General features: G+C 68.4%; 50 protein-coding genes and 4 tRNA genes. 34 read left to right on the plus strand and 20 right to left on the minus strand.

Going from position 1 to position 50,700, the window contains the following annotated elements:
* Nucleotides 1–509, minus strand: a 509-nt coding sequence (locus AC1ROW_RS20085) for a helix-turn-helix domain-containing protein (protein WP_493021182.1), incomplete at its 3' end; no start/stop codon positions are given.
* 112 nt (nt 510–621) lie between these two features.
* Here AC1ROW_RS20085 and AC1ROW_RS20090 point away from each other — a divergent pair.
* Entirely contained in the window at nt 622–1,047 is a 426-nt protein-coding gene (locus tag AC1ROW_RS20090) for an HAD family hydrolase (protein ID WP_493021184.1), read from the plus strand.
* An 8-nt stretch (nt 1,048–1,055) separates the two neighbouring features.
* Here the strand turns inward: AC1ROW_RS20090 and AC1ROW_RS20095 are convergent, their stop codons facing one another.
* The 3 genes from AC1ROW_RS20095 to AC1ROW_RS20105 all read right to left on the minus strand — a co-directional run bounded on the left by AC1ROW_RS20095 (nt 1,056) and on the right by AC1ROW_RS20105 (nt 4,315).
* Nucleotides 1,056–1,589 (minus strand): carboxymuconolactone decarboxylase family protein, encoded by a 534-nt coding sequence (locus tag AC1ROW_RS20095; protein ID WP_493021186.1) that lies wholly within the window; start codon nt 1,587–1,589, stop codon nt 1,056–1,058.
* A gap of 94 nt (nt 1,590–1,683) precedes the next feature.
* Nucleotides 1,684–3,045: a dihydrolipoyl dehydrogenase family protein gene (locus AC1ROW_RS20100; RefSeq protein ID WP_493021188.1), complete on the minus strand. Its 1,362-nt coding sequence runs from the start codon at nt 3,043–3,045 to the stop codon at nt 1,684–1,686.
* Nucleotides 3,032–4,315, minus strand: coding sequence for a permease (locus AC1ROW_RS20105; protein ID WP_493021190.1), 1,284 nt, complete (start codon nt 4,313–4,315; stop codon nt 3,032–3,034). Before AC1ROW_RS20105 ends, AC1ROW_RS20100 begins: the two co-directional genes overlap by 14 nt.
* 207 nt (nt 4,316–4,522) lie before the next feature.
* Here AC1ROW_RS20105 and AC1ROW_RS20110 point away from each other — a divergent pair, with 207 nt between their 5' ends.
* A complete protein-coding gene (locus tag AC1ROW_RS20110) occupies nt 4,523–4,978 on the plus strand; it encodes a heavy metal-responsive transcriptional regulator (protein ID WP_493021192.1) in 456 nt (151 codons plus the stop codon).
* Nucleotides 4,979–5,107: 129 nt separating this feature from the next.
* Here AC1ROW_RS20110 and AC1ROW_RS20115 read toward each other — a convergent pair whose 3' ends face one another.
* The 3 genes from AC1ROW_RS20115 to AC1ROW_RS20125 form a co-directional block, all read right to left on the minus strand.
* Nucleotides 5,108–6,541: an FAD-binding oxidoreductase gene (locus AC1ROW_RS20115; RefSeq protein ID WP_493021194.1), complete on the minus strand. Its 1,434-nt coding sequence runs from the start codon at nt 6,539–6,541 to the stop codon at nt 5,108–5,110.
* A gap of 379 nt (nt 6,542–6,920) precedes the next feature.
* Nucleotides 6,921–7,439, minus strand: a complete 519-nt coding sequence (locus AC1ROW_RS20120) for a DUF2127 domain-containing protein (RefSeq protein ID WP_493021196.1) — start codon at nt 7,437–7,439, stop codon at nt 6,921–6,923.
* 185 nt (nt 7,440–7,624) lie between these two features.
* The gene (locus tag AC1ROW_RS20125; RefSeq protein ID WP_493021198.1) at nt 7,625–8,782 is read right to left on the minus strand and encodes an MFS transporter; all 1,158 of its coding nucleotides are present in this window, start codon (nt 8,780–8,782) and stop codon (nt 7,625–7,627) included.
* Between the two features lie 81 nt (nt 8,783–8,863).
* On the opposite strand from AC1ROW_RS20125, the gene AC1ROW_RS20130 reads away from it, so the two are divergent.
* The 3 genes from AC1ROW_RS20130 to AC1ROW_RS20140 all read left to right on the plus strand — a co-directional run bounded on the left by AC1ROW_RS20130 (nt 8,864) and on the right by AC1ROW_RS20140 (nt 11,108).
* Nucleotides 8,864–9,451 carry a Chromate resistance protein ChrB gene (locus AC1ROW_RS20130; RefSeq protein ID WP_493021200.1) on the plus strand — a complete coding sequence of 196 codons (588 nt, stop codon included), beginning with the start codon at nt 8,864–8,866 and terminating at the stop codon, nt 9,449–9,451.
* Between the two features lie 92 nt (nt 9,452–9,543).
* The gene (locus AC1ROW_RS20135) at nt 9,544–10,452 is read left to right on the plus strand and encodes a sensor histidine kinase (protein ID WP_493021202.1); all 909 of its coding nucleotides are present in this window, start codon (nt 9,544–9,546) and stop codon (nt 10,450–10,452) included.
* A complete protein-coding gene (locus AC1ROW_RS20140; protein ID WP_493021204.1) occupies nt 10,449–11,108 on the plus strand; it encodes a response regulator transcription factor in 660 nt (219 codons plus the stop codon). Before AC1ROW_RS20135 ends, AC1ROW_RS20140 begins: the two co-directional genes overlap by 4 nt.
* Here the strand turns inward: AC1ROW_RS20140 and AC1ROW_RS20145 are convergent.
* Together AC1ROW_RS20145 and AC1ROW_RS20150 are read right to left on the minus strand one after the other, a co-directional pair.
* A complete protein-coding gene (locus AC1ROW_RS20145; RefSeq protein ID WP_493021206.1) occupies nt 11,062–11,802 on the minus strand; it encodes a phosphatase PAP2 family protein in 741 nt (246 codons plus the stop codon). The genes AC1ROW_RS20140 and AC1ROW_RS20145 overlap by 47 nt on opposite strands.
* A gap of 225 nt (nt 11,803–12,027) precedes the next feature.
* Nucleotides 12,028–12,759 carry a VIT1/CCC1 transporter family protein gene (locus AC1ROW_RS20150; protein WP_493021208.1) on the minus strand — a complete coding sequence of 244 codons (732 nt, stop codon included), beginning with the start codon at nt 12,757–12,759 and terminating at the stop codon, nt 12,028–12,030.
* Nucleotides 12,760–13,454: 695 nt separating this feature from the next.
* Between AC1ROW_RS20150 and AC1ROW_RS20155 the strand changes: the two genes are divergently transcribed.
* The gene (locus tag AC1ROW_RS20155) at nt 13,455–14,555 is read left to right on the plus strand and encodes a tyrosine-type recombinase/integrase (RefSeq protein WP_493021276.1); all 1,101 of its coding nucleotides are present in this window, start codon (nt 13,455–13,457) and stop codon (nt 14,553–14,555) included.
* Between the two features lie 74 nt (nt 14,556–14,629).
* Here the strand turns inward: AC1ROW_RS20155 and AC1ROW_RS20160 are convergent.
* The 3 genes from AC1ROW_RS20160 to AC1ROW_RS20170 form a co-directional block, all read right to left on the minus strand.
* A tRNA-Phe gene (locus AC1ROW_RS20160) sits at nt 14,630–14,705 on the minus strand.
* A gap of 61 nt (nt 14,706–14,766) precedes the next feature.
* Nucleotides 14,767–14,843 (minus strand) — tRNA-Asp (locus AC1ROW_RS20165).
* Nucleotides 14,844–14,883: 40 nt separating this feature from the next.
* A tRNA-Glu gene (locus AC1ROW_RS20170) sits at nt 14,884–14,956 on the minus strand.
* Between the two features lie 344 nt (nt 14,957–15,300).
* Between AC1ROW_RS20170 and AC1ROW_RS20175 the strand changes: the two genes are divergently transcribed.
* Together AC1ROW_RS20175 and AC1ROW_RS20180 are read left to right on the plus strand one after the other, a co-directional pair.
* Nucleotides 15,301–16,560 carry a peptidoglycan DD-metalloendopeptidase family protein gene (locus tag AC1ROW_RS20175; RefSeq protein WP_493021210.1) on the plus strand — a complete coding sequence of 420 codons (1,260 nt, stop codon included), beginning with the start codon at nt 15,301–15,303 and terminating at the stop codon, nt 16,558–16,560.
* Entirely contained in the window at nt 16,553–17,917 is a 1,365-nt protein-coding gene (locus AC1ROW_RS20180) for a C40 family peptidase (RefSeq protein WP_493021212.1), read from the plus strand. Before AC1ROW_RS20175 ends, AC1ROW_RS20180 begins: the two co-directional genes overlap by 8 nt.
* Nucleotides 17,918–18,014: 97 nt before the next feature.
* Here the strand turns inward: AC1ROW_RS20180 and AC1ROW_RS20185 are convergent, their stop codons facing one another.
* On the minus strand, nt 18,015–18,506 hold the full coding sequence (locus AC1ROW_RS20185) for an inorganic diphosphatase (RefSeq protein WP_493021214.1): 492 nt from the start codon (nt 18,504–18,506) through the stop codon (nt 18,015–18,017).
* Nucleotides 18,507–18,679: 173 nt separating this feature from the next.
* On the opposite strand from AC1ROW_RS20185, the gene tilS reads away from it, so the two are divergent.
* From tilS to lysS, 14 genes are all read left to right on the plus strand, one after another.
* Nucleotides 18,680–19,678 carry a tRNA lysidine(34) synthetase TilS gene (gene tilS / locus AC1ROW_RS20190; RefSeq protein WP_493021278.1) on the plus strand — a complete coding sequence of 333 codons (999 nt, stop codon included), beginning with the start codon at nt 18,680–18,682 and terminating at the stop codon, nt 19,676–19,678.
* A 16-nt stretch (nt 19,679–19,694) separates the two neighbouring features.
* Nucleotides 19,695–20,246 (plus strand): hypoxanthine phosphoribosyltransferase, encoded by a 552-nt coding sequence (gene hpt, locus AC1ROW_RS20195; protein ID WP_493021215.1) that lies wholly within the window; start codon nt 19,695–19,697, stop codon nt 20,244–20,246.
* A gap of 57 nt (nt 20,247–20,303) precedes the next feature.
* The gene (locus AC1ROW_RS20200) at nt 20,304–20,654 is read left to right on the plus strand and encodes a nuclear transport factor 2 family protein (protein WP_493021217.1); all 351 of its coding nucleotides are present in this window, start codon (nt 20,304–20,306) and stop codon (nt 20,652–20,654) included.
* Nucleotides 20,655–20,755: 101 nt separating this feature from the next.
* On the plus strand, nt 20,756–22,759 hold the full coding sequence (gene ftsH, locus AC1ROW_RS20205) for an ATP-dependent zinc metalloprotease FtsH (RefSeq protein ID WP_493021219.1): 2,004 nt from the start codon (nt 20,756–20,758) through the stop codon (nt 22,757–22,759).
* Nucleotides 22,760–22,771: 12 nt separating this feature from the next.
* On the plus strand, nt 22,772–23,347 hold the full coding sequence (gene folE, locus AC1ROW_RS20210) for a GTP cyclohydrolase I FolE (protein WP_493021221.1): 576 nt from the start codon (nt 22,772–22,774) through the stop codon (nt 23,345–23,347).
* Between the two features lie 79 nt (nt 23,348–23,426).
* Nucleotides 23,427–24,230, plus strand: a complete 804-nt coding sequence (gene folP, locus AC1ROW_RS20215) for a dihydropteroate synthase (protein ID WP_493021223.1) — start codon at nt 23,427–23,429, stop codon at nt 24,228–24,230.
* Entirely contained in the window at nt 24,223–24,621 is a 399-nt protein-coding gene (gene folB, locus AC1ROW_RS20220) for a dihydroneopterin aldolase (protein ID WP_493021225.1), read from the plus strand. The genes folP and folB overlap by 8 nt, the downstream gene beginning before the upstream one ends.
* Nucleotides 24,618–25,151 (plus strand): 2-amino-4-hydroxy-6-hydroxymethyldihydropteridine diphosphokinase, encoded by a 534-nt coding sequence (folK, locus tag AC1ROW_RS20225; protein WP_493021227.1) that lies wholly within the window; start codon nt 24,618–24,620, stop codon nt 25,149–25,151. The genes folB and folK overlap by 4 nt, the downstream gene beginning before the upstream one ends.
* Nucleotides 25,148–25,627, plus strand: coding sequence for a DUF3180 domain-containing protein (locus AC1ROW_RS20230; RefSeq protein WP_493021229.1), 480 nt, complete (start codon nt 25,148–25,150; stop codon nt 25,625–25,627). Before folK ends, AC1ROW_RS20230 begins: the two co-directional genes overlap by 4 nt.
* Nucleotides 25,611–26,096 carry a PH domain-containing protein gene (locus AC1ROW_RS20235; RefSeq protein ID WP_493021231.1) on the plus strand — a complete coding sequence of 162 codons (486 nt, stop codon included), beginning with the start codon at nt 25,611–25,613 and terminating at the stop codon, nt 26,094–26,096. The genes AC1ROW_RS20230 and AC1ROW_RS20235 overlap by 17 nt, the downstream gene beginning before the upstream one ends.
* On the plus strand, nt 26,093–27,847 hold the full coding sequence (locus tag AC1ROW_RS20240) for a PH domain-containing protein (RefSeq protein ID WP_493021233.1): 1,755 nt from the start codon (nt 26,093–26,095) through the stop codon (nt 27,845–27,847). The genes AC1ROW_RS20235 and AC1ROW_RS20240 overlap by 4 nt, the downstream gene beginning before the upstream one ends.
* The gene (locus AC1ROW_RS20245; RefSeq protein WP_493021235.1) at nt 27,844–28,650 is read left to right on the plus strand and encodes a Rossmann-like and DUF2520 domain-containing protein; all 807 of its coding nucleotides are present in this window, start codon (nt 27,844–27,846) and stop codon (nt 28,648–28,650) included. The genes AC1ROW_RS20240 and AC1ROW_RS20245 overlap by 4 nt, the downstream gene beginning before the upstream one ends.
* 73 nt (nt 28,651–28,723) lie before the next feature.
* Nucleotides 28,724–29,599: a pantoate--beta-alanine ligase gene (gene panC, locus AC1ROW_RS20250; RefSeq protein ID WP_493021237.1), complete on the plus strand. Its 876-nt coding sequence runs from the start codon at nt 28,724–28,726 to the stop codon at nt 29,597–29,599.
* 79 nt (nt 29,600–29,678) lie between these two features.
* Nucleotides 29,679–31,205 (plus strand): lysine--tRNA ligase, encoded by a 1,527-nt coding sequence (lysS, locus tag AC1ROW_RS20255; RefSeq protein ID WP_493021239.1) that lies wholly within the window; start codon nt 29,679–29,681, stop codon nt 31,203–31,205.
* An 82-nt stretch (nt 31,206–31,287) separates the two neighbouring features.
* On the opposite strand, the gene AC1ROW_RS20260 is transcribed toward lysS, so the two are convergent.
* Nucleotides 31,288–32,112 carry a cytochrome c oxidase assembly protein gene (locus AC1ROW_RS20260; RefSeq protein ID WP_493021241.1) on the minus strand — a complete coding sequence of 275 codons (825 nt, stop codon included), beginning with the start codon at nt 32,110–32,112 and terminating at the stop codon, nt 31,288–31,290.
* 113 nt (nt 32,113–32,225) lie between these two features.
* On the opposite strand from AC1ROW_RS20260, the gene AC1ROW_RS20265 reads away from it, so the two are divergent.
* Together AC1ROW_RS20265 and cls are read left to right on the plus strand one after the other, a co-directional pair.
* Complete coding sequence (locus tag AC1ROW_RS20265) at nt 32,226–32,399, plus strand: hypothetical protein (protein WP_493021243.1); 174 nt, start codon at nt 32,226–32,228, stop codon at nt 32,397–32,399.
* 67 nt (nt 32,400–32,466) lie between these two features.
* A complete protein-coding gene (gene cls / locus AC1ROW_RS20270) occupies nt 32,467–33,945 on the plus strand; it encodes a cardiolipin synthase (protein ID WP_493021245.1) in 1,479 nt (492 codons plus the stop codon).
* A gap of 89 nt (nt 33,946–34,034) precedes the next feature.
* On the opposite strand, the gene AC1ROW_RS20275 is transcribed toward cls, so the two are convergent.
* Complete coding sequence (locus AC1ROW_RS20275) at nt 34,035–35,018, minus strand: pirin family protein (RefSeq protein WP_493021247.1); 984 nt, start codon at nt 35,016–35,018, stop codon at nt 34,035–34,037.
* Between the two features lie 53 nt (nt 35,019–35,071).
* Between AC1ROW_RS20275 and AC1ROW_RS20280 the strand changes: the two genes are divergently transcribed.
* The 6 genes from AC1ROW_RS20280 (at nt 35,072) to AC1ROW_RS20305 (ending at nt 42,207) form a co-directional block, all read left to right on the plus strand.
* Nucleotides 35,072–35,503 carry a hypothetical protein gene (locus AC1ROW_RS20280; RefSeq protein ID WP_493021249.1) on the plus strand — a complete coding sequence of 144 codons (432 nt, stop codon included), beginning with the start codon at nt 35,072–35,074 and terminating at the stop codon, nt 35,501–35,503.
* A gap of 103 nt (nt 35,504–35,606) precedes the next feature.
* Nucleotides 35,607–38,129 carry an ATP-dependent Clp protease ATP-binding subunit gene (locus AC1ROW_RS20285; protein WP_493021251.1) on the plus strand — a complete coding sequence of 841 codons (2,523 nt, stop codon included), beginning with the start codon at nt 35,607–35,609 and terminating at the stop codon, nt 38,127–38,129.
* A 93-nt stretch (nt 38,130–38,222) separates the two neighbouring features.
* Nucleotides 38,223–38,738 carry an amino-acid N-acetyltransferase gene (locus AC1ROW_RS20290; RefSeq protein WP_493021253.1) on the plus strand — a complete coding sequence of 172 codons (516 nt, stop codon included), beginning with the start codon at nt 38,223–38,225 and terminating at the stop codon, nt 38,736–38,738.
* Between the two features lie 45 nt (nt 38,739–38,783).
* Nucleotides 38,784–39,422, plus strand: coding sequence for a hypothetical protein (locus AC1ROW_RS20295; RefSeq protein WP_493021255.1), 639 nt, complete (start codon nt 38,784–38,786; stop codon nt 39,420–39,422).
* A 117-nt stretch (nt 39,423–39,539) separates the two neighbouring features.
* On the plus strand, nt 39,540–40,901 hold the full coding sequence (gene radA / locus AC1ROW_RS20300) for a DNA repair protein RadA (RefSeq protein ID WP_493021257.1): 1,362 nt from the start codon (nt 39,540–39,542) through the stop codon (nt 40,899–40,901).
* Between the two features lie 361 nt (nt 40,902–41,262).
* Nucleotides 41,263–42,207: an alpha/beta fold hydrolase gene (locus tag AC1ROW_RS20305; RefSeq protein ID WP_493021259.1), complete on the plus strand. Its 945-nt coding sequence runs from the start codon at nt 41,263–41,265 to the stop codon at nt 42,205–42,207.
* On the opposite strand, the gene AC1ROW_RS20310 is transcribed toward AC1ROW_RS20305, so the two are convergent.
* Nucleotides 42,204–42,968, minus strand: coding sequence for an SGNH/GDSL hydrolase family protein (locus tag AC1ROW_RS20310; protein WP_493021261.1), 765 nt, complete (start codon nt 42,966–42,968; stop codon nt 42,204–42,206). The genes AC1ROW_RS20305 and AC1ROW_RS20310 overlap by 4 nt on opposite strands.
* A 104-nt stretch (nt 42,969–43,072) precedes the next feature.
* Between AC1ROW_RS20310 and AC1ROW_RS20315 the strand changes: the two genes are divergently transcribed.
* Nucleotides 43,073–43,162, plus strand: a tRNA-Ser gene (locus tag AC1ROW_RS20315).
* A 73-nt stretch (nt 43,163–43,235) separates the two neighbouring features.
* Here AC1ROW_RS20315 and AC1ROW_RS20320 read toward each other — a convergent pair.
* Nucleotides 43,236–44,348: a tyrosine-type recombinase/integrase gene (locus tag AC1ROW_RS20320; RefSeq protein WP_493021263.1), complete on the minus strand. Its 1,113-nt coding sequence runs from the start codon at nt 44,346–44,348 to the stop codon at nt 43,236–43,238.
* Between the two features lie 138 nt (nt 44,349–44,486).
* Between AC1ROW_RS20320 and AC1ROW_RS20325 the strand changes: the two genes are divergently transcribed.
* Nucleotides 44,487–44,885, plus strand: a complete 399-nt coding sequence (locus AC1ROW_RS20325; RefSeq protein WP_493021265.1) for a hypothetical protein — start codon at nt 44,487–44,489, stop codon at nt 44,883–44,885.
* 14 nt (nt 44,886–44,899) lie between these two features.
* On the opposite strand, the gene AC1ROW_RS20330 is transcribed toward AC1ROW_RS20325, so the two are convergent.
* Together AC1ROW_RS20330 and AC1ROW_RS20335 are read right to left on the minus strand one after the other, a co-directional pair.
* A complete protein-coding gene (locus AC1ROW_RS20330; RefSeq protein WP_493021267.1) occupies nt 44,900–47,632 on the minus strand; it encodes an AAA family ATPase in 2,733 nt (910 codons plus the stop codon).
* 362 nt (nt 47,633–47,994) lie between these two features.
* A complete protein-coding gene (locus AC1ROW_RS20335; protein ID WP_493021269.1) occupies nt 47,995–48,306 on the minus strand; it encodes a hypothetical protein in 312 nt (103 codons plus the stop codon).
* Between the two features lie 576 nt (nt 48,307–48,882).
* Between AC1ROW_RS20335 and AC1ROW_RS20340 the strand changes: the two genes are divergently transcribed.
* Both AC1ROW_RS20340 and AC1ROW_RS20345 read left to right on the plus strand, forming a co-directional pair.
* Nucleotides 48,883–49,647 carry a hypothetical protein gene (locus AC1ROW_RS20340; RefSeq protein ID WP_493021271.1) on the plus strand — a complete coding sequence of 255 codons (765 nt, stop codon included), beginning with the start codon at nt 48,883–48,885 and terminating at the stop codon, nt 49,645–49,647.
* Between the two features lie 198 nt (nt 49,648–49,845).
* On the plus strand, nt 49,846–50,142 hold the full coding sequence (locus tag AC1ROW_RS20345) for a DUF7882 family protein (RefSeq protein ID WP_493021272.1): 297 nt from the start codon (nt 49,846–49,848) through the stop codon (nt 50,140–50,142).
* 103 nt (nt 50,143–50,245) lie between these two features.
* Here AC1ROW_RS20345 and AC1ROW_RS20350 read toward each other — a convergent pair whose 3' ends face one another.
* Nucleotides 50,246–50,455, minus strand: a complete 210-nt coding sequence (locus AC1ROW_RS20350) for a hypothetical protein (RefSeq protein ID WP_493021274.1) — start codon at nt 50,453–50,455, stop codon at nt 50,246–50,248.
* Nucleotides 50,456–50,700: the final 245 nt, after the last annotated feature.

Here is a 50,700-nt window from a genome sequence, read left to right on the forward strand (position 1 = left end):
AGCTGGAAGATGACGCACTTGCGTCCCTCGGTGAGGACGTATTCGGTGGCGTCGATCTGCCAGCAGGCGTTCGGTGCTGGATAGACGAACCGGCGGTAGGAGGCGCGGGGTCGTTTCCGCGGTTCGAGGCGGGCGACGCCGGCGTCGCGGAAGATCCGCGCCAGGGACGACACCGCGGGAACCGGGGTGATCCGCAGGAGCCGCATCCGGTCGTGGACGCTGATCGGACCGTGGTCCAAGCCGGACTGTTCCAGCGCCGCCCTCACTTGGATGGCCTGCCGTTTGGTCTCGTCGGTGATCTTCCCGGGGCTGGCTCGAGGGCGCCTGGATCGGGGTTCGAGCGCGGCGGCGGGGCCGTCTTCGATGGCGCGTTTGCGGATCGAGTAGAACGTCTTTCGGGAGATGCCGTGCTCGGCGCAGAACGTGGTCACCGACCCGCGCGGAGCATCCGGCGGCCACTGGGTGATCGCGAGACGGACACGGGGATCGACGGGTTCAACGCGGCTCATTCCTCAAAGATCGAGGAGAAGTGTCACCACCAAACAGTGCCGAAGTGTTACCGATGTCCTGAGGCAGAATCGTCACCGATGTCCTGAGACATAACATGCCGCGGTCGCGCATGTGCTTGAGGGCTTTCGCGAGTTGGAACCGCACCGTGATGTCGTGGCGGCGGTTAAGGTGTTGCGTCGGCATGGCTGCAGGCTTGTCACGCTCAGCAACGGGTCGACCGCGGTGGCAGAGGGGCTTTTCGCCGGTGCTGGGATTCTCGAGGATTTCGAAGCGCTGCTCAGCGTCGAGGATGCTGGTGCGTGGAAGCCGGCGCGTGTCGCCTACGAGTACGCAGCCCGGGCGTGCCAGGTCGAGGCGAGGCAGTTGACCCTGGTCGCCGTGCACCCGTGGGACATCCATGGCGCGAACGCCGCGGGTCTACGGACCGTGTGGATCAATCGTGCCAACGAGCGTTATCCCGGATACTTCAGCGCCCCGACACTGACCCTGCGGAGTCTGGCAGAGCTCCCGGACGTCCTGACGTCCAGGGGCCGGTAGCCCGGAGGTCAGGTGAGCGGCGGGGCGAGCGGAAAGTCGAGTTCTGTGCCGGCGTAGTGGTTGAAGTAGTTGGTGTAGAGGTTGGCTGCGATGTGTGCGAAAAGTTCCTCCAGTTCGGATTCGCTCCAGCCCACATCGCGGGCGTGCGCGCGGATAGCCGCAGAGACATGGCCCGTTTCAGCAGCGGCGTTTCGCGCAACCTCTGTCAGCGCGGACAGTCGTGGATCGAAGCTGATCTCTCCGGTGCGGATCTGGAGGATCTGTTCGTCGCTGAATCCGGCACCGCGTGCCGATGCGGTGTGCGCTGCTTGGCAGTAGTCGCAGCCGTTCTGATTCCCCACTGCCAAGGCGATGGCCTCGCGCGTGCGCGCGTCGAATGTGCCGTGCTCTCGGATCGCGGTCGTCATCGCAGCGTAGGCGGCGACCACGGCGGGGGACCGGGCCATCCTTGCATGGATGTTCAAGAGCCGACCCGACCGGTTCTTCAGCTGTTCCGCAATAGGACGTGAGCGCGCGGGGAGGTGATCGAATTCGTAAGTCATGTGGGAGGCTCCGAGGGTTGGTCACGTGACGGGCGGGAGGTGGAAAGTGACGGTGCGAGGATCCGCAGGCGGCCTGCTCTTGTCGATCGCGCGGCTATAAGAGTGAGCCGAGATCCGATCCGACGGTGGGGTAGGCGGCGATCGTGGACCGCAGCTGGCGGGCGGGAATGTTGAGCTTGATCGCGATTCCGAAGGTGTTGATGAGTTCGGCGTACCCGTGCCCGAGCAGGTGGGCTCCGACAATCTGGTCGGTGGCTCGGTCGACAAGGACTTTCGCCGCCCCGTGCGTCGCACCAATGCGGTAGTTGGAGTACCAGCCGGAGGTGTCGGTGTAGCGGATGTCGAGGTCGACACCGCGCTCCCGAGCTTGTTCTTCCTGCATTCCCACCCGGACGAGTTCGGGGATGGTGAAGACGGCTGCCGGGATGCCGGCGTAGTCGGGGCTGGCGGTGGTCGATTTGAGCATGTTGGAGATAGCGACTTTGCCTTCGGCCACTGCCACCGGGGTCAGCGGCATCCCGGCCGTGTCGGCAGCGTCGCCCGCGGCGAAGACGTCGGGGTTGGTCGTGCTCTGCAAGTGCGCGTGCACGGTGACTCCGCGGGGCGAGGACGCAATTCCGGCAGCAGTCAGGTCCAGCTGTTCGAGGTCGGCTTCGCGTCCGGCGCCGTGGACCACCAGGTCCACTTCCACGCTCTCGGCGACGCCGGCGTGCTCGATCACCGCCCGGATCCCGCTCTTGTGCGGTTCGAGTGAGAGGACATCTGTGCTGGTGCGCACATCGATGCCGACTACGCTCCCGGCCTTCAGGAGGATGTCTACGAGGTCGGGGTCAAACCGTTTCAGCGGGCAGGGACCGTGCTCGATGATGATCGTCTGGCTGTTGGCGCGTGCGGCGATGTGGGCGAACTCGAAGGTCACGAGGCCTCCGCCGATGAAGAGAATCCGTCGTGGGAGTCGTTCCAGTTGAAGGAATGCCGTGCTGTCGATGACGTGCTCGCTTCCGGTAAAACTCAGTTTCCGTGGCCGGGCCCCGGTCGCGATGAGAATGCGCCGCGCTGTGGTGACCCGCCCGTCAATGTCGACGGTGTGGGGCCCGATGAATCGTGCGACGCCGTGGAGCGTTTCGACACCGTTGCGCTTCAACTCGCGTTCCAGCTGGCCGGGGACCGGGTCGGTGAACCCTTCCTTGTGACGCATGAGCGCCGCCCAGTCGATGGCCAGCGTGCCCGTAGCGATCCCCTTTCCGCGCATCATTTCGGCGGCCGCGATGATTTCCGCACCGCGTCGGAGGATCTTCTTCGGGTCGCATCCGCGCAGCGCGCAGGTGCCGCCGTACGGCAGGGGATCAGCAATCGCGGTGCGCCAGCCGGCGCGCGCACTCTTGAGGGCGGCGTTCGTGCCAGCCATACCCGCTCCGAGCACGAGGAGGTCGAGATCGGTGTCATCGGTCGGCATGCTGTTCCTCCGGGGGTATGTATGCTTTCGGGTTGCGGGCGAAGCGCTCCTCGCAGCGGTCGGAGCAGAAGAAGAATCTGCGGCCGTGAAGGGAGTGGGTAGCCGGCGCGTGCGCCACCTCGACCTGCATTCCGCAGACCGGGTCGGTGGCGAACCGATTCTGTGTTCCGAACCGGTCGCGGTTGCGGTAAAGCCAGTACCCGGCCGCTGCCAGGAGGAGCGCGGCGAGGTTCAACCATGTCGTGTAGTTCCACTCGAGGCGCATCGGGACAATTTCGTGGGTGCGGTGCGCGGCCGGGATGCCGATCAAGCGGAAGAGCAGGTCGGTGAGCAGGCCCGACACGCTCATGACGACCCAGAACACGCCAAACAGTTTCCACGCGATCCGACGCCCGTAGAACTTGATGTAGATCAGCACCAGGGGCAGCGCGATGAGGTCGGCGAAGACGAACGCGACCGTTCCGCCGAAGCTGAAGCCGCTGTCGTAGAGGGCGGCAGCGAGGGGCACGTTGCCCACCGAGCAGACGAAGCTGACGAACGCGATGAAGGGTCCGAGGACGACGTTTTCCACGTCGGTCCAGAAGCCGTGGCCTGAGAAGAAGATCACCTGCCACGCTGAGGGCGGGACCGCGACTGCGATTACTCCGGCGACGAGGTATCCGATCAGGAACTCCCGGCGCAGCATCTTCAGATCGGAGAGCGCGTAGCCTGCTGCGTCCGCCCAGCCGGACGCGGAACGCATCCGTGACCAGATCGACTCGCGCTCCGTGTCGTGCGCGGGCTCCGTGTCGAAACGATCCCGGGCGGCCTGTTCGCTGAGGCGATCGCGGGCCTCCTGGAGCTCGCCGGAGCGAAAGACGTGGCGAGCGGCGAGCGAGAACAGGACGATCATGAGGGTCCCACCCACGAACTCGGCGAGAGCGAACTGCCAGCCGATCAACGTCCACATCACCAGACCCAGCTCGACGACCAGGTTCGTCGCCGCCAGCATGAATACCATCGCCGTGGCGAAGTCTGCGCCCTTTTGGAACAGCGACTTCGCCAGCGCTGCCGCGGCGTAGGAACAGCTGGAGGAGATCACGCCGAACACGCCCGCTCGGACGATGGTCCGAGGCCGGTGGTCGCCAAGAACCCGCGTCATCTGACTTCGGCTGACGAAGGCCTGTACCGCCCCGGAAAGGCTGAAGCCGAACACGATTGCCCAAAGGGTGCCCCAGAACATGAAAAATGCTGCGAGGAGACTTCCGAGGGCGGTGTTCACGAGCGCCATGTGGCCCCCTGTGGCGTCGAATTTCCCGGACGGTGTCTTCGCGCACGGTACTCTCCGCGCGGCGTCACCAGCCCGACCCGACGCCCGTCTTCGAGAACCGCCATGAATTGCCCTCCCTTTCTGGTGATGTGCTTCCAGGGTCGGCCCCGGCCCCGAGGGCCAGGTCAATACTGAGTGGGTGAGCATCTGCAGGAAGGTTGACAAGCGATGAGCTCGACGACCGTCGACGGGCAATGGACGGTAACCGGTGCCGCAGTCGAAGCGGGAACGACCCGCAAGGCGATCCGCGTCTACGAGTCCAAGGGACTTCTACCGCCGGCCGGGCGTACCGAGGCGGGCTACCGGCTCTTCGGGACCGAAGACATCGAGGTGCTCCGGTTCATCCGGCGGGCCAGGGGGCTGGGACTGAGCCTGTCGGAAATCGGCGACATCCTGGAACTGCAACGGGGAGGCGAGCAACCGTGCGACCACGTGATCGCGGTTCTGGGCGAACACCTCGACCAGATCGATAAGACAATCGAAGAGCTGACCGAGCTCCGCTCCACGCTGGACTCGATGCGGGCACGCGCTGATGAAGCATGGTGCACCCCGGACGACGGCGCTATTTGCCGAATCATTCAACCGTCGCAAGGTATCGAAGGCTCCTCGATTTCCGGGCGATGACCGGGGCAGGCGCTGCGACGGCGGTCGCGGGTTCGTTCGAATCCGTCCTTCGCCGAGCAAGCAACCCCTTTCTCGCGAAATTGGAAGTCAATCGGATTGCAGCCGATAGGCGAGGCGCTGTTCGAGGTCTTAGGCGCTGACACCATCAGAGTTCGTGGAGCTTGGCATCTCTGCGTGCGAGCCTCGAGCATTTCTGGGCTGGATGTTCTGGTTGACGTGGAAGAGGTTATCGGGGTCCCATCGTGCCTTGAGCTCGGCGAGCCGCTCGTATTTCTGTTGACCGTACGCTTGCAGGACCCGGTTATCGCCTTCATCGCCGAGGAAGTTGACGTACACGCCGAGGGCAAGGCGGTGCAGGTCGGCCCAAAGCGTGCGTGTCCAGCCGATGTGGTCTGTGATCGGCTCGGGGTCGTCCCAACGGGTGTTGATGTTCAGCAGGAAGGCGGCGTTGCGGTGCCCGTAGGCGGTAGCGTCCTCGGGGATCCGGGCGAGGGCCCCGCCGAGGGCGGCGAGCTTGATGTCGGAGGCCGGGGAACTGAAGGCCGCCGCGGCCTCGACGAGCGTGTCGATGGCCGCGTCATCAATGCCAGAGAGGTAGTCGGCCTTCCAGTAGTTCTGCGCTCCTGGGGTCCAGTAGCGGTCCTGGGAGCCCTGGACGGCGGTGTAGGACTTAGGGCCGACCGCGTCGACGGCGGGACGGCCCAGGGCGCGGAGGGAGCCGAGCGCCCTTTCGGCACCATCGGGCGAGCCGGACCACATCATGCTCACCGACAGGACGGGCATGCCCCAGAGTTCGACGGGGAAGGGCGCGTCGGGCGGGGCTGTGCGGAGGACAGCGACCGACATCGCCTCCTCCGGAAGGCTCCGCACTGCATCGCTCCAGCCAGCCAACACATCCCGGGCCTGGTGGATCGGATAGATCACAGAACCGGCGACGACCTCGGGGCCGACATCGTGCAGCTTGAAATCGAACGACGTCGCGACGCCGAAGTTGCCACCGCCGCCGCGCAACGCCCAAAACAGGTCCGGCTCAGTCTCGGCATCCACGCTGATGAGGCGCCCCTCGGTGGTGACGAGATCGACTGCGCGGAGGCTGTCGCACGCGGCGCCGAACCGCCGGGTGAGCCAGCCGACCCCGCCGCCGAGGGTGAAGCCCGCGACCCCCGTGGTGGACATGATCCCGCCGACCGTTGCCAGCCCGAAGACCTGAGCCTCATGGTCGAACATCCCCCAGCTGATGCCGGCCTGCACACGCGCGCGGCGGGAGCCCGGGTCGACCCAGATACCTTGAAGGGCACGCAGATCCAGGACCAGACCGCCTTCGCAGGTGCCCAGGCCGGCAATGTTGTGGCCGCCGGCTCGAACCGCGAGGGTGTACCCGCGTTCCTCTGCGAAGCGCACGCCGGCGACGACGTCCGCCACGCCGGCGCACTGGAGGATGGCGGCAGGGCGGCGCTGAATGGACCCGTTCCATACCTGGCGGACCTTCTCATATCCGCCGTCTGAAGGGGTTATGACCCGGCCTCGGCATTGAAGCTGGAGGGATTTGAAGGGGTCGGCCATGGTGATGCACTGCCTCTCACGGAACCCGCCATATTTGCGACAACCGTGGCACGACCAGAAGGCGCGCACAACCGTTCATGGCTCCATTTTTGAGGATGGGACTGACTGGTGTCGGCCGTCGCCGGGGCCGACGAAGGCACGGGTATCCAGAGGATATTGCCGTCAGTGCCACAGGAGCTCGCTTAGATCTAGGGGAACCGAGCCCTGAACAGGATGAGACTGTGGTGGTACTCGTTCGTTCCGCACCCCGCGGTGCAGCCTGCTCGTCCGCGTGACCCACTCCTCCCTGGGCTAGAAGAGGATCGCGCCCTGGCCTTCCGCTGAAGCCCTGAAAGCCCGACTGAGTGCGACGCAGCGTTTCTAAACGAACACGGGCTCGTCAGCTCGACGCGGGACGACGGAAGATCCAGTCGACGGTGCCCCGCCAGGTGTTGCGGAGTTCGCGGTTGCGCCGCCATTCCCGCCAGGTCAACCAGATGATGACCGCGTCGAAGACGGTGAGTACAGCGACCCCGAGCGAGGGTTTGGTGACCAGCTCGTAGAGCTGAAAGATCAGGAAGGCTCCCAACGCTGCCATCGCCCACGGGTAGACGCGCCGCGAGCCGATGAGGAGGGCGATGACGATCGCGACCTTCACCACCCCGTGGAGGAGGAGATATGCGGCGACGAAGGCGACACTGCCCGGGTGCAGGTGAGCGACGCCGTGGATCAGGAGATTGGCGATCAGGTCGTGAGGGTCCTCGGACAGTTCCTCCGCTGTGGCCGAGTTGACGGCTCTGCGCAGGTCGGACGGGGTGGCGAAGAGGAGCAGGGTGCCGGCGACCAGCTCGATCAGTCCGTCGATGCCTTTGAATACGACGCCGAGGAGGAAGACGAGGTCGAGAACACGTTCCTTCACGACACCTCCCGCTGTTCCTCTCGGATGCATGGTGCGCCGAGCGGGCTGAGCTGGCAACGGCTGGTTCGGTTGGAAGTCCGGTGGCCGCCGCGGGGGACAGGCGGCCACCGGACCGTACAGATCGCGGTGGCCGGATCTGGGGGGTGACCGGCGCGCCGCGGTCCCGCCAACCTATGACGCGAATTCTAAGAGTCGGCCAAGGAATGGTTGGGCGTTGTCATCTTCAGCGATCGGGCCGAGGTCGCCGCGGCGGACGCCAGGACCAGTGCGAGAGCGCCGAAGGCGAGCGGGAGCCCGGCGAGCGTTCCGATCGCCCCCACGAGGAGCGGCCCCCCGGCGTCGCCGACCTCGCGCCCGAGTTCCGCGTTTCCCATCGTTCGGCCGATCCGCTCTGAGGGTGTGCTCGCGGCGAGGTGGGAGTACGCCAGCGGCGTCGCCACGCCGACGGCGACGCCGACGAGGAGGGCCGCGGTGTAGAGCGCGATCGGCTGCGGGGACATCATCAGGAGGGCGGCGCCGGCGCCGGCGCCGAGCGCTGCTGAGACACCCACGCGAACGCTGATCCTTCCACTGTCTCTGAGCCGACCCGCTATGGGCTGGGCGACCGCCGAGAGGATCGCGATCGCCGCCACGGCGGCGGCGCTGGCAGCGGGGGCGAGCCCCGCGCGATGGAGCAACAGGGGAAGGTAGCCCACTGCGACGCCCAACAATGCGGTCGCGCACGCGAGTGCAAGGGTTGGGATGAGGAAGCTGCGATCTCCCGCCTGTCGGACGAGGTCTGCGAGCGTGTAGCGCGGGCGAGCGAGGACGGGCAGCGACGGTACGGCGACTGCCACCCAGATCGCGGTCGCGGCGGCCAGCAGTGCCAGCGTCAGGTAGAGGACGCCCAACCCTCCGAGGCCGATCAGCGCGGCCCCGAGGAGCGGCCCGGCTGCGTAGCCGACGCTCTTCCACGCCCCGTATCGGCCGAAGTAGCGCCCCAGGCGTTCCGTGCCGGCCAGTCGCGCCACCCCGCTGGAGGACGCCGGCGAAAACGCGGCGGCCGCGGCGCCCTGACCGAAACGGGCGACGGCGGCGACGAGCGGGGTCGGGCTCACGATAGCGATGCTCGAGGCGAGAGCGAAGGCGATCAGGCCGCCAAGTACGACAGGTTTCACCCCGATCCGATCACTGAGCGCGCCGAAGATCGGCTTCAGGATGACCTCGGCGACGTCGTACAGGGCGAGCACCGCCCCGAAGCTCAGCAGCGAGAGTCCGAGATCGCCGGCCTCGAGCGCGAGAGCAGTCGCGACGCCGTGAGCGCCGAACGCGGTCGTGAATCCAGCCAGGTACAGAGGGAGCACCGCATCGCGAGAAGGTGTAATAGACGCCACCGATCCACTGTAACATTCGTTACAACCGTGACGACGGTTACAATCGCGAGCGTGACACCAGATGTGAATTGGGTGCTCGTCTTCGTGCAGTTGCCGTCGGAACCGTCACGGCATCGCGTCGCCGTCTGGCGCGAACTGCGGAAGGGCGGCGCCGTGCCCGTCTCTCAGGGCGCATGGGCGCTGCCCGACGCTCCCGCGTTCGCGGCATCGCTGGAACGAGCCGAGAAGCTCACCTTGGCGGGCAACGGAGTCTTCGCAGTGATCGACGCGGCACCGCGCACGGAGGCAGCTCGCAACCTGATCCGGGACGCATTCCTCGCGGCCCGCGTCGATGAGTGGAACGAGTTCCAGGCCGATTGCGGCAAGTTCGAAGACGAGATCGCCCGGGAGATCGCGAAGCAGAAGTTGACCTTCGGAGAACTGGAGGAGGAGGAGCAGAGCCTGGACAGGCTGCGTCGCTGGTTCCGTGAACTGAAGAAGCGCGACATCCTTGCTCTTCCGCAGGCTGAGCAGTCTGCCGGAAGGCTCAAACGCTGCGAGGATGCGCTCACCGGATACGCGGACCTGGTCTACGAGGCCATGCGCGGTCGTGCCGCTGCCGGCCTGGTCCCCACTGACAACGGACCTGGCCAACCGTGAGCAGCCGGCGAATCGGGACCGGCGAACCGGACGCCAACGCGTATCGGCGTTCTATCGCGGCGATCGGATGGCAGGTCGCCGCGGTCTGCGGTGTGCTGGTGCTCGCAGGTGGAGCGCTGGCGGTCGCGTATGTGTTCTGGCAGACGACTCCGGCCAAGCTGGCCGAGGCGAATGCGCCGGACAAGGTCCGCATCTTCCTCGACCCGCTTGCGCTCACCTTCGCCGGCGTTGTCGTGGGAGCGGGCGCTGTCGTCGGCGCCGGCCTGGCCGCGTGGATCATCGCCCGTCGTGCCGTGCGCCCGCTGGATGAGGCGTATCGGATTCAGCGGAGGTTCGTCGCGGATGCCAGCCACGAGTTGCGGACACCGATCGCCGTGCTCAGTGCTCGCGCCCAACAGCTCGACGCGATGACAGCTGTCGAGGATCCGCGGCACGAGGTCGTGCAGGCCTTGCGACTGGATGCGCGCATCATGTCGGGCATCGTCGATGACATGCTGGCCACGGCGACCGGTCGGTCCGTCGGCGGCGGCACCGCGCAGCTTGCGACCACGATCAGATCAGCCGTAGCTGACATGGGGTTGCTGGCAGCGCAGTTCGGGGTCACGGTCGTCGCCGAACCGATGGAGGCTGAGGTTGCGCTACCGGAGCCGGTTCTGCGGCGCTGCTTGGTTGCGCTGTTGGACAATGCGATCGACCACTCTCCCGAGGGCGGAACAATCACCCTCAGCGTGCAGCGGACGAGCGAGACGGTGGTGCTCGCCGTAACGGATTCCGGGACAGGGATCGTGGGGATCCCGCCGGACCGGGTGTTCGACCGCTTCGCTCACGGCGCGTCCGCGCCCACGCCACGGGGCGAGGCGCGTACCCGGCACGGAATCGGGCTGGCGCTCGTGCGCGAGCTTGTCGAGCGATACAACGGAAGGGTGGATGTCAGCACGACCGGCCCCCAAGGGTCGACGTTCGAGCTCCTGCTGCCGCTGGCGCGCGGAGCTGAAGCGTGAGCGGACGTCTGTTGATCGTGGAGGACGACCCTCGATTGGGCCCGATCATGGAGTCAGTCCTCTCTGCAGATTGGGAAGTCCGGCTGTGTGCGACCGCCGAGGCGGGACTGGATGAGGCGGTCGCCGCTTACTACGACGTGATGATCGTCGACCGTCGTCTGCCGGCGATGAGCGGTGAGGAGCTCACCCGGGAACTCCGCCGCCGACGCGTCAGCACACCCATCCTGCTTTTGACGGCGCTCGGCGAAGTTCACGATCGAGTGGAGGGATTGGACGCGGGCGCCAACGACTACCTGGTGAAGCCGTTCGAGTTCGACGAGCTCCGGGCGCGGCTTCGGGCCTTGACGCGCGACTACACCGGTCGCGGTGACGGCATCGAGATCGGCAGCTGGACGTTCTACCCGGAGGACCACAGCATGCACTCGCCGTACACCGGGCGGGTGATGCTGACCGAGACCGAAGCTGCCCTGTTGGCGATCCTGGCCCGCGAACCGGAACGCGTCTTCTCACGAGAGCACTTGCTTTCAGTCGTTTTCGAGCGCGGAGAGAGCATCGCTTCCGTGGAGACGTACGTGCATTACCTGCGGCGGAAGACCGACCGCGACCTGATCACAACCGTGCGTGGTCGGGGCTATCGGCTCGGGACGCCGGTCTAATCGCGCGCCGACGCAGCAGCCAGCCGACGCCGAGATCGACCACGATGAGTCGTGCCGCCGGCGCCATCGCCAACGCCCACACGATCGATGCGAGCACATCGGTCGGGTAGTGCAGGCCGTCGCTGACCACGGCCAGGCCGACGATCACAGTTGCAACGGTCCCGGCCGCAACAACCAGCGCACGCCAGCGGGTGTCCCGGAGAAGGAACCATGCGGCGAACGCCAGAGCGACGATGAAAGCGGTATGGCCGCTGGGGAAAGATCCGTCGACCTGGGCTGGGACGTAGAGGTGTGAGAGTGCAGATGCCTCTGGCCGCGGCCGGTCGACGATCACCTTGATCACAGCGACCGGCAGCCAGGTCACCGCCACGATCGCCCCGAAGGAGATCGCAGTGAGAAACGAACGCGTGACCAGCCAGATAATCCCGGCCAACACGATGGTCAGTACCACGGCGGCCGCGGGGCCGACGCCGACATAGACCAGGTCGGCGAAGAAGGCCCAGGCGCCGGTATGCACCTGGTTCAACCCGACGACGACGCCCAGATCGATCGGGTGGTTCTTGAGCAGGAGCCCGGCCACGAGCAGCGCGATGCCGGTGATGACGGCAACAACGAACGCGACTACCGGCCGACGCGCCGGCCGGTAGATGCCGAGGCGTTCGACGTCACGCGTGGTGGCGGCGTACCTTCCCATGGAGCAAACCCTTCTTTACGCGCGTTGGGGTGGCGCGGCGGTCTTGCCGCCGACGGCGCGAATCCAAAGAGCGTGGTGGATCGGCACCAAGGATCCACCAAGGAAGGCGGCAACCTCGCGGGGCGAGTGCGTCGATGGCTGCCTGGTGGGTGTCGCCGGGCTTGCGGTCCCCTTTTGAGCCCTTGTCGTCCTGAGTCTGTGTGGCCGCGAAACGATGCGGCCCGTTCAGACTGCTCCGGCGGAGCCCAGCAGCGTGCCGATCAGGAAGGTGGCCGCCAGGGCGATCGCTCCACCGACTACGACGCGCACGGTGGGCCGGAGCCAGTGCGTGCCACCGATCCACGCACTCGTCGCGCCGGTGGCCGCGAGCGCTACGAGGACGACCGCGAACGTCACGGGCACGCGGATGGAAGCCGGCGGCAACAGAATCGCCACCAGCGGCAGGAGCGCTCCGACGAAGAACGCGGCGGCCGATGCCCACGCGGCCTGCCAGGGGCTGACCACGTCCGCCTCGGAGATGCCGAGTTCCGCCTCGAGGTGCGCCGCCACCGCATCATGTGCGGTCAGTTCTTCGGCCACGCGCCGGGCGGTCTCGTGCGACATGCCCTTTGCCTGATAAATGCCGGTGAGCTCCTCGAGCTCTGCTTCCGGCTGAGTGGCCAGTTCGTGGCGCTCTTTCGCGATGAGCGCCCGCTGGCTGTCTCGCTGACTGGAGACGGAGACGTATTCGCCGAGAGCCATCGAGATCGCTCCGCCGACCAGGCCCGCCACGCCGGCGGTGAGGACGGGCGCGACGAGACTGGTCGCGCCGGCGACGCCGACGACGATCGCGGCGACGGAGACGATTCCGTCGTTCGCGCCGAGGACGCCCGCGCGGAGCCAATTGAGCTTGTGGGCGAGCCCGGCGCCGTGGGGTTCGTTCTGATGTCCAGTCGGAGAATCCGGAATGAAGGTCACGCCGAGTAGGGTAGCCGGTCGTCGCCGCGGTCGTCGGTGGGCGACGCCAGGGCTCCGGCCGTTCTGCGCGCCCGTCAGCCGACCTCACGCCAGATACGTTGTGTGAGTGCGTCGGAGATCGGCTGAAAAGGCGGGCTGCGCACGGGCTTAACACTCATCGGAGCCGCCGACGGCGGCGCTGTCCTCGCCCGTTTGTTTGTCTTTCCGCCGGCCGATCGTAGCTCGTTCCCGGTGCTCCGTGCCGGGCTTTCGCGGCATATCCTCGCTCCGCTCCGCTCCGCTGCGCTCCGTTCCGGTATTCCACGGTCCCGGCACTGCGCCCCTCCCAGTCGCTCTCGATCTCTCCGCCGCAAGGCAAAAAAGAACGAGAGTCAGGGGAGTGATTGAGATGCGGGTATTCATGATCGATACCAGAACCATGGGTCCGGAACTGCAAGGAGGGCTGATCGGAGTCGTAGGCTCCCTCAGCCCGAGTCCGGAAGAGAAACGCGAGTGCGTAGAGACGGTCAGCAGGTACGTTCTCGATGGATGGGCGATCGCCGCCGACCCATTCACGCCACTCGGGCGGTTGGCTGCTCGGACCGCGGAGACGGCATGCGTGCCCTTCCTCAACCTCAGCACGCTGCGGGACAATCCAGGCCTTCACGTCAGTGGTCCTGCGGACAATCGCCTCATCGACTCAGGGGGTGTCGGACATGGGATCGATTGAGTCCTACGAGACTGCAGCAGGCAAGCGATATCGAGTTCAATACCGGACGCCCGACCGTCGCAACACGATGAAGCGCGGCTTCACGACGAAGCGCGCAGCGGAGCTCTTCCTGTCGTCGGTCAACGTCTCGCAAGCCAAGGGCGAGTGGGTCGACCCGACGAAGGCGAGAACGCCGGTCTCGCACGTGGCCGAAGAGTGGTTTCGCGCCCAGGTGCAGGTGAAACCGACCACTCGCTCGGGCTACCGGTTCCACCTCGACAAGTACGTGCTCCCTCGCTGGGGCAACACCCGACTGGTGGACGTGCGACACAGCGACGTTCAGGCGTGGGTCGGGGAGCTCTCGACCATCCTCGGCCCCTCGATGGTGCGGCAGATACATCTGGTCCTGGCGGGCGTGCTGAAGTATGCGATCCGTGACGGGCGCATCACCCTCAACCCGTCCGACGGGATTCAACTGCCGAGGCTGTCTTCGCGCGAGCACGGCTACCTGACGCACGCGCAAGTGCGGGCCCTGGCGGCCGAATGCGGTGACCATGGTGACGTCGTCCTCTTCCTCGCATACACGGGTCTCCGCTGGGGCGAGATGGCCGGCCTCCGGATCAATCGGGTCGATTTCACGCGCCGACGGCTCGACATAGCCCGAGCGGTCTCCGAACCGCGCGGAGTGATCGTGTGGGGAACGCCCAAGAATCACGAACGGCGCTCGGTTCCCTTCCCAGATCTGCTGACGGCTCCGCTCAGAGCTCGGTGCGCGGGTCGCGACCCCGAGGAGACGGTGTTCGTCGGCCCCGACGGCGGTGTGCTTAGGGCCGGCAACTTCCGCAACCGGGTCTTCAACGCAGCAGTCGCCCGGTGCATGGAAGCGGATGACACCTTTCCGCGCCTGACTCCCCACGACCTAAGACACACGGCCGCGTCACTCGCCGTCTCCGCCGGCGCGAACGTCAAGTCCGTCCAACGGATGCTCGGCCACGCCTCCGCCGCGATGACCCTCGACGTCTACGCGGACCTCTTCGACGATGACCTTGACGACGTTGCGAACGCACTCGATGCCCAGGCTGCCAAATCAGTTGTAGTCAAAATGTAGTCAAACGCTGTTTTGACGGCCTCGTCCAACAAGCGAAAAACCCCCGGAATCCGCATCGGACCGGGGGTTTTATCTGGTGGCTCCGACCGGCATCGATCCGGTGACCTTTCGATTTTCAGTCGAACGCTCTACCAACTGAGCTACAGAGCCGGGAGGCATTGTTCACGCCTACCTAGACGGAAGCCCTTCCATCCGGAAGGGCTTGTCGCCGTGGCGACCCTGACGGGACTTGAACCCGCGACCTCCGCCGTGACAGGGCGGCACGCTAACCAACTGCGCTACAGGGCCTAACAGTGTTGTTGCTATTGAATTGTAGAGGATGCCATCGTGACCCCAACGGGATTCGAACCCGTGCTACCGCCGTGAAAGGGCGGCGTCCTAGGCCACTAAACGATGGGGCCGGATCGTCTCGAACCGCTTTCGCTTTTCGATGACCACCGACGCATAAGCATACGGAAGTCCCTGACAGAAAGCGAATCGGGGCTGCAGCCCGGGCGGGTCGATCCTCCTCGGTTCGCGCCACGCCCCGGTGAAATGCCCGGTGAGAACCCGGTAGCCAGCGAAGATGGCGAGCGACGGCCCCTGTCGTCCGTGCGAGTCGCACGCGGTCCCCGATCGAGCACCGGCCGCCCTCCCCCCGACCCGGGCGGCGTATGGTGATGTTGCTAATGTTGCTCCTGGTGATGACGAGACCCGTGTGATTCGTGTGACAGCCGATGTTCCATCCGACGGGTTGAAGGTGACGATGAGATACGCGACGAGAGACGACACGCACCGGCGCAGGACGCGCCGGGCGGTGCTCCGTGTCCTCGCCGCCGGCGTCATCGCGCTCACGGGAGTCGTCGGCTCCATCGCCGCGCCCGCCTACGCCGACCAGTATCCGAGCTGGCAGGACGTCCAGAACGCCAAGGCCAACGAGGCTGCCGCGGCAGCGCAGGTGACGCGCATCAACGCCCTCATCGCGCAGCTCGACCAGGAGGTCTCCGACACTCAGGCCGCCGCCGTCAAGCGCGGCGAGGAGCTGCAGGCGGCCGTCGCGGCATTCGACGAGGCGGACATGAGGGCCAGGGACCTGGAGTCCCAGGCAGCCGCCAGCCAGCAGAAGGCCGATGCCGCGGGTGCGCAGGCCGGCAAGCTCGCCGCGCAGCTGTACCGTACGGGCGGACGCAACCTCACCGCGAACATCTTCCTGAGCGGCAGCAGCACCAGCGGAACGAGCCCCGAGAAACTGCTTAACCACCTCGGGAGCATGTCCAAGCTCACGGAGCAGTCCGACAAGGTCTACACCGACGCGAAGGTCGCGCAGAACACCGCCAAGGCGCTCTCGGCGCAGGCGGAGGTCGCCAAGGCCGAGCGCGAAAAGCTGCGGGTCGCCGCGACCGCCGCCCTCCAGGCCGCGGTCGCCGCCGCGAAGGCCGCGCAGGACCGGCTCGCCGTGCAGCAGAAGCAGATCGTCGTCATGCAGGCGCAGCTCGCCGCGCTCCACGACACCACGGCCCAGACCGTCTCCGGCTACGAGGCGGGCGTCGCCGCGGCGGCAGCGGCGGCCGCGGCCCGCGGATCGGGCGGCCTCCCCGGCGGGTACGTCGGACCGCAGGGCTGGGCCGTCCCCGCCGCCGGTCCGATCACCGACGGCTTCGGTTCGCGCCCGTCGCCCGGCGGCATCGGCAGCACCTACCACATGGGCATCGACATCGGAGCGTCCTGCAACGCGCCCATCTACGCGGCGTACGGCGGCACCGTCATCTACGCGGGGCCCGACGGAACCCACGGAAACTACGTCCTCCTCGACAACGGCGGCGGCATCCAGACCGGCTACGCGCACATCCGCAACGGCGGCCTCCTCGTCGGCATCGGCCAGCGTGTCGGTGCCGGCCAGCCGATCGCCCACGTCGGCAGCACCGGAGCGTCGACCGGCTGCCACCTGCACTACGAAGTACTGGTGAACGGCCAGAAGATCGACGGAATCCCCTTCATGAGAGCAAGGCAGGCACCCCTTGGCTAGCGACACTTCGAAGAACTCCCGCACCCGCACCGGCCTCGCCATCGGCGCAGGCGTGATGGGGGCGGTCACGGCCTCCATCGGCATCGTCGCACCGGCGCAGGCCGTCGACTACCCGTCCTGGAACGACGTGCAGCAGGCGAAAGCCAACGTCGCCAACCAGCAGGCGATGATCGCCAACATCACCACGCTGATCAGCGGCCTCCAGACCAGCGTCGACGCCGCCCGCGTCGCCTCCGAGAAGGCGGCGGAGGCCTACTTCCAGGCCAAGGACGCCCTCGCGAAGGCGACGGCGAAGCAGGCCGACCTCGAGAAGCAGTCGGCGGACGCGGCCGCGAAGGCGAAGACCTCGCAGATGCGCGCCGGCCTCCTCGCCTCCCATCTCGCGAAGGCGGGCGGCGGCACCGACGTCAGCACGGAGCTGCTGCTGAAGGGCGGCGGCACCGGCTCCAACGCCGACAAGCTGCTGTTCCAGCTCGGCACCATGAGCAAGCTCACCGAGCAGTCGAAGGCCGTCTACGACCAGGCGACCAAAGACAAGAACACCGCGGAGTCGCTCAACGCACAGGCCAAGACGGCGAAGGTCGAACGCGAGAAGCTCTCGGTCGCCGCCGACCAGGCGCTGACCGCCGCGCAGAACGCGCAGTCCGCCGCCCAGGCGGCGCTGGTCGAGCAGCAGAACAAGTCCACCGAGCTGATCGCGCAGCTCGCGACGCTCAAGAACACCTCGACGCAGGTGGAGGCGGCGTACCTGCAGGGGGAGAAGATCCGGCAGGAGCAGGCGGCGGCCGCGGCGGCTGCCGCAGCGGCGGCGGAGGCGCAGCGGCAGGCGGCGATCCGCGCGCAGCAGCAGCAACAGCAGCAGCAGGCGGCCCAGCAGCAGCAGCAGGCCCAGCAGCAGCAGAGCGGCGGATCATCCGGCGGGTCGTCTGCTGGGTCGTCCGGCGGCGGTGGCGGCGGCGGCCCGGTCGCCCCGCCGAACGGGAACGTCGTCGACACGGCCATCTCGTATGCGATGGCCCAGCTCGGCAAGCCGTACATCTTCGGCGGCGAAGGGCCGACCGGCTACGACTGCTCCGGCCTGACGATGAAGTCGTACGCCTACGCGGGCCGGTACATCGGCTCGCACTCGGTCAACGACCAGTTCTTCACGGCGGCCAATCGCGGTCAGATCGTGCCGTACAGCCAGCGTCAGCGCGGCGACCTCATCTTCTGGGGCGACTCTCCCGGCAACTTCTACCACGTGGGCATCTACCTCGGCGGGGGCATGATGATCGCCGCTCCGACCGAGGGCGAGGTCGTCAAGATCCAGTCGGTCTGGGGCTCCCCCTGGGGCCAAGTCGCCCGCCCCTCCGCCTGACCCGCCGCACACCGTCGAGTACGCGATAAATCAACAGAAAACCGCCGAGTACGCAGACTTTCTGCGTACTCGGCGGTTGCTGTCGGTGGGGAAGGGGTCAGTGGCCCTCGGCGGCGAGCTTCGCGAAGCCGGCCTCGACGATGGCCTCGGCCTCCGCGGCGTCGCCCCAGCCCTCGATGTTGACGAACTTGCCCGGCTCGAGGTCCTTGTAGCGGGCGAAGAAGTGCTCGATCTCCTTGCGGGTCTGCTCCGGGATGTCGTTGACGTCCTGGATGTGCAGCCAGCGCGGGTCCTTGTACGGCACGGCGATCACCTTGGCGTCGCTGCCGGCCTCGTCGGACATGTTCAGCACGCCGACCGGGCGCACCTTGACGCCGACGCCCGGGAACACCGGGTACTCGAGCAGCACCAGCGCGTCGACCGGGTCGCCGTCGAGGCCGAGGGTGTTCTCGAAGAAGCCGTAGTCGGTCGGGTACACGAAGCTGGTGAACAGCACGCGATCCAGGTAGACGCGGCCGGTCTCGTGGTCCACCTCGTACTTGTTGCGGCTCCCCTTCGGGATCTCGATGACGACGTCGTATTCGGCCATGCCGGTGCTCCTTCGGTGTTGGAAATCTGCACTAACGTTACTGGATGCGCCTCAACGGGTCCTCGGGTGAAGAGCCGCGTGGAGCGTCCGACGCCGACGCCGACGCCGACGCCGGCGCCGACGCAGGGCGCCGGCCGCGCCTGACGCCGCCGATCGCCGACGCGCGCCGCGCGGTGCGCCAGGCCCTGGCCGCCGCGGCCGACCTGCCCGCCCTCGACCCGGACGACGGCCACGGGCCGCCCCGTCCCGCCCCGCTCGTCCCCGGGGCGCTCGTGCTCATCGGCCTGAGCGGGGGAGCGGACTCCCTCGCGCTCGCCGCCGCGACCGCGTTCGAGGCGCCGCGCCGCGGCTACCGGGCCGGCGCGATCGTGGTCGACCACGGCCTCCAGCCCGGCTCCGCGGAGGTCGCCGAGGCCGCCGCCGCGCAGGCCCGCGACCTCGGCCTCGACCCGGTGCTCGTGGAGCGCGTGACCGTCGCCGGAGCCTCCGGCCCAGAGGGCGAGGCCCGCGCCGCCCGGCATGCCGCGTTCGACCGCGCCCGCGCGGCCACCGGCGCAGCCCGCATCCTGCTCGCCCACACCCTCGACGACCAGGCGGAGACCGTGCTGCTCGGGTTGGCCCGGGGCTCCGGCCCGTCCAGCCTCCAGGGGATGCGCCCGGACACCGGAACGCTGCTGCGGCCGTTCCTCGGCCTGCGTCGCCGGACGACGCGCGCCTTCTGCGCCGACAGCGGCCTGACCCCCTGGGACGACCCGCACAACGACGACCCGGCGTACGCGCGCGTCCGCGTCCGCACCCGGCTGCTGCCGGCGCTGGAGGACGAGCTCGGGCCCGGCGTGGCCGAGGCGCTCGCGCGCACCGCCGAGCAGCTCCGCGAGGACGACGACGCCCTCGACGGCCTCGCCCTGGAGTGGGCGCAGGAGCTGGTCAGCCAGACCGACGACGGCGCCGTCGCGCTCGACGTGCGCGGCCTCGCCGCCGACCCCGCCGCGCTGCGCCAGCGGATCATCCGGCTGGTGGTCTCGGCCGAGTTCGGGGTGTCGCTGACCAGGGCGCACACGCTCGCCGTCGCGGAGCTCATCACGGGCTGGCACGGCCAGGGACCGCTCAGCCTGCCAGGCGTTAGAGTTGTCAGGCAGAACGGCCTGCTCACGTTTCACCCCGACAGCTAAGGACAGCGCCTCCCCCATGGAACTCACGGACGTTCACGACGACCTGACCGAGATTCTGATCACCGAGGAGCAGATCCGCTCCCGCATCGCCGAGCTGAGCCGCACGGTGGAGGCCGACTACGCGGGCAAGGACGTCTTGCTCGTCGGCGTGCTGAAAGGCGCGGTCATGGTGATGGCGGACCTGTCCCGTGAGTTGCGCATCCCGGTCACGATGGACTGGATGGCGGTCAGCTCCTACGGCAGCGGCACCGCGTCGAGCGGCGTCGTGCGCATCCTGAAAGACCTGGACACCGACCTCAGCGGCAAGACCGTGCTGATCGTCGAGGACATCATCGACTCCGGGCTCACGCTCTCGTGGCTGCTCGCGAACCTGCGCAGCCGCGGCCCGGAGTCGATCGAGATCTTCACGCTGCTCCGCAAGCCGGAGGCGGCCCGCGTCGAGATCGACGTGAAGTACGTCGGCTTCGACATCCCCAACCAGTTCGTCGTCGGCTACGGCCTCGACTACGCCGAGCGCTACCGCAACCTCCGCGGCGTCGGCATCCTGGCGCCGGTCGTCTACAGCTGAGGCGACCGACCGCCCCGTCGACTTGCGCCGCCGCCCGCGGAGTGGTCCGATGACGGCATGCCCTACGAACCCACCGAGCTGTACCGGCGCTGGCTGGCCGCCTGGAGCGACCGGCACGCGGCGCTGGAGCCGATCGTCGCGGCCGGCGCCGTCGGGCACTGGCCAGAGGGGGATGTCGTCGGCCCGCGGGGGTTCGCCCGCGCGATCGCCGAGACCGTGGACCAGTTCGACAGCGTCGAGTTCGACGTGCAGGCCGGGCCGTTGACCGGCGACGGATACGTCGCCGCTCGGTGGGTGATGACCTGTCACCTCGGCGACGAGACCATGTCGTTCGCCGGTCACGACTTCGTGCGGGTGGAGGACGGCGTGATCGCGGAGTACTGGCCCGCCATCCTCACCGCCTCCTGATCCGCCCGGCGGGACGCGGCGGAGCGGCCCCGCAGCGGTAAGCGCGCCCAGAGCGAACACGCAGCCGACCCACAGCGCCCAGGCGGTACTGTGGTCGCACCATGAACCTCAAGAAGATCTTCCGCGGCCCGATCCTGTACGTGGTGCTCGCGATCATCGCGGTCTGGATCGGCTCCAGCCTGATCACCATGTCGGGCTTCAAGCCCGTCACCACGCAGCAGGGGCTCGACCTCCTGCAGCAGGACAAGGTTTCCAGCGCGAAGATCGTCGACGGCGAGAACCGCGTCGACCTCACGCTCAAGCAGGCGGACGGCGCCAACGGCAACCAGGTGCAGTTCTACTACGTCACCCCGCGCGGCGCCGACATCGTCAAGGCGATCGACAACGCCAACCTCCCCAAGGGCTACGACGACTCGGTTCCGCAGCCCAACTGGTTCGTGAACATCCTCGGCTTCCTCATCCCCGCGCTGCTCATCGGCGTCTTCTTCTGGATCATGATCTCGGGGATGCAGGGCGGCGGCAACAAGGTCATGCAGTTCGGCAAGTCCCGGGCGAAGCTCGTCACCAAGGAGACGCCGAAGGTCACCTTCGACGACGTCGCCGGGTCCGACGAGGCCATCGAGGAGCTGCAGGAGATCAAGGACTTCCTGAAGGAGCCCGCCAAGTTCCAGGCGGTCGGCGCGCGCATCCCCAAGGGCGTGCTGCTGTACGGCCCTCCCGGCACAGGCAAGACGCTGCTGGCCCGCGCGGTCGCGGGTGAGGCGGGCGTCCCCTTCTACTCCATCTCCGGTTCGGACTTCGTGGAGATGTTCGTCGGCGTCGGCGCCAGCCGCGTCCGCGACCTGTTCCAGCAGGCCAAGGAGAACTCGCCGGCCATCATCTTCATCGACGAGATCGACGCGGTCGGACGTCACCGCGGCGCCGGCCTCGGCGGCGGTCACGACGAGCGCGAGCAGACCCTCAACCAGCTCCTGGTGGAGATGGACGGCTTCGACCCGAAGACCAACGTCATCCTGATCGCGGCGACCAACCGTCCCGACATCCTCGACCCCGCGCTGCTGCGCCCGGGCCGCTTCGACCGCCAGATCGGCGTGGACGCGCCCGACCTGCTCGGCCGCAAGAAGATCCTCGAGGTGCACGGCCGGGGCAAGCCGCTGGCGGCCTCCGTCGACCTCGAGGTGTTGGCCCGCAAGACGCCGGGCTTCACCGGCGCGGACCTGGCCAACGTGCTCAACGAGGCCGCTCTGCTGACGGCGCGCTCCAACGCGCAGCTGATCGACAACCGCGCCCTGGACGAGGCCGTCGACCGCGTCATCGCCGGACCGCAGAAGCGCACCCGTGTGATGAAGGACCAGGAGAAGCTGATCACCGCGTACCACGAGGGCGGCCACGCCCTCGCCGCCGCGGCGATGCGCCACACCGACCCGGTGACCAAGATCACCATCCTCCCGCGCGGCCGTGCCCTCGGCTACACGATGGTCATGCCGCTCGAGGACAAGTACTCGGTCACCCGCAACGAGCTGCTCGACCAGCTCGCCTACGCGATGGGCGGCCGTGTCGCGGAGGAGATCGTCTTCCACGACCCGACCACCGGCGCCTCCAACGACATCGAGAAGGCGACCTCCATCGCCCGCAAGATGGTCACCGAGTACGGCATGAGCGCCGACATCGGCTCGGTCAAGCTGGGCCAGGCGAACGGCGAGATGTTCCTCGGCCGCGACATGGGTCACCAGCGCGACTACTCGGAGCGGATCGCCGAGCGCGTCGACGCCGAGGTGCGCGCGCTCATCGAGAAGGCGCACGACGAGGCGTGGGAGGTCATCAACGACAACCGCGCGGTCCTCGATCGCCTGGCCGCCGCACTGCTGGAGCACGAGACGCTCGACCACAACCAGATCGCGGAGATCTTCGCCGACGTGAAGAAGCTGCCCGAGCGCCCGCAGTGGCTCTCCAGCGACAAGCGCCCGATCTCCGACCTGCCGCCCATCGAGTTCCCGAAGGCGCCGATCGACGCCGGTGCGGTGGACGGCGGAGTGGACTCCGAGCCGCCGTCGTCGAAGCCGAAGCGTTCCCCCGCGATCAAGCCGCGGCCGGCCACAGCCTAGGCCGCGCACCGCATGACCGGATTCGATCGCGCACGCATCGAGGCGGCCGTCGCCGAGATCCTCGCCGCCATCGGCGAGGATCCGTCGCGTCCGGGCCTGACCGACACGCCGTCGCGCGTCGCCGACGCTTACGCCGAGTTCTTCTCCGGCGTGGGCGTCGATGCGCGTGGGCAGCTCGGTCAACCGGTGCCGCTGGAGGACGCCCGCGCCGAGACCGTGATCCTGCGCGACATCGCCTTCCGGTCGGTGTGCGAGCACCACCTGCTGCCGTTCCTCGGCGTCGCGCATGTCGCCTACCTCCCCGGGGACGCGGTGATCGGCCTCGGCCGCATCCCGCGCGTGATCGAGACGCTGTCGGCGCGACCGCAGCTCCAGGAGCGGCTGACCGAGCAGATCGCCGACACGATCGAGGACGGCGCGCAGGCCCGCGGCGTGCTCGTTGTTCTGGATGCCGCCCACGAGTGCGTGACCACCCGCGGCGCACGGCAGACCCGCGCCACCACCGTGACGATCGCCGCCCGGGGCGCCTTCACCGAGCCGGCCTCCCGCGCCGAGCTGATCGCGCTGATCGGCGGAGGCGCAGAATGACACCGACATTCGTGCCGAATGTCGACTTTCGCGAGTGCAAACGCGACATTCGTGCCGAATCGCGGAGGGGCCGCCGCTCGTGACGCTCATCATGGGCGTCCTCAACGTGACGCCCGACTCCTTCAGCGACGGCGGCCTGTGGCTGGAGCCGGAGGCCGCGGTCGCGCACGCGCTCGACCTCGTCGCGCAGGGCGCGGACCTGATCGACGTCGGCGGCGAGTCCACCCGTCCCGGCGCGCTGCGCGTCGACCCGGTGGAGGAGCGCGCCCGCGTCGTCCCCGTCATCCGCACGCTCGCCGAGCATGGCGTCACGGTCAGTGTCGACACACTCAACGCCTCCACCGCGCGCGCCGCCGCCGACGCGGGCGCCGCGATCATCAACGACGTCTCCGGCGGCCTCGCCGACGATGGGATGCCGGACGCGGTGCTCGACACCGGACTCCAGTACGTCGTCATGCACTGGCGCGGCCGGCTCGACGCCGCAGACTCGCGCGCCCACTACAGCCACACCGTCGCGGAGGTGCGCTCCGAGCTCTCCGCCCGGGTCACGAGCCTCATCGACCACGGCATCGACCCGGCCAAGCTCGTGCTGGATCCCGGCCTCGGCTTCTCGAAGAACGCCCGGCACAACTGGCAGGTGCTCGCCGGGCTCCACGAGTTCGAGACCCTCGGTTACCCCGTGCTCATCGGGGCGTCGCGCAAGCGGTTCCTCGGCACGCTGCTCGGCGAGGGCGCCACCGTCGAGGACCGGGACGCGCCCACGGCCGTCATCTCCGCGCTCGCCGCTCAGGCCGGCGTCTGGGCGGTGCGGGTGCACGACGTGGCGTCGACGCGGATGGCCCTGGATGTCGTGCAGGCGTGGCAAGCTGGACGCGATGACTGATTCCGCTGCCGTGTCCGTCTCGCGCACGCCGACGGACGCGATCGTTCTCACCGGGCTGCGCGTGCGGGCGCACCACGGCGTGTTCGACTTCGAGCGCGAGAACGGCCAGGACTTCGTCGTGGACGTGACCGCGCATCTCGACCTGTCGCAGTCCGCGGCCTCCGATGATCTCGCCCGCACGGTCCACTACGGCGAGCTGGCGGCCGAGATCGCCGACGCCGTCCGCCGCGACCCGGTCGACCTCATCGAGACCGTCGCGGAGCGCGTGGCCGGGGTCGTGCTGGCGCACGATCCGGTGCACTCGGTGGAGGTCACCGTCCACAAGCCGGACGCGCCGATCGAGGTGCCGTTCGGCGACGTCGCTGTACGCATCCTGCGGGGCCGGCCATGAGGCCGCGGCCCGAGCGCCTGCGCGTGGGCGCGCCGGCGGTGCTCGCCTTCGGCAGCAACCTGGGCGACCGCGTCGCCACCATCCGGGAAGCGCTGCGCCTGCTCGCCGACGACCCGGGCGTCCGCGTCGAGGCCGTGTCCCGGCTGTACGAGACCCCCGCGCTCAAGCCGGAGGGAATCGACGAGGAGGCGCCCGCCTACCTCAACGCCGTCGCCCTCATCGACACGATCCTCGACCCACTGGCGCTGCTGGCCGCGGTGAACCGGGTGGAGGACGCCCTCGGCCGGGTCCGCGAGGAACGCTGGGGCGACCGCACCATCGACATCGACATCGTGGACTACCAGGGGATCGTCGCCGACGACGACCCGCGGATCGTCCTGCCGCACCCGCGGGCGCACGAGCGCGCCTTCGTGCTGGTGCCGTGGCTGGACGTCGACCCGGACGCCGTGCTGCCGGGCTACGGGCCCGTCGCCGACCTCGCGGCCCGCGCCACCGATCCCGTGGCGCTGTACGAGGGCGGCGACGCATGAAGCGCACCCGTCCCACCTCCCTCATCGGCCTCGGGGTGCTCGGGCTGGTCGTGGGCTTTCTCGGGGAGCTGGCGGCCTCCGGCGCCGGCCTCGCGGCGTTCGTCCCCCCGCTGACCCTGCCGATCACCCTGGTCGCCGTGGCCATCATCATCGTGGCGTTCGCCGTCCCGATCCGCCGTGCCGTGCGCGGACGCAGCTCGCGCCGCATCGACCCGTTCCAGGCGATGCGGATCGTCGTGCTCGCCAAGGCGTGCAGCCTGAGCGGCGCGCTGTTGACGGGCGCGGGCGCCGGCATCCTGATCTACATCCTGACTCGGGACGTGCTGCCCGCCTCGAACGCGGTGCTGCTGACCGCGCTCGGCACGGCGGGCGCCGTCATCCTGCTCATCGCGGGCCTGGTCGCCGAGTTCTTCTGCACCCTCCCGCCCGACGACAACGATGACGACCTGGAGACCGCCCGTGCCCGCTCGCATTGACCTCACGGTCGGGGAGTGGAACCGCGTCTCGCCGAAGTACGTGGTCGTGGTCGTCGTCAGCACCCTCCTCAGCGGACTCGTCCTGAGCGCCGCGTCGGTGTTCCTCTGGCTCGTCGCCGGGTGGTCGTGGGCGTGGATGGTGCTGGTCGTCGTCGTGGTCGCGACGCTGATCGGGCTGTTCATCGCGAACCGGCGCACCCGGTCGATCGGGTACATCCTGCGCGCCGACGACCTGCTGTTCCGGCGCGGGATCATGTTCCAGCGCTTCGTGTCGGTGCCGTACGGCCGCATGCAGCTGATCGACATCACGCGCGGGCCGGTCGGGCGGATGCTCGGGCTGGCCGACCTGAAGTTCGTGACCGCGGCGGCGTCGACGAACGTCGTCGTCCCAGGACTTCCGGAGCCGCAGGCGGCGGAGCTGCGGGATCGGCTGGTGGAGCTGGCGGAGAGCCGCCGGGCGGGGCTGTGACGGCACCGGGCGCCGAGGGGGTGCCGCAGGGCGGGGTGCCGCAGAGCGGTGCGCCCGGCGCGCCGCTCCCGGGTGGTCCGCTCCCGGGTGGTCCGCTCAACGCCGCCGAACGCGCCGCCGAGCGCTTCACCGACGGCGAATGGCACCGCCTCCACCCGGCGACGCCGCTGCTGCGTGGCGGCATCGTCTTCATCGCGGTCCTGGGCTTCGTGCTCTCCAACCTCCGGGAGCGGCTGGTGAGCTTCTTCGTCGGGGCGCCGGACCTCGGCGGCGACCCGATCGACGCGATCTACAACCACGGCTGGGAGGGCTGGGCGCTGCTCGGCGTCGCGGTCGTGCTGCTCGGCTGTCTCGCCGCGTTCTACGTGTCGTGGCGGATGCACAGCTTCCGGATCACCGACGACGCGGTGGAGGTGCGCAGCGGCATCCTGTTCCGCACCCAGCGCAAGGCCCGGCTCGACCGCATCCAGGGCATCAACGTGGTGCGCCCGCTGCTCGCGCGCATCTTCGGAGCCGCGAAGCTGGAGATCTCCGTGGCCGGGCACGACGCGAACGTCACGCTGTCGTATCTCGGCTCGGTGCTGGCCGACGGGCTGCGGTCGGACGTGCTGCGGCTGGCGTCGGGCGTCCGGGAGGCCGAGGCCGCGGCGCCGGCCGCGACCGGTGCGCCCTCCACCCGTGGCGCCCAGGTCGGCGATTTCGTCAGCCGGCGCATCGACGACTTCCTCGCGCCCGAACTCGACCCGAACGCGGCGCCGCCCGAGTCGGTCGTGAAGATCCCGCCGCTGCGGCTGGCCGGCTCGCTCGTGCTGAGCGGGTTCACCCTGTTCGTCCTCGTCGTGATCGTCCTGCTGGTGATCGGCTCGGCGGGCGGCGCGCCCTGGCTGCTGATCGTCGTGCTCCCCGGCCTGCTCGGCTCGGCGAGCTTCTACATCAACCGGTTCACGAAGTCGCTACGGTACTCGATCGCGGGCACGCCCGACGGCGTCCGGGTCGGCTTCGGGCTGCTCACCCTGAGCAACGAGACGTTGCCGCCCGGCCGCATCCACGCCGTCGAGGTGCTCCAGCCGCTGCTCTGGCGGCCCTTCGGCTGGTGGCAGATCCGCATCGACACGGCCGGGCACACCCGCGAGAAGGGTGCGGCCGGCCAGCCGAACACGACCATGCTGCCGGTGGGCGACCAGGCCGACGTGGCCAAGGTGCTGTCGCTGGTGCTCCCGGACTTCACCGCGGAGCACGACGCGGCGATCCTGCAGGGCATGACCTCCCGCGGCCGTGACGCGTTCACGGGCAGTCCGCGCCGCGCGATCTGGCTGCGGCCGCTGTCGTGGCAGCGCACGGGCTTCCGGATGGTGGACGGCGCTGTGCTGCTGCGCCGCGGTTTCGTCTGGCGGAGCCTCGCAGTGGTGCCGCTGGCCCGGCTGCAGAGCCTGGAATTGCAGCAGGGCCCGCTCGATCGGCTGCTCGGGCTGGCGGAGGCCCGCTTCCACACGGTCTCGGGCCCGGTTCATCCCCGGCTCGGCGCGATGGACGCCGCCACTGGAGAGCGGCTCTTCGAGACGGTCGCTGTGCGCGCGGTGCAGGCCGCGACCGCGGACCGAAGCCACCGCTGGCGAGTGCGGCCGGAGGTCCGCGTGCAGCCGGATGTCCGCGTGCAGCCGGATGTCCGCGTGCAGCCGGGGGTCGTAGACCGGCCCGACGATCCCACCCACTCCGCATCCCGTTCCGCATCACCTGGGGAGGACGCATGAACGACACCACCCGCCGCTCCGGCCGCCTCGGCCTCGGCATCATCGGCGCCGGGCGCGTCGGCCCGGTCCTCGGCGCCGCGCTCGCCGGAGCGGGCCACGCCATCGTGGGCATCTCCGCGGTGTCCGCCGAGAGCCGTGAGCGCGCGCAGGCGATGCTCCCTCAGGCGCCGATCCTGGACGTCCCGACCGTCGTGGAGCGCAGCGAGCTCGTCATCCTCGCCGTGCCGGACCGCGAGCTGCCCGGGCTCGTGGCCGGCCTCGCCGCGACCGGCACCTGGCAGCCCGGCCAGCTCGTGCTGCACACCGCGCCGGCGTACGGCGTCGAGGTGCTGCGCCCGGCGGCTGAGGCCGGCGCCATCCCGCTCGCGGTGCACCCGGCGCTGGAGTTCACCGGCACCAGCCTCGACCTCACTCGGCTGGCGGAGAGCTGGTTCGCCGTCACAGCGCCCACTCCGGTGCTCCCGATCGCGCAGGCTCTGGTGGTCGAGATGGGCGGCGAGCCGGTCGTGATCGCGGAGGCCGACCGTCCCGCCTACGCGGAGGCGATCGCGACGGCGACCGCGTTCTCGCGCTCGATCGTGGAGCAGTCAACGGGAATCCTCGCCGGGATCGGGGTCGAGAACCCGGGATCGTTCCTCAGCTCGCTGCTGCGCTCGGCCGTCGACAACGCGCTGACCCGCGCCGGAGCCCCGACCGCGCTCGACGTCGGCGACGTGCTGGAGGCGCTCGGCGGCGCGGACGCCGGGCCGGCCGAGGGCGACCCCGGCGACGACGGTCGCGGCTGGTACCTCCGCGGCGAGTAGCCTGGATGCGGCCGGGTCGCCCTCGTCAGCCGAGCGCACCGTCCCTCACCGTCACCACCCCGAGAGGACCGTCATGCCCGACGTCGTGACCACCATCGCCGAACTGCGCGAGTGGGTGTCGCACGCCCGGCGCCAGGCCGCGCTCGACGGTCCCGCCGACGCGCCCGTCGGCCGGGTGGTGCTGGTCCCGACGATGGGCGCCCTCCACCGCGGCCACCTGAGCCTGGTGAGCCGCGCCCGCGACCTCGGCGGCTTCGTCGTCGTGTCGATCTTCGTCAATCCGCTCCAGTTCGGCCCGAACGAGGACCTCGACCGCTACCCCCGCACCCTCGACGCGGACGTCGCCGCACTGGAGGGCCTCGCCGACCTGGTCTTCGCCCCGACCGCCGCCGAGATGTACCCGCACGGGCCGTCCTCGACCAGGGTGACCGCGGGCGAGGTCGGCAGGCTCTTCGAGGGTGCCTCGCGTCCCGGGCACTTCGACGGGATGCTCACCGTCGTCACCAAGCTGTTCCACATCGTCCAGCCCGACGTCGCCGTGTTCGGCCAGAAGGACGCCCAGCAGGTGCACCTCGTCGGCCGGATGGTCGACGACCTCGACCTCCCCGTCACGATCGCCGTGGTCGACACCGTCCGGGAGGACGACGGCCTCGCGCTCTCCAGCCGCAACCGCTACCTGGACGACGACCAGCGCAGGGCGGCCCTCACGCTGTCGCAGGCGCTCGCCGCCGGGGCCGCGGCGGCGTCGGGGGGAGTGGCGGCCGCCCTCGATGCGGCGACCGCGCGCGTGGCGGCCGAGCCGGTCGTTAAACTGGACTATCTCGCGATCGTCGATCTGGACACGTTCCTCGAAGCGGGTGCGGACCTCCACGGTCCCGCGCTCCTGCTGATCGCCGCCCGCGTCGGCTCCACCCGCCTGATCGACAACGCGCGCATCACGCTCGGCTGAGCCTCACAGAGCCGCACGACCTCCACGCACAGAACCGCCGCCCTCCACCGCACAGAACCCGCCGGAACGGAAAGACACGATGACCGAAGCGCCCGCCACCGACCTCAACGCCGACGGCGACCTCACCGCCGACGAGATCAGCGAGCAGAAGGCCGTCCGCCTGGCCAAGCGCGAGCGCCTGATCGCCGAGGCCGGCGACGCGGGCGGCGGCGCCTACCCGGTGCAGGTCCCGGTGACGACGACCATCCCCGAGGTGCGCGCCGCCTGGGGCCACCTGGAGGCCGACCAGGCCTCCGGCGAGACCGTCGGCCTCGCCGGCCGCGTCGTCCACCAGCGCAACACCGGCAAGCTCTGCTTCGCGGTGCTGCAGGCCGGCGACGGCTCGCGCATCCAGGCGATGGTCTCCCTCGCCGAGGTGGGCGAGGAGTCGCTGGCGCGCTGGAAGGAGCTGGTCGACCTCGGCGACCACGTCTTCGTCTCGGGCGAGGTCATCTCCAGCCGCCGCGGCGAGCTGTCGATCATGGTCCGCGGCTGGATGATCGCGTCCAAGGCCATTCAGCCGCTGCCGAACCTGCACAACGAGCTCAACGAGGAGACCCGCGTACGCTCGCGCTACCTCGACCTGATCGCCCGCGAGCAGGCCCGACGCAACGTGCTCGACCGCGCCGCGGCCGTCGCCAGCCTCAGGAGCACCTTCGCGGGCCAGGGCTTCGTGGAGGTCGAGACGCCGATGCTGCAGGTGATGCACGGCGGCGCCTCTGCCCGGCCGTTCGTCACGCACTCCAACGCGTTCGACACCGAGCTGTTCCTGCGCATCGCGCCGGAGCTGTACCTCAAGCGCGCCGTCGTCGGCGGCATCGACCGGGTGTTCGAGATCAACCGCAACTTCCGCAACGAGGGCGCGGACTCCACGCACTCGCCCGAGTTCGCGATGCTGGAGGCCTACCAGGCGTACGGCGACTACAACTCGATCGCCGACCTGACCCAGCAGCTCATCCAGGACGCGGCGCTCGCCGTCTCCGGCTCGCACGTGGTCACCTGGGCCGACGGCACCGAGTACGACCTCGGCGGCCAGTGGGACCGCATCCGGATGTACGACAGCCTCTCGGAGGCCATCGGCGAGGAGATCACGCCGGAGACCCCGATGTCGCGGCTGCGCGAGCTCGCGGCCGAGGCCGGCATCGAGGTGCCGCACCCGCTGCCAGGCAAGTACGTCGAGGAGCTGTGGGAGCACCACGTGAAGTCGGGGCTCGTGCGGCCGACCTTCGTCATGGACTTCCCGGTCGACACCAGCCCGCTCGTGCGCGCGCACCGCTCCCGCGACGGCGTGGTGGAGAAGTGGGATCTGTACACGCGCGGCTTCGAGCTGGCGACGGGCTACTCCGAGCTGATCGACCCGGTCGTGCAGCGCGAGCGCTTCGTGGAGCAGGCGCGCCTGGCGGCCGCCGGCGACGACGAGGCGATGCGCCTGGACGAGGAGTTCCTGCGCGCGCTCGAGTTCGGCATGCCCCCGACGGGCGGCATGGGCATGGGCATCGACCGCCTGCTCATGGCCCTCACCGGCCTCGGCATCCGCGAAACCATCCTCTTCCCGCTGGTCAAGTAGCCCGCAGCAATCCGTTCCGGAGTTCTGTACGCGACACGCCGTGTGGAGGCGTACATAACTCCGGAATCGGTGGCCGCGGGGGTCAGCCGCGCTGGTGGAGGTGCGCCTGCGTGAGCGCCTCCATCTCCTCGTCGCTGAGCTCGTCCAGCTTCTTGCCCTCCCGGCGGTCCAGGCGCATCCAGCGGATGAACAGGATGATCAGGATCGGGACGTCCGCGACCTCCGCGATGAACCACAGGAAGTCGCCGGACAGATGCTGGTCGTGCAGCGCGTTCGGGAACCACGACGGCAACGGGCCGGCGATCGCCGCAGCGTGGTCGAGCACCGTGTCGTTGAGCCGCAGCAGCAGCCCGGGGATGGCGTCGAGCAGCAGCGCCACGAACGCCAGCAGGAACTCCACCGTGATGAAGAAGCTGGTGTGCATCACCGAGTGGGCCGCGATCGGCAGCACCATCAGCAGGCCGAACAGCGGAACCAGCACCGAGACGGTCCACTCCGACCACGGCGACTCCCGGAGGACCGCCGCCACCGGCGTCAGGAAGATCATGAACGCCGCGCAGGCGAAGACGGTCGCGAAGATCGCGTTGCCGAACAGCTTCACCGGGCGCGACTGGAGGAACCGGTCGGTTCGCGCCTGACCCGTCGGGCCGAGCGCCACGCGGGCGAGCGCGATCGGCCTCCCGAGGCTCACCAGGGCCGGGACGACGAACAGCAGCAGCGCGATCCGGGTCGTGAACGCCCAGCGCAGCTCCCTGCTCTCGGCGCCGAGGAAGCCGAACGAGATGACCGCGTACGAGCCGAGCCCGAGGAGCAGGTACATCCAGGTCAGCCGCGCGGGCCAGTGGTGACCGCGGCGCCGGAGTGACAGCACACCGCCGAGGTAGAGGGCCGCCGCTGCGACCAGCACGACCGCGGCCGCCGGGTCGAAGGACCAGGTGGTGAGGAAGACGACGATGGGAGGCGTGGTGCTGCTTTCGGGACGAGGACGTTCACATGTGCGGGAGGTACCATTATCCCGCTATGGGAGACATCATCGGTGGAATCGTCTGGTCGCTGGCCCCGACCGTCCTCGTCGGGCTGCTGTTCTGGATGACCATGCGCGCCATCGTGCGGGCCGACCGCACCGAGCGCAAGGTGTACTCCCGCATGGAGAACGAGGAGCGCGCCCGCCGCGGCCTCGCCCCCAAGTCCTAGCGCCCACTACGGTTAGCAGTGAGGGCGTACATCCCGGTCCTCGACGCCTGACGCCGGAGGGGGCCGAATGGATGCGGGTTTGCTGACCACGACGATCGTCGTGCTCGCGCTGCTCCTCGACTTCGTGATCCGCGTCATCGCCATCATCGTCGTGCCGCGCAACCGCAAGCCCACCTCCGCCACAGCCTGGCTGCTGGCGATCTTCCTCATCCCGTACATCGGGGTGCTGTTCTTCCTGCTGATCGGCAGCTACAAGCTCCCGAAGAAGCGCCGCGAGAAGCAGGACGAGATCAACCGCTTCATCATCGACAGCACCGAGGGCATCGAGCGCGTGCGCCGCGACCACCCCTGGCCGCCGTGGCTGGAGTCCGTCGTCGAGCTGAACCGCAACCTCGGCGCGATGCCGCTGGTCGGCGGCAACCGGGCCAGCCTCGACGGGCACTACGACGACTCGCTCGCGGCGATGACGGCCGCGATCGCGAAGGCGAAGAGGTACGTGCACGTCGAGTTCTACATCCTCACCCTCGACAAGACGACCGCCCCGTTCTTCGACGCGATGGAGGCCGCGGTCGCCCGCGGCGTCATCGTGCGCGTGCTGCTCGACCACATCGCGTCGGTGCGCACGCCCGACTACAAGGCCACGATCAAGCGCCTGACCGCGATGGGCGCGAAGTGGCACCTGATGCTGCCGGTGCAGCCGTTCAAGGGCAAGTACCAGCGCCCCGACCTCCGCAACCACCGCAAGCTCCTGATCGTGGACGGCCGGGTGGGGTTCATGGGGTCGCAGAACGTCATCGACCGCAGCTACAACAAGAAGTCCAACATCCGGCGCGGGCTCAAGTGGAAGGAGCTCGTCGTCCGGCTCGAAGGGCCCATCGTCGCCGGTCTGAACGCGATCTTCATCACCGACTGGTACAGCGAGACCGACGAACTGCTGCGCCGCGAGACCGAGCCGATCACCGACGAGGACGTCCAGAACGCCAACGACCCCGAGGAGCTGGACGCCCAGGTGGTGCCGTCCGGCCCCGGGTTCGCGGGTGAGAACAACCTCCGGCTGTTCCTCGCGCTGCTGTACTACGCGCAGGAGCGCATCGTCATCACCTCGCCCTACTTCGTGCCGGACGAGGCCATGCTCACGGCCATCACGACCGCCACCCAGCGGGGCATCGCGGTCGACCTGTTCGTCTCCGAGATCGGCGACCAGGCGCTGGTCTACCACGCGCAGCGCTCGTACTACGAGGCGCTGCTGCGCGCCGGCGTGCGGATCTGGATGTACAAGGCGCCCTACATCCTCCACGCCAAGCACTTCACGATCGACGACGACGTGGCCGTGATCGGGTCGAGCAACATGGACATGCGCTCTTTCCTGCTCAACATGGAGGTCTCGCTGATGGTGCGCGGACGCTCGTTCGTGGACCAGATGCGCGAAGTGGAGGACGGCTACCGCCGCGAGAGCCGCGAGCTGACCCTGGACGAATGGATGAAGCAGCCCCTGCGCTCCACGGTGCTCGACAACCTCGCCCGCCTCACCTCCGCCCTCCAGTAGCGCCGGCAACGGAGGAGATCGCGCCTCCGCTGTCCGTGAAGTCCTCCGCAGTCCGTCGCGCGACGGCGTGTCGGAGTGGATCTCCTCCGTTAGCCGCGCGGCTTCAGCCGCACCGTCGGCAGCGCCGGCGCCGGCAGCGCGCCGCCGTCGTACCCGCGCACCGTCCCGAACCGCCCGTCCGGGTCCTCGCCGTCGATCACGTCGCGCTGCCACTCGGCCCGCGCCGCGACGACGTCCTCGTGGCTGCGGCCGATGAAGTTCCACCACATCACGATCTCCTCGCCCAGCGGCTCGCCGCCGAGCAGCAGGAGGCGCGCCGGGCCGGCGTCGCCGGCCTCCACCGCCACCGCGTCCCGGCCGGGACAGAGATACGCGAGATGCGCGACGGGGACCGCTGCCGATGCGACCACTACCTCGCCGGCGTCCACCAGCACGCCGTGCTCGAACGCGGGATCGAGGGGGATCGTCACCCGCGTCCCGGCCGGCACAACGAGCTCGGCGCCGACGAGCGGCGAGAACACGGTCGCCGCCGTCCCGCTTCCGGCCAGGGCGCCGACGAACGTGCGCACGGTCGCGTCCCCGAGCGGGGCGGGAGACGGGACGTGGTGCTCGAAGAACGGCTCCACATCCTTCGACGCGCTCGGCAACGCCACCCACAGCTGGACGCCGTGCAGCCGCTGCGTGCCAGGAGTCGAGACCTCCGAGTGGCTGATCCCGCGGCCCGCCGTCATCAGGTTGAGTTCGCCGGGGCGCACGAGGGCGTGGCTGCCGACGCTGTCGCGGTGGTCGATCTCGCCCTCGAACAGCCAGCTCACCGTCTGCAGGCCGGTATGCGGATGCGGCGGGACCTGCATCCCGCCGGTCAGCGAGACGTCGTCCGGACCGTAGTGGTCCACGAAGCACCAGCCGCCGATCAGGGAGCGCCGGCGCTGCGGGAGGGTGCGCCGCACGGTCATCGCGCGCGGGCCCCCGAGCGGCACCTCACGCGGCTCCAGGATCTCCACTCCCGCGTCGGCGACGATCACATCGTCGCCCGCGAGGACCTCCACCGGATCGCGTTCGAGGTTGCTCATAGCGGCATCCTAGACACCCAGCGCCCTCAGGAGGCCGCCCATAGAATGAGCGCGTGAACCGTGCAGCGCGCCCCCGGACCCCCGTCGCGGCCACCGCCGCCCTCGTCGCCGCCGCCCTGATTCTCGCGGGCTGTACGAGCACGCAGGTGAAACCGGCCAAGGACTACGCGGGCGAGCCGCAGGGCGTCCAGCCTCCGGCCAGCAGCGCGGGCGGCGCCTCCTGGGCGACCTGGCTGCAGAACGGCAAGCAGTTCGGGATCGTGCTCAACGGCAGCTCCACCTGCCCGCCCACGGTGCAGTCGGTGAAGGTCGTCGCGTCGAACCAGCTCGAGGCCACGCTCGCCCCCGTGCCCGGCGGCGTCTGCACGCACGACATCGTCCCGCACACCACCGTGTTCGACACCCCGAGCGGTCTCACGACGACCTCGGACGTCACCGTCAAGCTCCCCGACACGACCCTCACGATCGCCGCCCTCCGCGGCTGACACGGCGTCACGCCTCCAGCGAACATGCCTCCGCTGCACGGGATGCCGCGGTTACTCTCGATGTATCGGCGCCGACCCTGCAACGGCGTCGCGAGGAGTAGAAATGTTCGAGAGATTCACCGACCGCGCTCGGCGCGTCGTCGTCCTGGCCCAGGAAGAGGCCAAGATGCTCAACCACAACTACATCGGGACGGAGCACATCCTGCTCGGCCTGATCCATGAGGGTGAGGGTGTCGCCGCAAAGGCTCTGGAATCGCTCGGTATCTCGCTGGACGCCGTCCGCGAGCAGGTCCAGGACATCATCGGCCAGGGTCAGCAGCAGCCGACCGGCCACATCCCGTTCACCCCGCGCGCCAAGAAGGTCCTCGAGCTCAGCCTGCGCGAGGCCCTCCAGCTCGGCCACAACTACATCGGCACCGAGCACATCCTGCTCGGCCTGATCCGCGAGGGCGAGGGCGTCGCCGCCCAGGTGCTCGTCAAGCTGGGCGCCGACCTCAACCGCGTGCGCCAGCAGGTCATCCAGCTGCTCTCCGGCTACCAGGGCAAGGAGCAGGTCCAGGTGGGCGGCAACGATCAGGCGACCGCGCAGGCCGGCAGCCAGATCCTCGACCAGTTCGGCCGCAACCTCACGCAGGCCGCGCGCGACAACAAGCTCGACCCCGTGATCGGGCGCGAGAAGGAGATCGAGCGCGTCATGCAGATCTTGTCGCGCCGCTCCAAGAACAACCCCGTGCTGATCGGCGAGCCCGGCGTCGGCAAGACCGCCGTCGTGGAGGGCCTCGCCCAGGCGATCGTCCGCGGCGACGTGCCGGAGACGCTGAAGGACAAGCAGCTCTACACGCTCGACCTCGGCTCGCTCATCGCCGGCTCCCGCTACCGCGGCGACTTCGAGGAGCGCCTGAAGAAGGTCACCAAGGAGATCCGCACCCGCGGGGACATCATCACCTTCATCGACGAGATCCACACCCTCGTCGGCGCGGGCGCCGCGGAGGGTGCGATCGACGCCGCCAGCATCCTCAAGCCGCTGCTGGCCCGCGGCGAGCTGCAGACCATCGGCGCGACCACGCTCGACGAGTACCGCAAGCACTTCGAGAAGGACGCAGCGCTCGAGCGCCGGTTCCAGCCGATTCAGGTGGCCGAGCCGTCGCTGCCGCACGCGATCAACATCCTCAAGGGGCTGCGCGACCGCTACGAGGCGCACCACAAGGTGTCCATCACCGACGGCGCGATCGTCGCCGCGGCGAACCTCGCCGACCGCTACATCCAGGACCGCTTCCTTCCGGACAAGGCCATCGACCTGATCGACGAGGCCGGCGCCCGCCTGCGCCTGTCGATCCTGTCGGCCCCGCCGGAGCTGCGCGAGTTCGACGACAAGATCGCCGCCGTCCGCTCCCAGAAGGAGGCCGCGATCGAGGACCAGGACTTCGAGAAGGCCGCGAGCCTGCGCGACGAGGAGAAGAACCTCCTCGGCGAGCGGCTGCGCCTCGAGAAGCAGTGGCGCTCGGGCGACGTCAAGACGACGGCCGAGGTCGACGAGGGCCTGATCGCGGAGGTGCTGGCGCAGGCCACCGGCATCCCGGTGTTCAAGCTCACCGAGGAGGAGTCGGCCCGCCTGGTCTACATGGAGAAGGCGCTGCACCAGCGCGTCATCGGCCAGGAGGAGGCCATCGCGGCCCTCTCGCGGACGATCCGCCGCACCCGCGCAGGCCTCAAGGACCCGAAGCGTCCCTCCGGCTCGTTCATCTTCGCCGGCCCGACCGGCGTCGGTAAGACCGAGCTGGCTAAGGCGCTCGCGGAGTTCCTGTTCGACGACGAGTCGGCGATGATCTCCCTCGACATGTCGGAGTACGGCGAGAAGCACACGGTCTCCCGGCTGTTCGGCGCCCCTCCCGGGTTCGTCGGCTTCGAGGAGGGCGGCCAGCTCACCGAGAAGGTCCGCCGCAAGCCGTTCAGCGTCGTGCTGTTCGACGAGATCGAGAAGGCGCACCCGGACATCTTCAACTCGCTGCTCCAGATCCTGGAGGAGGGACGTCTGACGGATGGCCAGGGCCGCGTGGTCGACTTCAAGAACACCGTGATCATCATGACCACGAACCTCGGCACCAAGGACATCTCCGGCGGCCCCGTCGGCTTCCAGATCGAGGGCGACCCGACCACCGGCTACGACCGGATGCGCGGCAAGGTCTACGAGGAGCTCAAGAAGAACTTCAAGCCGGAGTTCCTCAACCGTGTCGACGAGATCATCGTGTTCCCGCAGCTCTCCAAGCCGGAGCTGCTGCAGATCGTGGACCTGTTCATCAAGCGCCTCTCCGACCGGCTGCTCGACCGTGACATGACGATCGAGCTGGCGGTCCCCGCCAAGGAGCGCCTGATCGAGGTCGGCTTCGACCCGACGCTGGGAGCCCGGCCGCTGCGCCGCGCCGTCCAGCACGAGATCGAGGACCGACTGAGCGAGAAGATCCTGCATGGCGAGCTGAACGCCGGCGACCACGTGCACGTCGACTTCAAGGACGGCGACTTCGTGTTCACCACGACCTCCCGCCAGGAGTCGGTCGGCGCCGGCGTGAACGCCGCCGCCGCCATCGGCACCGGCCCGGCCACCCCGGACCTCGCCGCGAACGACTGAAACCGCCGAGTACGCGAAAACCGCCGAGTACGCAGACAGTCTGCGTACTCGGCGGTTTTTTCGTGGGGAGGTCGCGGTCGGTAGGGTTGTGGGGTGAGTTCTGAGGGCGACGGGTTTGTGGTTCGGCGGGCGCGGACGGGGGATGTGCCGGGCATTCGGGAGCTCGTAGAGCCGCTCGTGCAGCGACGCATCCTGCTCGGCAAGGAGGCCGTGACCTTCTACGAGTCGGTGCAGGAGTTCCGCGTCGCAGAGACGCCGAAGGGCGAGCTGATCGGCTGCGGTGCGCTGCATGTGATGTGGAGCGACCTCGCCGAGGTGCGCACGCTCGCGGTCGCCGACCCGTGGCTCGGCCGCGGCGTCGGCCGGGCGCTGCTCGCCAGGCTGGAGGCTGACGCGGCGGAGCTCGGACTCAGCCGGCTGTTCTGCCTCACCTTCGAGGTCGGCTTCTTCGAGCGCAACGGCTTCGAGGACATGGGGTCGGAGACCGTCGACCCGACCCTGTACGCCGAGCTCGTCCGCTCGCACGACGAGGGTGTCGCCGAGTTCCTGGATCTCGCCCGCGTGAAGCCCAACACCCTGGGAAACACGCGCATGTTGAAGCGTCTCTGAGCGCGCCTGCGTCGGCGTGTCGCGGGTCGGCGCTACCCTTCGGGCATGTCGACGTTCAAGCACCCTGTCGGCCCGCAGCCGAGCGGCGTCTATTGGCGCCGCCGGCTCATCGTCCTCCTCGGCCTCGTCGCGGTCGTGGTGGTCATCGTCCTGATCGTGGTGCGTCCCGGCTCGTCGAGCGGCGAGCCGGCGCGGGGCCCGGTCACGACGAGCTCTCCCCGGCCGACCGCGGCCGCGGCGCCGACCAGCATCCCGACGTCCAGCGCCAGCGCGAGCGGTCAGCCGTGCAAACCCGCTGACGTCAAAGTGGAGGCCGTGACCGACGCCGACCGCTATTCTGCCGGCCAGCTCCCGCAGCTCTCGGTCGCGCTGACCAACACCGGGTCGAATGCGTGCGTCATCGACGCGGGCACCGCCCAACAGGTGTTCACCATCACCAGCGGCTCGGAGGTCTACTGGAAGTCCACGGACTGCCAGAGCTCGAAGGTCGACGCCCAGGTGCTGCTGCAGCCGGGCAAGACGATCTCGTCGCAGGCGCCGATCACCTGGGACCGCACCCGGTCCGATCCGGCGACGTGCCAGGCGCAGCGCGCGCAGGTGCCGGCGGGCGGGGCGTCGTACCACCTGCAGGTGTCGGTCGCGGGCATCACCTCGGCGACGACGAAGCAGTTCGCGCTCAACTGAGTCCGGGCTTTTCGTCCTCCACAGCTCGCGCGCCCGGGCGACTCCTCCACGAGTTCCGCGATCCTCCCGAGGATGACGGTGGCCGACCGTAGTGTGGAGCGCGACTGAGGAGGTTCCGTGGCACGAGCCGCTGTGACGTATCGCTGCACCGAGTGCGGGTGGACGACGGTGAAGTGGGTGGGTCGCTGCGGCGAATGCCAGGAGTGGGGCACGGTCGCGGAGGCGTCGGCCCCCACGGGAGTGCTGCGTGCTCTGAAGCCGGTCGTCGTCGGAGCGGACCGCGCGGCGCGGGCGATCACGTCGATCGGCACGGAGTCGACGGAGCGCCGGCCGAGCGGCATCGGCGAGTTCGATCGGGTGCTCGGCGGCGGCATCGTGCCGGGCGCGGCCATCCTGCTGAGCGGCGAGCCGGGCGTCGGCAAGTCGACGCTGCTGCTGGAGGTGGCCTCCCGGGCGGCGCGCGCCGGCAACCCCGTGCTGTACGTCAGCGCCGAGGAGTCGGTGAGCCAGGTGCGGATGCGCGCCGAGCGCACGGGCGCCCTCCACGACCAGCTCTTCCTCGCCTCCGAGACGGACCTCGCGACTATCGTGGGCCAGATCGACGCGGTGCGGCCGTCGCTCGTGATCGTGGACTCGGTGCAAACCGTGTCGAGCGGGTCGGCCGAGGGCATCGCGGGAGGCCCGAGTCAGGTCCGCGAGGTGGCGAGCACGCTCATCCGCGTGGCCAAGGAGCGCGACCTCCCGATCCTGATCGTCGGGCACGTCACCAAGGACGGCTCGATCGCCGGCCCGCGGCTGCTCGAGCACCTGGTGGATGTCGTGTGCCAGTTCGAGGGCGACCGCCAGACCGCGCTGCGGTTCGTGCGCGCCCTGAAGAACCGGTTCGGGCCGACGGACGAGGTGGGCTGCTTCGAGATGGCCGGCGACGGGATCGCCGAGGTCCCCGACCCGAGCGGGCTCTTCCTCAGCCGCACGACGACGCCGGTGTCCGGCACCTGCGTCACTGTGGCGATGGAGGGCCGCCGCCCGCTTCCGGTGGAGGTGCAGGCGCTCGTCGTGGCGACCACGGCGCCCAACCCGCGGCGGGTGACCAACGGTGTCGACTCGTCGCGGGTGGCAATGCTGCTCGCGGTCCTGGAGCGCCGGGCCGGCATCCGCCTCGGCGACAAGGACGTGTATGTCTCCACCGTCGGCGGGGTGCGGCTAGCAGAGCCCGGCGCCGACCTGGCGATCGCGCTCGCAGTGGCGTCGGCGGCGTCGGACCGGGCCATCCCGCACACGCTCGCGGCGTTCGGTGAGATCAGCCTGGCGGGGGAGGTCCGGCCGGTGTCGAGCGGCAAGCAGCGGGCGGCGGAGGCCGCCCGGCTCGGCTTCGCGACACGCGTCGACGAGCGGAGCGCGACCATTCGGGAGGCGCTGCGCGTGGCCTTCACCGCGGCGGCGACCCCGCGCGAGCGCGAGCTCGACGCCGCGTTCTGAGGCCGGTAGCGCCGCGGCTAACGGAGGAGACACGTCCGCTTCGCCGCCGGGATCGCGGTCAACGGAGGAGATCGCCCGTCCCACGCGGCCCGATTCCTCCGCTGCCGCCCTCGCGGAGTATTCGCGCGCACCACCTCTTCCGCAGCTAACGGAGGAGATCAGGCCTCCCTCACCGCCCGATTCCTCCGCTGGCTGCCTCGCGGGGGCATTTCGCGCCCCATCTCCTCCGCAACCAACGGAGGAGGGCGCGTCCCACCGGCCGAACCCCTCCGCTGGCTGCACTCGCGGGGCATCCCGTGGGCGATCTCCTCCGCTGGCGACGGGCTTCTCGGCGTGGCGGGTGCGGGCCACAATGGGCCGCATGGCCAACCTGACCTTCACCCTCCGTTCGGGCCGACGTGTCGGCGTCACCACCCTGGGCGACCCGGTCGCCGAGCGCGTCGTCGTGTTCTGCCATCCGGCTCCCGGCTCGTCGATGTTCGACCCCGACCCGGACGCGTCCGCGAACCGCGGTGTCCACATTGTGTCGCTGGACCGGCCGGGCTACGGCTCCAGCGACCCGTGGCCGGCCGGCTCGTGGCCGAGCATCGTGGGCGCGGCCGACGACATCGCCGAGTACATCCGCGAGATGAAGCGGTTGGAGTCGCCCATCGGCGTGAACCGTCCGCCGACGATCGGCATCGCCGGCTGGTCGGCCGGCGGCCGGGTGGCCCTCGCCTTCGCAGCCCGGCATCCCGAGCTGGTCGACCGGGTCGCGGTGGTGGCGACGCCGGCCCCGAACGAGTACGTCCCGTGGATCCCGCCCGAGCTGCAGAAGCAGTCCGACGAACTCGGCCGCCTGGCGCCCGACGAGGCGCGCAGCCGGCTGTCCGCCATGCTGGAGGGCCAGGCCGACGCGGTGCGGGCCGCCGACCTGGAGAGCGGCGTCCCGCTCGACGCGCTCGGCGTCGGGCCAGTGGACGCCGTGGTGCTCGCCCGCCGCGGCCTGGAGGACCGGCTCGGCCGGATGCTGAAGGACGCGTACCGTCAGGGCCCCGGCGGCGTCGCGGCCGACATCCTCAGCTACACCGCCCGCCCGTGGGGCTTCGACCCGTCGGCGGTGCAGGCGAAGACGCTCATCATCGGCGGCCAGGCCGACCGGATCGCGGGCCAAGCCCACGCCGCCTGGTACGAGCGGACCATTCCGGACTCGCGGATGGAGATGTTCCCGGGCGCCGGCCACCTGGTCATCGCGCCGGCGTGGGATCGCGTGCTGTCGTTCCTGGCTCCGCACCCGGAGCCCCTGCACGATGCCGACGCCGTCTAGAGCGCCGCGCGCCGCGGGAACTTGGCCGTCGCCTGCTCGATGACCGCGGGCAGGAAGGCGGACGCCCACACCCGGTAGCCGTGGTCGTTGGGGTGGAACCAGTCATCGGCGAACTGCTGCATCGCACCGCGCCACCCCTCCCGCCGCATGGCCTCGTGCAGGGGGACGACCGTGAGCCCGCGCTCGGCGGCGGCCTCGCGGAGGATGCCGTTCGCGACCGCGACCTTGCGCTCGTTGCGCGGCAGGTAGAAGTAGGGGAGGTCGGCCACGATCGCGTCCGCCGGAAGCGCGTCGAACACCCGTCGGATACTTTCCCGGAACCGCCCGGCGTCGAAGTCGGCGATGTCGTTGGCGCCGATCGACACGGTGACGAGGTCGGGAGCGTGATCGCCGAGCCGCGGAAGCTGGTCGGCGGCCGCCAGCGCGACGGTCGCCCCCGACACGGACAGGTTGACGACCTGGACGCTGCGCCCGGTCGCGGAGCGGATGTGGTCGGCGATGACACCGACGTAGCTGTTGCGCGGCGCGGAGGCGCCGATCCCCTGGGCGGCGCTGTCCCCGATGGCGACGTAGAGGATCTCGCCCGCGGTCTTCGCGTGATCGCGCCACCAGGCGGAATGCACAGGCAGCGTCTGATTGATCCGCTCCTTGCCTGCGGCGATCGACGCCCGCTGTCGCGCGACCCACACTCGTCCGGTCACCGCGCCCGCCGCGACGACGACGGCTCCGCCCAGCCAGACCAGCGGCTTCAGAATCCCCATCCCGGCAGCGTACCGCCCGCGGCCTGCGCTTCCCTGACCGGCGGACGCGCCCGGCCCCGCCGCCCGATTCGCGGTCACCGCGAGCATCCAGTAAACTCGTCCGCGGTACCGTGTCCGAGCGGCCGAAGGTGCAACTCTCGAAAAGTTGTGTGGGTGAAAGCCCACCGTGGGTTCAAATCCCACCGGTACCGCCATCGCAAAACCCCCGCGATCCCAGTGTTTATAAGGGATCCGGGGGTTTTCGCTTTCTCGGGATGGGGCGTTTGACTACATTTTGACTACATTTGTGGCGTTTGCCCGGGCCGCATCAAGGGCCAGGGCAACAGCATCCAAGTCGTCGTCGAAGAGATCGGCGTACGTGTCGAGGGTCATCGCCGCAGATGAATGACCGAGCATCCGCTGCACAGCCTTGACGTTGGCTCCGGCGCTGATCGCCAGGCTCGCGGCGGTGTGCCGTAGGTCATGAATCGTGACACGTGGGAAGTTCTTGTCGAGGGCTTGTGATCGCGCGATCGCAGAGACATACCAACCCCGGCGACGATCGGGTTGGTGCAGGTAATTGTCCCCGTCGCCAAAGACCAATTGCGATGAGGTCTTGTGCTCGGTGATTTCCTGTAGGAGCGGAGCGAGGAACGGCGGAAACGGGACGCTGCGCGATTCGCCCGTTTTGGGAGTCCCGACATGGATCGTGCCCGAGACCTCTACTGCGTTCTCATGTACGTCGACACGTCGGCGATTCAGATCGACATCGCGAACATGAAGGGCCGTGGCTTCGCCCCATCGCAGCCCGGTGTAGGCGAGGAACAGAACCATGGTCCGGTGCTTCTTCGCGTTCTCCGCGAGGAGATCGACTTGCGCGTGGCTGAGGTACTTGTGCTTCCCCTTGAGTTTTCGAGGGAGGTTGACGCCTCGCGCAGGATTCGACGGGATTCGACGATCCATCACGGCGGTGTCGAGAATCCCAGCGAGGACGCCGTAGGCGCGAAGAACGGTGGTTGCCGAACGCGGCTTTCCGTTGCCTTTGGTGAAGGCTGTCACCCAGTTCTGCACCTCTGAGTGACGGATCTCACCGACACGTCGGCTTCCCCATTTCGGTTCGACGTGCAGCCGCCAGGCTATCTCTACAGGGCGTAGTGACGAGGGCTTCAGATGGTGCTGGTTGGCCAGCCACTCGACACCGAGCGTGCTGATCGTCGACTGGGACGCTCGAGCGTCCATGAACTCGCCTCGAGCTTTGGCGACTTCAACTGATGCTAAGAAAAGTTCGGCGTCTCGCTTCGTTCGAAATCCGCGCTTGCCAGTGAGAGCGTGCTCGGGCGTTCTGTACTGGACGCGATAGCGCTTGCCGCCGCGCGCCTCGTATGCGTGAATACTCCCCATAGCTCAACTCCGATTGCCGCTCGAGGCTTTGCGCTGCGCTCGGGTGGGTGGCGTCAGGCTACGCGCGAGCGCCGACATCCAGTCTTCCAACGACGGACCACACGTGGCGGGGACGGCAGTCTCGGGCAGACTGGTTTTGTGGAACGGCAACCTCCGGAGCCGAAGCCTCGCGGAGCTTCGGACGATGAAGCAATCGAACTGTGCCGCCAGTGGATGATCTACCTCGGCGCGACAGACGCTGTCGTGGCAGCGGGTGAATCGAGCCAGGTCTGCGATCTGTATGGGTCCCGCTACCTCGGCTGGGTCGAAAACGGGCGAGGCAACGTTGGATTGGAACTCGTGGAGCGTGCGGCGTCGCTCTCCATTACTGACGGACGTCGAGGTCTGCTCTTTGTTCGGCGGGGCGTTCTTCCCGAAGCAGTCGATCGTTGCGATCAGCTCGGTATTGCCATCTTCGGGTTCGACCCACGAGGGGGCACTTTGGACGGGGTCAATCTCGTCGGCCGGCAACTGTGGGCTACGGGTCTGGCCGGGTAGAGCCTTCAGGGCGATCATTCCAGGCCAACTGAGGCAGCGGGCCGTTGGGGTGCCGTGACGATGGGTGCCGCCGAAGATTGTGCGGCCCGCCGGAGTTCCGTGCGGGCTGCCGCTCGAGACATCTCCATCGTTTCTTCCACGCTCTTGCGTTGCATCATTTCGACCAGCTCGGACTTCGCCGAATCTTTCGTGGGGGCAACGAGTACGACGGCATTCTGTTGCTTACCGCGCGTGAGGCCGACGTAGAGGCCCGCAGCGTCCACTCCGGGACCGACAAGCGAACGGTCGGTCGTCTCGCCCTGAACTCCGTAGACGGTTGTGGCGTAGGCGAGGTGGATGTGCGATTCCGCGTAGGAGAGGGTGACCCTCCTGAGGTCGGTCGTGTCGGTGCTTGCGGCGAGTATAACGTGGTCTTTGCCGACGGTTTTCACGATCCAGTTTTGACGGTTCTGCACGTCGGCGACCGAGTCATTGCGTCGAGTCTGGACGACGTCGCCAACAAAGATCGTCTGGCCTGATTGCCCGACAATCGCCCTGTCCGCAGAGACAGCGCCCGATGCTATTCGCCGGGCTTGGATCGCTTCGCTGATCTCCTGAGCTTCGACGTGCGTCGCTGTGACCAGGGAGATCGACTCACGATGCTGGATCGCGTTGAACCAACCTTCGACCATTGCTTCGCGGGCGGCGGCGTCGCCATCGGCCAACACAACATGATCAGTTCGGATGATGTCGGCGGCCACATCATGCATGGCCGTTTGGTCCACGGGATCGCGTAGACGAAGGGAGATCTCTGCCCACGCGGGATCCTCGAATCGGTGGGTAGTCGTGAGTTCCACGCGCCGTGATGACCGGCGCCAGAAGAGCGCCATCGCGCCAGAGTGCCCGACAGGCAAGGCTTGCTGCTCATCACCGACGAGCGCAACGCCTGCGCCAGTGGTGTGCGCCACGTCAAGAAGTGCTGACGCCGCCTCGAGGTCCAGCATGCCGGCCTCATCCACGACGATGCGATCCCCCGGAGTGATGTTGGTCCTGGGGCCGCGATAGCTGTAGCCCGAGGCCGGGTCAACCTCGCCGACCGAGAGCCGCCGCCACTCAGTTGCGCCAGAAGCGGCAGTCGCCCAGCGCCATCCGTAGTCATGCAGAAGCTGGTGGAGGGACGACGATGAACTCATCGTCTCGCGTCCGGCTACAGCGGAAGCCTTCTTGGTCGGCGCCACGATGATCATCTTGTGACCGCGCAGCCGCAGAGCAGCGCCCGCGACTTTGAGCATCGTGGTCTTTCCTGTGCCGGCCGGGCCGGAGATGACGACGTTGCGGGATGTGCCACCGATTGCGGCCGCGCCCGCGAGCTGGCCGTCGTCGAGCGGCCGATCGGGTTCAATCGCGCGAGCGATCGCAGCGACCTCGCTTGTGTCGAGGATCTGTCCGGGTGCGGAGAACGCGTCGACCTTTTGGGCGAGGGTGGCTTTCAGGGTGGCGGTGGAGACCGCCATCAGGTGCTTGACGTGCTTCGGGGCGTCCGGCTCCGAGATCAGTGTCACCGTGTGCGAATTCGCTACAACTTGGTCAGCGAGCGTCGTGAGCGCGTCTCGGTCGGCGATAACGCCGGTGGCGGCGATGGCGCGGAGTGCGCCGGCCCGGACGTCCATCATGCTGAAGCGGCCACCGCTGCCGGTCGAGCGGGCGTCCGCGTCGACAACAGCCTTGGCTGCCAGCAACTCAAGGTCGAGATCCTCGACGGCGATAGAAGGCAGCGACGCAGGAGAACGCTGCATGGCGAGTGCAGGGTCGGCGGTATGCAGTTCTTCCCGGACGAGCTCGGCCCAGTCATCTTCGTCAAGCTTGCCTGGCTTGTTGGGTCGGCCGACCGCCCACGCCCAGTGGTCGATCTGGTTCACCACATCGTGGGAGGGCTCCTGGCCAGTGTGCTGCTGCCGCCACCATGCCGTGCGGGCGAGCTTGTTCGCTTCGATCTGCGCGGAGCGCTTCGACAGTGGTCGCACCAGGTGCTGCAGCTGGGCGATCTCCCCATCCTCGTTGAGTGTGAACCCCTTGGCGGCGAGAGCACTGATCCACGTGGGGTCGGTGCGGGAGGCGAGGTCGCCTTCGGCGTTGATCACGTTCTGGAACCGCAACGCCACCCGGGTATCAATGTTGGACCATTTGCCGTCCAGCCCTTGGACTTTCACATTCAGCCAGAAGTGGCGGTGCTTGTGCGGATCCAACGATCGGGAGCGTTCGTGGCGGAGCTCGACGACCTCGATCCGGGCGAGGTCTTCGCGGATGGCGCCGCCTTTGCCGCGGCGGGCGTTGAGCTCCGCCTGCCACAGCTTGACGATCCGGTCCCGCAACCGGTCTTGGAGGTCTTCGTACGCGGCGGCCAGGTCGGGGTCGAGCATGGCGGCGATGGAAAACGACTTCGGCGCGTTGATCGTCGCATCCAAAATCAGATCAGCCACCGGCGACTCGAGATCCCGGCCTCGCCGTTCCCCGGTGAGCGGGTCGAGTCCGTCAACCCAGGCTTTGAGCTGGTCGCGAGTGAGGAGGTCGTCGCGGATGGCACCGTTCTGAACGATGTACCGGGTCATCACGGCGTCGGCGTAGCCAGCGGCAGCGATAACCCCGTCAGCGGTTTTGGCGGTGAGTGTGGCGTCGCAGACACCGCTGAACGCGTAGTTGACGGCTTGCTTGACCCCGTGAGAGGCCTGTCCTCGCTTCCATCTGGCTACTCCACCTCGCACCTGCATTCACCCCCCTTTGCTGTCCGAAACTGGGCAGTCTTGTCCTTTCGAATAAAAACTCCTTCTACTTAGAACTTCCGGTTCCAAGGTCGTTTTGGCGCGCAAATGGCCCGAATGTCCGAAACCCGCTAGAAAATCATTGAAATCGAACCATTTCTCCGGCTTAAGCCGTGCCGGGGACCGCAGGGTCATCGTCCGCCTGACCACCGACGCGAACGCGAACCGGTGGCGACACAGCCTCTTCGATAGCAAGGCAGAAGAGGTCAGGTCCGGGCGTAGCCGCCGCGCGACTGGGCAGTGCAGCAGGCGCCAGGAAAACCAACGGCAAGGTGCGCCGCGGTGCTGTCCCGAAACGAATGCCCTCATACCTACACGTTGTGTCTCGAAGGCCGTTTTGACGCGCAAATCCGAAAATCGTCGGGATCTCTTTCGCGATTGGCCTCGGAACGAGCGAGGTTGACGAAGGGTGCACATGCGGCCTCGGCGGTGAGCGCGGCGAGCCAGCCGATCGGGGTGTCCGGGTCGGCGGCGATCGCCCAACCATCCATCACGTAGGTGCTGACGGTCTCCAGGCACTCCTGCTTCTCCGCGGTAGTCGGGTCGGAGGATCCTTCAATGCCGATAAGTCCGCCTTGCAGTTCCGGTGCCATGTTGCTTGTCTCGATGATGAATACCCGCATCCCACTCACTCCCTCGTTGAATCGATCGTTCTTCTGGCCGTTCCGGCACGAAGATCGAGAGCGGGTGAAGGCAGCGCAGTGCCCGGAGGGAGTGGTTGCTAAGCGCAGGGAGCGCAGCGAGTGGAGTCTGCAAAAAGTGAGTGGAGGGAACGGAGCTGGTGGAGGCCGCTATGCTCGGCTGCCGAATCGGAGAGAAGACCCTGTGAAGCAGCACGCCGGAGGCGTCCCCCAGCTCAGGCACGGGTCGGATTCGAGATGACTTGGCGTCAACGATCACACCCGTCGTTCGTGACCGCAGTTGAAGGCTTGACCAGTTCGGGGCTCCCCTGACGCGTGGAAACGATCACAGTGTCATGGGGAGCGGCCCCGAGTAGTCCACAAAGTGAGTGGTGATCACCTCTTGCCGTTGCGGAAACCGGGGGTGTAGCTTCGGCGCCAACGCGCGCCAGCTGGGGGACTGACGAGCGGACGGGGGTCCGCACGCTGGGGTTGAACTCCCGGTTCAATAATCGCTATCACCGTCGATGCGATCCGGCACGCCGGTTATCCCAGCCCGTCATCACGGAAGGGATGACCATGAAGAAGACAACTCTGACGCGGATACTCATCGCGCTCGTCGCAGCGAGCGTCGTCGGCATCGCAGGCGCACCAGCCGCGAACGCAGCCTCCGCTGCGGCCACTGGCTCGTGCACTGGCGGCGCTGTCTCGGGAACGTTCAAGAACCTGATCATCACCGGCCAATGCGCCGTGCCGCAGGGCGCGACCCTCAACGTCACCGGCAACCTCACCGTGAATCCGGGCGCTGCTCTGGACGCCCAGACCAACTCCTCCACGGTCACTGTCCGCGGCAACGTCACAGCGTGGAGCCGATCCTTGCTCGGACTCGGCTGCCAGTCACCGGAGTCCGTCGGCAACACCGCCCACCCATGCGCCGACGGCGGCAACTCGGTCGTGACCATCGGCGGAAACATGACCGCCATCGGCGCGACGGGAGTCCTCCTCAACGGCATCACGGTGAAGGGCAACGTCACTATCGCCGGCGGCGGCGCGGACTTCCCCTGGTCGATCAAGAACAACACCATCGGCGGAAACATCACGATGGGCGGCCAGAAAACGAACTGGATCGGCGTCCTGTTCAACAAGATCGGGTCCAACGCCACCTTCGCCGGCATCACCATCACCGACACCGACCCCGGCGGCAACGGCATGTACATCGGCCACAACACCATCGGACGCAACCTGATCTGCTTCGGCATCACCCCGAAGGTCTCACCCGGATTCGGCCCCGTGCCAAACACGGTAGGTGGCAAAGCGATTGGACAGTGCGCCGCACTGGTCTAACCAGGTTGACGGGCGCCGTAGCCGATCGGAGAACGGAAGCCGCGCGAGTCAACCCGCTGAAGAACATGCCCGGCTCGCTCTTAAACGCCCTTGGACCTCGTGAGAGCACCGTCTCGACTCTGAGGCGGTGGTCTCGCCCACCAGCGAGACGCTAGCCGAGAGACCACATCACCGCCGAGCCACGGCTAGGCTTCTCGAATGGGCACGCTCGTCTACTCCGGATCCACGGAGATCAGCTTCGACGATCGCACCCTCGCGCATCTGCAGATCGTTATCGGCACCAAACTCAGGCGCAAGGAAGGCTTCTTCTTCTCCTGGGACGAGGGTCCCGACGCCGGCGGCAGCCGGTGCGTAATCTGGATGGACCCTTCGATCCCCTTGATGTTCCGCTACAGGCACACGCAGGCAACCTCGATCAACCGGGCATGGCTGGAGCAGCTAACCGTCTCCTCCAACAGCTCAGGAGGGCTGCACCTGACCGATGAGCCTCGGTAGTCACGGGGTGGCCACGCCGAGGCGTCGGTCCTTATAGTCCATGGAGGGTCGGCTCGGGCCGGGACCTCGCTCGGGTCGACTCCTCGCTCGAGTCGGCTCGCTGTTACATCCGCGGTGTAAAGCCACGTGAAAAGTAGACGGGGCGGCCGTGCTCCCAGCCAGCCAGATCGAACTCCTCCAGCCAGTCGTCGTCGACGCTTAGCCGGAGAACTTCTGGAAAGGTCCGTTCCGCGCGCAGCAACTCGATTGCGCTGTCACCCTCCGGGCGTCTGAGGACACCCTCGTCCCAGTCCCGAAACAGCGCCTCTTCCATAGCGCGAACACTACGCCCCTCACGCTGGCATCCGCGGTCCTCGAACACGCCGCCCGACGGAGACGGCGGTAACCAACAAGGACCCTTTGCGCACGCATAAACCCGCCAACTGTTACCGATGTCTTGGGGCAGCTTCGTCACCCTTGGCTGTGGCGTTGCAAGGTCCCTTGGTGGCGTCCCGTTGAGTGGTGGAGTTTCTCGACACCGTGCGGGATCAGCTGTTGGTGATTATGCCGCAGTGAGTT

The organism is Leifsonia sp. GW821-FHT13C09 (assembly GCF_058806435.1).

What these genes read in the sequence shown, in the direction of transcription:
- AC1ROW_RS20155 (WP_493021276.1), top strand. Translation starts at nt 13,455, where the DNA reads ATGGGATCGATTGAGTCCTACGAGACTGCAGCAGGCAAGCGATATCGA.
- AC1ROW_RS20305 (WP_493021259.1), top strand. Translation starts at nt 41,263, where the DNA reads ATGGCCAACCTGACCTTCACCCTCCGTTCGGGCCGACGTGTCGGCGTC.
- AC1ROW_RS20100 (WP_493021188.1), bottom strand. Translation starts at nt 3,045, where the DNA reads ATGCCGACCGATGACACCGATCTCGACCTCCTCGTGCTCGGAGCGGGT.
- hpt (WP_493021215.1), top strand. Translation starts at nt 19,695, where the DNA reads ATGGAACTCACGGACGTTCACGACGACCTGACCGAGATTCTGATCACC.
- AC1ROW_RS20115 (WP_493021194.1), bottom strand. Translation starts at nt 6,541, where the DNA reads ATGGCCGACCCCTTCAAATCCCTCCAGCTTCAATGCCGAGGCCGGGTC.
- AC1ROW_RS20245 (WP_493021235.1), top strand. Translation starts at nt 27,844, where the DNA reads ATGAACGACACCACCCGCCGCTCCGGCCGCCTCGGCCTCGGCATCATC.
- ftsH (WP_493021219.1), top strand. Translation starts at nt 20,756, where the DNA reads ATGAACCTCAAGAAGATCTTCCGCGGCCCGATCCTGTACGTGGTGCTC.
- AC1ROW_RS20330 (WP_493021267.1), bottom strand. Translation starts at nt 47,632, where the DNA reads ATGCAGGTGCGAGGTGGAGTAGCCAGATGGAAGCGAGGACAGGCCTCT.
- AC1ROW_RS20320 (WP_493021263.1), bottom strand. Translation starts at nt 44,348, where the DNA reads ATGGGGAGTATTCACGCATACGAGGCGCGCGGCGGCAAGCGCTATCGC.
- AC1ROW_RS20185 (WP_493021214.1), bottom strand. Translation starts at nt 18,506, where the DNA reads ATGGCCGAATACGACGTCGTCATCGAGATCCCGAAGGGGAGCCGCAAC.
- folB (WP_493021225.1), top strand. Translation starts at nt 24,223, where the DNA reads ATGACTGATTCCGCTGCCGTGTCCGTCTCGCGCACGCCGACGGACGCG.
- AC1ROW_RS20295 (WP_493021255.1), top strand. Translation starts at nt 38,784, where the DNA reads ATGTCGACGTTCAAGCACCCTGTCGGCCCGCAGCCGAGCGGCGTCTAT.
- AC1ROW_RS20340 (WP_493021271.1), top strand. Translation starts at nt 48,883, where the DNA reads ATGAAGAAGACAACTCTGACGCGGATACTCATCGCGCTCGTCGCAGCG.
- panC (WP_493021237.1), top strand. Translation starts at nt 28,724, where the DNA reads ATGCCCGACGTCGTGACCACCATCGCCGAACTGCGCGAGTGGGTGTCG.
- AC1ROW_RS20095 (WP_493021186.1), bottom strand. Translation starts at nt 1,589, where the DNA reads ATGACTTACGAATTCGATCACCTCCCCGCGCGCTCACGTCCTATTGCG.
- AC1ROW_RS20275 (WP_493021247.1), bottom strand. Translation starts at nt 35,018, where the DNA reads ATGAGCAACCTCGAACGCGATCCGGTGGAGGTCCTCGCGGGCGACGAT.
- AC1ROW_RS20105 (WP_493021190.1), bottom strand. Translation starts at nt 4,315, where the DNA reads ATGGCGCTCGTGAACACCGCCCTCGGAAGTCTCCTCGCAGCATTTTTC.
- AC1ROW_RS20175 (WP_493021210.1), top strand. Translation starts at nt 15,301, where the DNA reads ATGAGATACGCGACGAGAGACGACACGCACCGGCGCAGGACGCGCCGG.
- lysS (WP_493021239.1), top strand. Translation starts at nt 29,679, where the DNA reads ATGACCGAAGCGCCCGCCACCGACCTCAACGCCGACGGCGACCTCACC.
- AC1ROW_RS20350 (WP_493021274.1), bottom strand. Translation starts at nt 50,455, where the DNA reads ATGGAAGAGGCGCTGTTTCGGGACTGGGACGAGGGTGTCCTCAGACGC.
- cls (WP_493021245.1), top strand. Translation starts at nt 32,467, where the DNA reads ATGGATGCGGGTTTGCTGACCACGACGATCGTCGTGCTCGCGCTGCTC.
- AC1ROW_RS20265 (WP_493021243.1), top strand. Translation starts at nt 32,226, where the DNA reads ATGGGAGACATCATCGGTGGAATCGTCTGGTCGCTGGCCCCGACCGTC.
- AC1ROW_RS20145 (WP_493021206.1), bottom strand. Translation starts at nt 11,802, where the DNA reads ATGGGAAGGTACGCCGCCACCACGCGTGACGTCGAACGCCTCGGCATC.
- AC1ROW_RS20310 (WP_493021261.1), bottom strand. Translation starts at nt 42,968, where the DNA reads ATGGGGATTCTGAAGCCGCTGGTCTGGCTGGGCGGAGCCGTCGTCGTC.
- AC1ROW_RS20335 (WP_493021269.1), bottom strand. Translation starts at nt 48,306, where the DNA reads ATGCGGGTATTCATCATCGAGACAAGCAACATGGCACCGGAACTGCAA.
- AC1ROW_RS20285 (WP_493021251.1), top strand. Translation starts at nt 35,607, where the DNA reads ATGTTCGAGAGATTCACCGACCGCGCTCGGCGCGTCGTCGTCCTGGCC.
- AC1ROW_RS20345 (WP_493021272.1), top strand. Translation starts at nt 49,846, where the DNA reads ATGGGCACGCTCGTCTACTCCGGATCCACGGAGATCAGCTTCGACGAT.
- AC1ROW_RS20200 (WP_493021217.1), top strand. Translation starts at nt 20,304, where the DNA reads ATGCCCTACGAACCCACCGAGCTGTACCGGCGCTGGCTGGCCGCCTGG.
- folK (WP_493021227.1), top strand. Translation starts at nt 24,618, where the DNA reads ATGAGGCCGCGGCCCGAGCGCCTGCGCGTGGGCGCGCCGGCGGTGCTC.
- folE (WP_493021221.1), top strand. Translation starts at nt 22,772, where the DNA reads ATGACCGGATTCGATCGCGCACGCATCGAGGCGGCCGTCGCCGAGATC.
- AC1ROW_RS20110 (WP_493021192.1), top strand. Translation starts at nt 4,523, where the DNA reads ATGAGCTCGACGACCGTCGACGGGCAATGGACGGTAACCGGTGCCGCA.
- AC1ROW_RS20230 (WP_493021229.1), top strand. Translation starts at nt 25,148, where the DNA reads ATGAAGCGCACCCGTCCCACCTCCCTCATCGGCCTCGGGGTGCTCGGG.